Source organism: Nonomuraea sp. NPDC050451 (assembly GCF_044458585.1).
In genome coordinates this window covers 282,284-337,972 of the sequence record NZ_JBITHZ010000013.1, presented here as the reverse complement: position 1 = coordinate 337,972, position 55,689 = coordinate 282,284, and the positions used below count along the sequence as shown (strand labels likewise).

Below are 55,689 nucleotides of genomic sequence, written 5' to 3'. Positions count from 1 at the left end.
CAGAGGAGTACGAGGCTCTCTACTACGCTCAACACCAACCCAGCGAACCCGCCGGAATCAACCGTTGAGGTCTCCATCAAAGTCGGGGCGGTTCAGACACGCCCATTCACCAGTGCCAGGACCACCGCATCTCCGCCACGCGTGCTCCAAGCTGCCCTGTGTACAGACGGCCCCGAGCCATGAAGGAGAGTCACGCCGCCTGGCCACGCATCCTCGTCTTGGCGCCTCTTGCGGCCACGACAGCAGCCGGCGCAGTGCCCACCTCTACTTGATCGTGAGAATTGCGTCGTAGGACCGAGCGAACCCGAATGACCAGTGCGGAATTGGAGGTGCAGAGCGACGAGCTGGGGAAATGGTGACGGCCATCGCTTGATCCTTCGAGGGCCTAAGTCGAGACCGAAGGAGAGCAAAGCGATGGCCGCAGACATCAGTCTGCCTTCCGAGTGGTGGTTCGCGAAGAGGATCTGCAACCGGTGACTCCGACTTTGTGCAGCCCACAATCAATGCTCTGACCAGCACAGACAAAGCCCCCACATCCCCGATTTCACCTAATATCTTCGTCGTTCCACTGAGATTCACTAGTTGAAGCAGCTGGCATTCGCGCGGAGAGGAAACCTCCCTCAGCCCGCTACGTCCACCGACTCCTGGACGCCGGGCGTCCCTCCGGCGAGCCAGCGGAACGCAAGATGTGAGGGTTTGTGATTGAGGCCGCGAAGGCACCCGGCTAGGTGGCATGGAAGACGGAGAGCGGTTCAGAAACGACGGGCTCTGCAGCGCCCATACGCTCCTCGAAAAGCGCCGGACATGTCCTGCGGCGGGAGCGGGGAGTGCGAGGGCCCGCTTACAAATGCCGGTCATGTCCCCTTCTCCCCTCCCCGCGGCGGGACGCAACCGGGGCGCCGGAGCACGGGGCCCGCTTACGGGAGTAAGTTTGCCTGCCTTACGTCTCAGCGGCGGTGATCTATGGCTCCGCCCGAACGGACGTCGCCATCTCGTCCCAGCAGTCCTGGCTGGTCAGACAATTGTCCCCGCACGACCACCGCTCACCCGACGGGACGTAACCGGCCGCTATCCAAGCGTGATGAACCGTTGCCCGGTTCCAAAGCTCTGTCGCGCCGGACGCCATCCACGTACATCGCGGCTGGCTGTCGGCGCATGGCTCGGCGGCCTGGCGGGCCGTCCCAGCCCGAGGGCCCTGTACCGATCGGGCAGCAACTCCTCAGGCCGTGGCGGCCGTCGCATCGGCTCGGTCCGGTCGCCTTCAGAGGTGGGTTGTTCATGCCTCAGTGCCAACCGTGGTGCTGTGGCTAGAGGGGGAAGTCGTCGTCTGGGAACGGGGGGTCGTCTGATTTATCGAGCTCGGGGGTTGTTGGGGGTTCCAGGGCGGCGGAATCGGGGGCTTTGGGGTAGGAGGCAAGCTGTTTGCGGAGGCGCCAGCCATTCGTGGTTCGTTCTATGTAGCCTGCGGCCGCCAGGCCGCCCAAGGCGCTCAAGGTGGCGTCCAGGCTTAGCCCTGCGGTGACCGCTATGGACGCGGGACCTGCGCCGCCTCGATTGGGGATCGCGTCGAGGACCTTTCGGGTGGGTTCGTTGAGTCTGTCTCTGGGGACTGCAGGAGCTCGGGATTGAGGGGCCAGGTCGTCGCCTATTACGCCGACCAGGTCGATCATCTCCTCCGAAGAGGTTACGCATATGGCTTTGCGGTCGCGGAGGAGTTTGTGGCAGCCGGCCGACATGCCTGAGGTGACCGGGCCGGGGACTGCTGCCAGGTGCCTGTTGAGGGACAGGGCGTGGGCGGCTGTGTTGAGGGCGCCGCTGCGTAGGGCTGCCTCCACCACTACGGTCCCCCTTGACAGGGCGGCTATCAGGCGGTTTCTGATGAGGAAGCGGGCTCGGGTGGGATGGACGCCGGGCGGGCACTCACTGATCACGACGCCACGATCTCTAACGGCTGCGAACAGGACTTCGTGGCTCGCCGGGTAGCAGATGTCGACGCCGCAGGCCAGGACGACCACTGTTGGTGCGTCGGCGGCCAGGGCTCCTCGGTGAGCGGCGCTGTCCACGCCGTGGGCGCCGCCCGACACGACGGTCCAGCCCGACTCACCGAGACCGACGCCGAACTCGGCTGCGATGTGGGTGCCGTACGACGTGGCGGCTCGTGCCCCCACAACCGCCACTGATTTGAGGCAGGAGAAGCGCAGGTCGGCCGTCCCATGGAGCCACAGCCCGAGAGGGCGGCCGGGGCCTAGCTGGTCCAGTTGGGTGGGCCATTCCGGGCTGCCCGGAGTGATCAATCGGGCTCCGGACTTTTCTCCGTTTTCGAGGTCTGCTGCTGGGTTGGCCGCTGCCAGGCGGGCGTGCCAGGCGTTGAGACGGGCGGTGAGGTCGGGGGGACGACCTTGATGGGCTTCCTGAGCTCGCTTGGCTTCCTGGGCTACGAACTCTGGCGGCAGAGTACGGGCGCGGATCGCCTCCACTGCCGATGAGGCCCCGTACTGCATCACTAGACGGCCCATGATGGGGTCGCCGACGTCGGCCGCTCTCATGAGCGTGGCTCTGGCCTCGGTTTCGCTCCTGGCCGAGGTGGACGGGGCCGCCGAGGTCGACGGGGCTGCCGGGGTGGATGGGGCTGCTGCCGGGGTGGACGGGGCCGCCGGGGTGGACGGGGCCGCCGGGGCGGCCGAGGTAGCGGCCGTAGCCGAGTTTGTGGCCGTGGACGAGCGCGCAGGCGATGGCACGGGTGCGGGCGCAAGCGCAGGCGGTGGCGCGGACGCAGGCACAGGCGCGGGTGATGGCGCGGACGCAGGCGCAGGCGATGGCGCGGGCGCAGGTGCAGTCAGTGGCGCGGACGCGGGCGCAGTCAGTGGCGCGGACGCGGGCGCAGGCGATGGCGCGGGCGCAGGTGCGGGTGGGGGTGGGGGTGGGGGTGGGGACGCAGGTGAGGGCATGGGCGGGGTCGGGGGCGCAGGCGACGGTGGGGGCGGGGGCGGCTGCCGGGGCGGAGGTGGGAGTGAGGTTGTGACCATGGTCTGGGTATTGGCCCTGTTCTGGGGCTTGATCACGGGCTGATGCTTGGTTTCAGTTTCGGGCGTGGTTGTGGGCTCATGCTGCGTGTTGCTGGTTATTGGGGCGGAGTGGGTTGGCTTGGGCGTTTCCAGCAGCTGATCGGTGGGAGCTATGCCGGTGCTGACGGCGACGTTTTCGCTCATGCCGGTGGCGGTGTCTATGGCGGTGCCAGTGCTGGCGCGGCTCGTGCAGGCGACCGCGGCGGTGCCATTGCCTGCGGTGATACCCGTTTCGGCGGAGGTGGGGAGGCTTGTGTGGGCGACAGCGGCGGCGCCCAGGTTGCCGACCGTAGCGGGGCTTGTGCAGGTGCTAGGGGCAGTGGCGGTGCCCGTGTTGGTGGACGGGGCGGTTTCGGCGGCTGCGGGCGGTTCGTTGGTCAAGGTCGTTTCGGTAGGCGCGTGGGTCGTGTCGGGGTCCGTAGGGGGGCTTGGTGGGGCGTCTGCTCCTGGTAGGCCGGCGGTAGCGGCTGCGGCTGGTGGAGGTAGGCCGGGGGTAGCGGCTGGTGGAGGTGTGAGGGGTGTGTCGGCTTCTGGGATTGAGCTGGGCATGAGGGCTCCTGGAGGGATGTGGGGCTGGGGGTGGTGGCGTAGAGCCGCGTGGGTGAAGGCCCGATCGCGGTGCGGGCGTGGGGTGGTGGGGTTGCTTTTGGGGTGGGTGTTAGGACTTCACTCCCAGCCAGAAGCTGAGGGCGGCGTTTGTTTCGTCCTCCTCCGGGGTGTCCTTGTCGGCCAGGTCGGCGAGGGTCCATGCGACGCGTACGACGCGGTCCAGGCCGCGGGCGGTGAGGGTGCCGGAGTCGAGGCAGGACGTCATGGGTTTCATGGCCTCGTTGGACGGGCGGTAGTCGGAGTGGAGCAGCGAGGAGGGGATTTCGGCGTTCGTGCGCCAGGGCGTGCCGGTCAGGCGTTTGGCGGCGCGTTCGCGGGCCAGGAGGACGCGTTCGGCCACCGTCTTGCTCGTTTCTACGAACTGGCGGTCGGCGAGGAGTTCGCGTCTGGACGAGCGGACCACGGTGACCTTCATGTCTATGCGGTCGAGGAGTGGGCCGGAGAGCCTGCCCAGGTAACGGCGCTTGATCGTGGGGGTGCACTTGCAGGTCTCGCCCTGGTCTTCGGCCTGGGCGCACGGGCAGGGGTTGGCGGCGAGGACGAGCATGAACCGGGCCGGGAACGTGACCGAGCCCGCGGACCTCGACACCGTCACGCGGCCGGACTCCAGAGGCTGCCGGAGAGCGTCGAGCACGTGGCGGGGGAACTCGGGGGCCTCGTCCAGGAAGAGGACGCCTCTGTGGGCGAGGGAGACGGCTCCTGGACGTACGATCGCGCTGCCGCCGCCGATGATCGCGGCGGACGTCGCCGTGTGGTGTGGGCTGACGAACGGGGGTCTACTCATCATGGGAGCGTTCGGCGGCAGGGCGCCCGCGACGGAGTGGATGGCCGTGACCTCCAGGGCGTGGTCGAGCTCCAGGTCCGGCAGGAGGGTGGGGAGGCGTTCGGCCAGCATGGTCTTGCCCGTGCCCGGCGGGCCGAGCATCCAGAGGTTGTGGCCGCCTGCCGCGCACACCTCCAGAGCCCGTCGGGCGACCGGCTGACCGACGACGTCCGCGAGATCCACCGCCGGGCCGTCGGTGGATTTGGGCAATTCGGCGCACTCCTCGACCCGGGGCTCGGGCTCGTCGTCTCCCCTGCGCAGCCACTCAACGAGCTGGCGGAGGTGGGCCACCGGGACCACTTTGACGTTGGGCACGAGGGCGGCCTCGGCTGAGTTCGCGGCGGGGACGACGACTGTGACGTCACCGTGTTTGGCCGCGCCGATGATGGAGGGCAGCACGCCGCGTACGGGCCTGATGCGGCCGTCGAGGCCGAGCTCGCCCAGGAAGAACGGCTCCGCGATGCGCTCGGCCGGGATCACGCCCGCGGCGCTCAGAATGGCCACGGCTATGGCAAGGTCGAACTGGGAGCCGCGCTTGGGGAGACTGGCCGGGAAGAGGCTGACGATGATGCGGGCGTCTGGCCAGGGATAGGTGCTGTTGACCATCGCGGACCTGACCCGGTCTCGGGCCTCGCTGAGCGCCGTGTCGGGGAGGCCGATGAGGTGGATGCCGGCCAGGCCGTTGCCCACGTCGGCCTCGACCTCGACGGTGCGGCCCGTCACTCCGATCACGGCCACGCTGCGCGTACGGGCCACGGCCATCTAGATCGCCCCCCGTACGTGGCTCAGGGCGAAGTCACCGGCGAAGCGCTCAAGGGCGATCACGTCCACCCGTACGGTGCGGAACGTACGCGGCTGCGCGGCCAGCCACTTGGCCGCGAGCATCCTCAGCCTGGCCAGCTTGACCCGGCTCACGGACTCCAGGGCTGTGCCGTGGGATCTGCCCGATCGGGTTTTGACCTCGACGACGACCAGGGTGGGGCCTTCCTCGGCGAGGATGTCGATCTCGCCGTGGCGACAGCGCCAGTTGCGGGCGATTATCTTCATCCCCTCGGCCTCCAGGTAGGTCACCGCTACCTGTTCGCCTTGTTTGCCGAGGTCTTGGTCGTGTTTCGCGGCCATATGCCACCTCCGTCGTCAGCCCGGTGCTGGTCTGGGCACCGACTTTCGTGGATGAGGGGTGGTGGGGGCGGGGCCGAACGGGGTTCTGGGGATGGCCGGGGTGGGTCAGGGGGCGACCTGTGGATAGCGCCTCGGCGGTTGGCTCGTTGGCGGATGGAGCGGGGTTGCGTATGCGCGGTTGTGGATGACGCGGTTCTGGATTCAGGGCTGGGTGTGGGGCTGCGGCTCCGCTGTGCTGGTCAGCGGGTAGTTCGGTCGGACGGCCCCTATGCGGGTGGGGACGCAGGTCTGCGGACGCGGTTCGGTCAGGCGGGGGCCGGGGGTCGGAGGGGGACCCGGTTTGGTGAGGGTTTGTGGTGGCGAGGGCTGTGGTGTGTCGCGTTGTGGGCAAGATTCCTTGGGCCTTGCGGCGCGGTGGGGCGGCGCGGTGGGGCGGCGCGGTGGGGCGGCGCGGTGGGGCGGCGCGGTGGGGCGGCGCGGTGGGGCGGCGCGGTGGGGCGGCGCGGTGTCGAGGCGCGGCGCGGTGTCGAGGCGCAGCGCGGTGTCGAGGCGCAGCGCGGTGTCGAGGCGCAGCGCGGTGTCGAGGCGCAGCGCGGTGTCGAGGGCGGATGTGGGCAGGGCTTGTGGGCATGATGTGGGTTGCGTGACTGTGCGCTGCCGGGCGTGGTCTGGGATCGATGCGGGCGGCCGTTTGGGGCTGTACGCCACGCTGAGGCATCCAGGCGCCACAGCGCTGTTTCTGGCGCGTGATGGAGACTCATGAGCGCGGTGCGCGACGTTGGCCGCCCCGCACAGGGCACGGTGTCGGCTAGGTGTTGCCGGCCGTGATGGTTGTTGGCGGTGCCGCTGCTGAGCGTTGTGCATAGCGGGCCGGGCTTGAGCGTGCCCTGGATGGGGCTGCATCAGAGCGAGGCGTGGTGGCGAACGAGCGGAAGGAACAGCTGGTTCGCAATGTGCTCAAGGGCTTGATCAGACGGCGCAGCTCGCTCGGAGATCATGTTGTATCGGATGAGCGCGCCGGGCATCGAGAGCACCGCCTCGGGAATCGGGGAGCCGCCTATTTCGCCTCGCGCCCGCGCGCGGTCGATCACCTGCTCGAACACGCGAGGAACGGTGCCCTTCACGTCGTCGGGTATCTCGTCGAGCTCGCTGAGTAGCCCCGTGGCGACGTCCACGCCGATCCGCTCTATCCGGTCGGCGAGCTCGTGCAGCAGGACGAAGACGTCACCGGCGAGGCTGCCGGTGTCGGGCACGTGTTCGGTGACCGTGCCCGTGTGGGCACGCACTGCCGCGTGTACGAGGGCGGCGCGGCCGGGCCAGCGGCGGTAGATCACGGCGCGGCTTGTTCCTACGGCTTGTGCCACGGCGTCGATCGTGAATGCGGCGTATCCCTCGCGCTGCAACTGCTCCCAGGCGGCCTCGAGGAGGGCGTCGTCCAGCTCGCGTCCACGGCGTCGCCGTGCCGGGCGGGATTCTGTCCGAGCTTCCACACGCTCAGGATACACGTGTATCTTAGAGAAATAAGATACACGCGTCTCTTATCTAGAAGGGGCAAGGATGGTGGAGCGAACGAGACTGGAGCCCTTGGGCCGGCCGCTGATTCGGCTGGCGCTGGTCGTGATCGTCGGCGGGGTCGCACCGCTGGTTGACACGACCGTGGTGAATGTCGCCCTGCACGCGATCAGCGCGGACCTTCAGGTGGGCACCGACGCGATTCAGTGGGTGGCGACCGCGTACCTGCTCGCCCTGGCCGTAACCGTGCCCGTCACCGCGTGGGCCTCCGACCGATTCGGCGCCAAGCGACTGTGGATCGCCGGGCTCGCGCTTTTCCTGACCGGGTCCGGGCTGTGCGCCCTGGCGTGGAACTTCGGGTCACTGGTCGTCTTCCGCGCCGTGCAGGGGTTCGGCGCGGGCGTCATGCTGCCGGTCCTGCAAACGATCCTGGTACGGGCGGCCGGACCGACCAGGACCGGCCGCGTACTCACCATCGTCATGCTCGTGAGCACCATCGCCCCGATCGCCGGCCCTCTCGTCGGTGGGGCGATCGTCAACTCGGACAGCTGGCGATGGGTCTTCGTCATCAACCTCCCCATCTGCGTCGCCGCGATCCTGCTCGCCCTCAACTTTGTGCCCCGTGCGCCGGCCCAGCCCGACAAACGGCTTGATCTTCCCGGGGTGCTCCTGCTCGGGATCGGCACCGCTGCGTTGCTCTACGCGCTCAGCGACGCGGCGGCCGACAGCGGCGACGCCGTAATTCGTATCTGGACACCGCTCGTTGCCGGAGTCGCGCTGACGATCGGGTTCATCGCCTGGAGCCTCGCCCGCGGGACGCGCGCCGCGATCCCTGTCCGGATCTTCGCGCACAAGGCGTTCAGTTCGGCCACCGCCACGTTGTTCCTCACCGGCGTCGCCCTCTACGGCGCGCTGTTCCTGATCCCGCTCTACTTCCAGCAGCAGCGCGAGATGAGCGCTCTCGCTGCCGGGACGGTGCTGGCCCTGCAAGGTGTCGGGTCGTTGCTGACCAGGTGGGTCGGCGGCGTGGTCGACCGCCTCGGTGCCAGACTCATCACCGTCGTCGGCGTCATCCTGTGCGCCGCCGCGACCCTTCCCTTCACGATCGCCACAGCCCAGACCAGCTGGGTGTTGCTCGGGATCGCCCTGATCGTCCGCGGAGGAGCGCTCAGCGCCGTCAACATCGCCATCACCGCCGACGCGTTCACCGAGCTCTCGCGCGAGCAGGTCCCCGCCGGATCTGCCGTCGTCCGCCTGGTTCAGCAACTGGGTGGCGCCGCCGGAACCGCGCTCCTGGCGACAGTCGTCACCGGCGTCTCCGCCACTGCTGGAACCGTCACCGGATTCCACGCCGCGTTCCTGTGGAGCATCGGCCTCACCGTGGCCGCTCTCATCCCGTGCATCTTCATCCCGGCATCACGCCCCACTGAGCCGGCCGCGCATACGAGAACGCGCTAGCGATGGCGACTGCATCTCCGGCGTCGTGGGGCACAGCCTGTCCCAGAGCGCGCCGTCGGCGGCCGGTCAAGCTGAGAGCGTACGGGGCCCCGCCTCGTTACCCCGAGAACCCCTCCTTGGGCATCTCGAGGTCCGCCTTGGCCAGTTCTTCCACGTTCACATCTTTAAACGTGACCACCCGCACGTTCTTCACGAACCGCGCCGGCCGGTACATGTCCCACACCCAGGCGTCCTGCATCTTCACGTCGAAGAAGACGTCGCCGTTCTCCGCGGTACGGACGTCGAGGTCGACCGAGTTGGTCAGATAGAACCGACGCTCAGTCTCGACCACGTATGTGAACAAACCGACGACATCCCGGTATTCGCGGTAAAGCTGCAGCTCCATCTCGGTTTCGTACTTTTCGAGATCTTCTGCGCTCATCGCGGTCCTCCTGTCGTACCGGTCCCCCGGTTCGCCTGGTCAGGCAACCCCGGCCCCCATTTCATTTTCACCCATCCCCCTCGCCACCGTGACGAAGGAGTATCGGTGATCAGGACACGGCCCGTGCGTTTCCAGCGCCAGCCGGTGTCCTGGTGTGACATACCCCTTGTGCTCGGCGAAGCCGTACTGCGGGTAGCGCTCGTCGAGCGCGACCATGAGGCGGTCTCGAGTCACCTTGGCCACGATCGACGCCGCCGCCACGCATGCGGCCACCTGGTCCCCCTTCCACACGGCCAGCGACGGCGCCGGGAGGCCCGGCACCGGGAAGCCGTCCGTCAGGATGTACTCCGGGTCACAGGGCAACTGTGCGACAGCCCGCCGCATTCCTGAAACGTTGCATTTGTGAAGACCTTTAGCGTCGATCTCCCCCGGCGGGATGATCACCATGCCGATGTGGGAGACGCGGACGATCTGGTCGTACAGACGTTCGCGCACCGCCGGGGAGAGCAGCTTCGAGTCGCCGAGGCCGTCGATCTGCCTGCGCAGGATCACGGCCGCGACGACGAGGGGCCCCGCGCAGGCGCCGCGGCCGGCCTCGTCGACGCCCGCGATGGGGGTGAGGCCGCGGCGGGCGAGCGCCCGCTCATAGGCGTAGAGTCCGGAATCGCGCCGGACGACGCTTGGTCGAGGGCGGAACGCAACTGTCATGACAGAGGCAGCGTACGCCCCATACGCCGCGAACCGCGACCGAAAGCGACCGCTATTTGACCTTGTCGAAAGTGTCAGGACGGGAGAAGAGATACCCCCGGGACAGCGGCCAGTAGCGCACCACGGCCTTGCCGATCACGTCGTTCTCCGAGATGAACCCGCCTCCGGCCTCGTCCATGTGGGCCCGCGAGTCGGCCGAGGCGCTGCGGTGGTCGCCCATCAGCCAGAGCTTTCCGGGCGGCACGGTGACGTTGAACTTATCGCCGGAAGCGTAATCGCCGGGGTAGAGGTAGGAAGTCTCCTCCAGCGGCGTGCCGTTGACCGTGATGCGCTTCTTGGAGTCGCAGCACACCACCTTGTCGCCGCCGACGCCGATGACCCGCTTGATGGTGTCCTCGCCGTTGTTCCAGCCCTTGAAGACCACGATGTCGCCGCGCTCGGGCTTGCCCGCCAGCTTGTTGACGAACACCCGGTCGTTGACCAGCAGCGTGTTCTCCATCGAGACGGACGGGATGTAGAACGAGCCGACCACGAACGCCTGCAGCAGCAGGGCGATGCCGACGCCCAGCACCAGCAGCAGCACCGTCTCGCGGAAGCCGCCCTTCTTCTTCTCTTTCCCCACGCCCTCCGCCTTCTTGGTGACGGCCATCAGCGCTTCCTCCCCCTCCAGCGGCGACGGACCAGGACCAAGGGTAGGGCCAGCCCGAACCCGGCGACCAGCGGTACGGAGCCACCGAGCGCATGAAGCGCCGGTTGCCCGAACGTATCCGGAATGTCGATCGAGGTCGCCCGGTTGAACGGCCAGACGATCACGAAGGCCCGCCCGATGACCTGGCTCTCGGGGATGGAGCCGCCGCCCGCGTCACCGGTGTGGGACCGGGAGTCGAGCGAGACCGACCGGTGGTCGCCCATCACCCACAGCCGCCCCTCCGGCACCGTGATGTCGAAGAACTTGTCGGACGGCACGTTGCCCGGATAGAGGTAGCTCTCCTCGTCGATGGGCGTGCCGTTGACCGTGATGCGATTCTTGGGATCGCAGCACTTGACGTGGTCACCGCCGACGCCGATGACCCGCTTGATGTAGTCCTTCTCGCCGGGCACGAGGCCGAACGCCGTGCCGACCCAGCGGAAGAAGGCCGCGACCGGGTTGGACGGCTCCTCCATCTGGAACTCACCGTCCCAGGAGTCGACTCCCGAGAAGACCACCACGTCGCCGCGCTCGATGTCGCGCGTGTGGTAGACGAGCTTGTTGACCAGGACCCTGTCGTTTTTCAACAGGGTGTTCTCCATCGACTCCGACGGAATGTAGAAGGCCTGGACCACAAACGTCTTGATGATCAGGGCCAGCACCAGGGCCACGACGACAAGAACGGGAAGCTCTTTCCAGAACGACCCCTTCTTCTCCTTTTTCTCGCCTTTAGCTGGCTTCTGAGTCTCTTCGGCGACCACGTCCACCTCGTCCTCGACAGGGCGGCGCGCCGCGCCGTGCTCCTGGCTCTCGCTAGTCATCGCTGACGAGCCTAGATGATGCTTCGGCTCGACAAGCCTCGACCGACGTTACACCCATGCACGAGTCGCTCCACATAAAGGAAACGGCCCTGTAAAGCCGAATGGCCCGCGCGAGTGCGCGGGCCATGAAAAGACCGGGCTACTTGGCGGCCGTCGTCTCGCGCTTCTCGCGGATACGGGCGGCCTTGCCGCGCAGGTCGCGCATGTAGTAGAGCTTGGCCCGGCGCACGTCGCCGCGGGTCACGAGCACGATCTTCTCGATGACCGGGCTGTGCACGGGGAAGGTGCGCTCGACGCCGACGCCGTAGCTGACCTTGCGGACCGTGAAGGTCTCGCGGGCGCCGCTGCCCTGCCTGCGCAGCACGAAGCCCTTGAAGACCTGGATACGGGAACGGTTTCCTTCGACGACTCGTACGTGAACCTCGAGCGTGTCACCGGGACGGAAGCTCGGCACGTCGCTGCGCAGCGTCGCCTTCTCGAGCTCCTGGATCTTCGTGTGCATGAGAGCTGTCCTCAAGTTCTCGTGAGCACGCGGAGGTCCACCCGGCCGAAGCTCGTGGCGGACGCGCTTGCTGTCTCCTGGCCCGGGGTCGCTCCGCCCGGGCATGACGAACCAACCAAATGGTGGTTGGCATCGACTCAGTTTGCCATATCTTCGCGCTCGACGCGAAACGACAGCTCCTCGAGGAGCTTCCTGTCGTGCTTGTCGAGCGTGTCGGGGTCGAGCGCGGCCGCCAGCTCCGGCCGGTTGCGTACGGTACGGCGCAGCGCCTGGTCACGCCGCCATCTGGCGATTTTTCCGTGATGCCCGGACAGCAGCACCTCAGGCACTTCATGCCCCCGCCAGACGGGCGGCTTGGTGTAGACGGGGCCCTCGACCAGATTCTGCATGGATCCGGGCGCGAAGGAGTCGTCCACGGCCGACTGGGCATTGCCGAGCACGCCGGGCAGCAGCCGCCCGATGGCCTCCACCATGACCAGCACCGCCACCTCGCCCCCGGCCAGCACATAGTCGCCGATGCCGACCTCGTCGACCCGCAGCCGGGAGCCGTACTCCTCCATGACCCGCGAGTCGATGCCCTCGTAACGCCCGCACGCGAACAGCAGCCACGGCTCCCCCGCCAGCTCCTGCGCCAGCTCCTGGGTGAACGGCCGCCCGCTCGGGGTCGGAACGATCATCCGCGGCGCGCCGTCCCCGGCCACGGCGTCGATGGCCTCGCCCCACACCTCGGGCTTCATGACCATGCCCGGCCCCCCGCCGTAGGGGGTGTCGTCCACGGTCTTGTGCACGTCGTGGGTCCAGTCACGGAGCTGGTGTACGCGTACGTCGAGCGTGCCGCGCTCGCGGGCCTTGCCGATCAGCGAGACGTCGAGCGGCGCGAAGTATTCAGGGAAGATCGAGATGATGTCGAGCCGCATCACAGCAGGCCCTCTGGCGGATCGACGACCAGCCGCCCGCCTTCCAGGTCGATCTCGGGCACCAGCGCCTTGACGAACGGGATGAGCGCCTCGTCCGCCCCGGCCCTGCGTACCACCAGGAGGTCCTGGCCGTGGTGCAGGACGTCGGTGACCTCGCCCACGGTCTCTCCTGCGGCGGTCTCCACCGTCAGGCCGATGAGCTGATGATCGTGGAACTCGTCGGGGTCGTCGGACGGCACCACCTCGGCCGAGTCGATGACCAGCATGGTGCCCCGCAGCTCCTCCGCGACGTCGCGGTCGGCGACCCCTTCGAAGGTCAGCAGCAGGAAGCCCTTGTGCCAGCGGCGGCCCGCGATGACGAGCGGCCCCTTGCCGGCGGGATCCGTGGCGATGGACGTGCCCACGGCGAAACGCAGCTCGGGATCGTCGGTGCGTACCTCCACGGTCACTTCACCGCGCACCCCGTGCGGACGGCCGATCCGGCCGACGACCAGCTGCAACATGAACTCCTAACGCAAGCGCCCCCATCGGCCGGCAAAGCCGATGAGGGCGCGGAAACCTGACGCTAACGGACTGCTTCGTGCAGGTCGAGCAGGTCGACCCGTACGTACTTCCCGTCGGCCAGGGCGTTCACAACGGTGCGCAGCGCCTTGGCGGTGCGCCCGCCGCGTCCGATGACCTTGCCCAGGTCCTCGGGGTGCACCCGGACCTCCAGGACGCGCCCGCTGCGAATGCGGCGTGCGCGGACCCGGACATCGTCTGGATGTTCGACGATGCCCTTCACGAGGTGCTCGAGAGCCTCCTCGAGCACGTCAGGCCTCGCCCTCGGTCTGGGTCTCGGCGGGGGCCTCGGCCACTTCCTTCTTCTTGGCCTTCCTCGGCGTGGTGGCGGCCGTGCCGGTGTCGCCACCGGACAGCGCCTCCTTGGCCGCGGCCTCGTAGAGGGCGTGACGGTCGGGCGCGGGCTCGGCGACCTTCATCGGCGCAGGGGCGGGCTCGCCCTTGAACTTCTGCCAGTCGCCGGTGAGCTTGAGCAGCTTCAGGACGGGCTCGGTCGGCTGCGCGCCGACCCCCAGCCAGTAGGCCGCACGCTCGGCGTTGACCTCGATGCGCGAAGGGTTGTCCTTCGGGTGGTACAGGCCGATCTCCTCGATCGCCCGGCCGTCACGCTTGGTGCGGCTGTCGGCGACGACGATGCGGTATTGAGCGTTGCGGATCATGCCGAGCCGCTTGAGCTTGATCTTGACTGCCACGGGTGTGGTCTCTCCTGCATTCGAGCGTGGGTGAACGGCATCTCGCCGAGTGGGGCACGACAAGACGACGCTCCAGGGACAGGCGCGTCCGGCGGGAGGTGAGAGGGCACCCGCCTGGTCACGATGTTCCAACATGCCATTGTGCCAGATCGACGGCACTGCCATCGACGTTCCGTCACGACGCGCCGCCTCCGTCCGTGCCCGAACGGCTCCCGGAGGCTCAGCGGCGCTTGCGACCTGGCCGCATGTACGGCGAGCGACCCGCCCATGCTATCCCGCCGGCGCATGATCCCCGGCACACGCGAATGGGGCGCCCGATACCGCAGGGCAGACGGGCGGGGGCGGCGTGCGCGGGCGCTCACGGTGACGGGCCGGGCCGGGCCGGCGGGAAGGTGGGGCCCACAGCCGCAGGGCCGAGAGCGCGCCGCCGCGGGCTCCAGGGTGGGCGACTGCCAACACAGAAGCCCCAGGAGAAGGCGCCGAAAGCGGGGCACATGCCACTGGAAAAGCTACAGCGCGGACCGCGGGGGCCAAGGCCGCCGATAGCCCGGGGTGGACCGCCGCCGGGAGCCCTGGGCACGCCACCTCCGGAAACGGAGTGGCGCCGCCGGGTGAGGGTCCCGGCGGGGGTTACTTCTGGCCGGGCAGGCGGAACTTGGAGGGGTCGAAGCCGGGCGGCAGCTCCACCCCCGGAGGCAGCTTGCCCCCCAGGTTGCCCAGCAGGCCGCCGCTCTTGGGCTCGGCCGCCGGAGCCTCCTCGGCGGCGGAGGCCTTGCCGAGGGCCGCCTTGCGCGGGTCGCCGCTGACGCGCCGCCCCTTCTTGGCCTTCTTCTGCGCCTTGGCCGCCTTGCCCCGGCCGCCCGGCATGCCGGGAATGCCCATGCCGCCCGCCATCCGCTTCATCATCTTCTGCGCCTCGAAGAAGCGGGTGACGAGGTTGCTGACGGCGGTGACCGTGACGCCGGAGCCGGCCGCGATGCGGGCCCGGCGCGACCCGTTGATGATCTTGGGGTCCTGGCGCTCCCCGGGCGTCATCGAGCGGATGATGGCGGCGATGCGGTCGAGGTCGCGGTCGTCGATGGAGTTGAGCTGGTCGCGCATCTGCCCCATGCCGGGCATCATGCCCAGCAGGTTTTTGATGGGCCCCATCTTCTGGACCATCATCATCTGCTCGAGGAAGTCCTCGAGCGTGAAGTTTTCGCCCGACGTGAGCTTGCCCGCCATCTTGGCGGCCTGCTCCTCGTCGAACGTCTTCTGGGCCTGCTCGATCAGGGTGAGGATGTCACCCATGTCGAGGATGCGGGAGGCCATCCGGTCGGGGTGGAAGGCGTCGAAGTCCTCGAGCTTCTCGCCCGTGGAGGCGAACATGATCGGCCGGCCCGTGATGTGCCGCACCGACAGGGCGGCGCCACCGCGGGCGTCGCCGTCGAGCTTGGTCAGCACGACCCCGTCGAAGCCGACGCCCTCCATGAACGCCTGCGCCGTCGTGACGGCGTCCTGGCCGATCATGGCGTCGACCACGAACAGGACCTCGTCGGGCGAGACCGCGTCGCGGATGTCGGCGGCCTGCTTCATCATCTCCTGGTCGATGCCCAGGCGGCCGGCGGTGTCGATGATGACGATGTCGTGCAGCAGGCGCTTGGCCTCGTCGATCGACGTGCGGGCGACCTCGATCGGGTCGCCGGTGCCGTTGCCCGGCTCGGGGGCGTAGACCGCGACCTCGGCGCGCTCGCCCACGACCTGGAGCTGCTGGACGGCGTTGGGGCGCTGCAGGTCGGCGGCGACCAGCATGGGCGTGTGGCCCTGCTCGCGCAGCCACCTGGCCAGCTTGCCGGCCAGGGTGGTCTTACCGGCGCCCTGCAGACCCGCCAGCATGATCACGGTCGGCGGCGTCTTGGCGAGGCGGAGCCTGCGCGTCTCGCCGCCGAGGATCGCGATCAGCTCGTCATTGACGATCTTGACGACCTGCTGCGCCGGGTTGAGCGCCTGGGAGACCTCGGCCCCGCGGGCGCGCTCCTTGACCTGGGCGACGAACGCCTTGACCACCGGGAGCGCGACATCGGCCTCCAGCAGGGCGATGCGGATCTCGCGGGTGGTGGCGTCGATGTCGGCATCGGACAGCCGGCCTTTGGACCGGAGGGAGGAGAAGACCGATGTCAACCGGTCGGATAGCGTCTCGAACACGTGGTTGGCCAGTCCTCGAAGCGAATGAACGTCTAAGACTCCAGCCTATCCGCTCCGCTAGCCGCTCCAGCCTGGCACGGCCATGCGGACCGAGAGCGCGTGCTCGACCAGGTTGATCAGCGCGGTCTTGACCGAGTCCTTGGAGCGGGCGTCCAGGCGCACCATCGGGATGTGCGGCGCCAGGGTCAGGGCGTCACGCACTTCGGTGTCGCTGTGGGCGTACTGGCCGTCCCAGCCGTTCACCCCCACGATGAACGGCAGCTGGGCCTCCTCGAAGTAGTCGATCGCGGGGAAGCTGTCCGCCAGGCGGCGCGTGTCCACGAGCACCACCGCGCCGATGGCACCGCGGACGAGGTCGTCCCACATGAACCAGAACCGGTGCTGTCCGGGCGTGCCGAACAGGTACAGGATCAGGTCACGATCGAGCGAGACGCGGCCGAAGTCCATGGCGACGGTCGTGGTCGACTTCAGCGGCGTCATGCCCAGATCGTCGATGCCCTTGGAGGCGTCGGTCATGACGGCCTCCGTGGTCAACGGCATGATCTCCGACACCGCGCCGACGAAGGTCGTCTTGCCCACCCCGAACCCACCGGCGACCACGATCTTCGTCGAGGTCAAACCGGGGCTAGAGCCTGCGAAGTCCACTGAGCACCCTTTCCAGCAGGTTGACGTCCGGCCTACCCGCATCCAGCTGCGGCTGATGCACCCGAACCAGGCCCTCGGCCGCCATATCCGCGATCAGAACACGCACCACACCGAGCGGGATCCGCAGCAGCGCCGAGACCTCAGCCACCGACCTGACCTGCAGGCACAGCTGGCTGATCGCCTTGTACTCCGGGGTGATGTGCGAGAACTCCCGGTGCTCGGCGGTCGCCGAGGACACCAGGGCCTCCATGGCCAGCTTGACCTTGGGCGCGGTACGCCCGCCGGTCACGGCATAGGGCCGCACCGGCGAGGCGGGGTCGTTGCTGGGCGGCGGCGGAGGGGGAGGCTGCCAGCTCCCACTGTTCTGGGAATCCCACGCACCGCTGTTATGGGAGTCCCAGCCGCCGCTGTTCCATCTCGGGTCTGTCACCTACATCACCTGGTCTGGCTGGCGCGCAACTCAGCACGCACAGCCGGGGTAAGCACCTGCCCGGCGCGATCAACCATCAGCGTCATCTGATACGCCACCAGACCCATGTCACAGTCCGGGGCCGCCAGCACCGCCAGGCACGAGCCGTCGCTGATCGACATGATCAGCATCAGCCCGCGCTGCATCTCCACGATCGTCTGATTGACCGGACCGCCCTCGAACACCCTGGCCGCGCCCTGCGTCAGGCTCACCAGGCCCGACGCGATGGCAGCCAGCTGGTCAGCCCGGTCAGCCGGGAATCCCGCGGAGGCCGCCAGCGGCAGCCCGTCGGAAGAGACGACCACCGCGTGAGCGACGCCAGGAACGGTGCTGACGAAATCGGTGATTAACCAGTCCACCCCACGTGCCGACTGGCTCAAGTCATTCATGCGCGCTCATCCCTGCTTTCAACACTTCTCGGACCGGAGGGGTACGTCCTGCCCTCGCTGATGTCGTCACGTGCCGCCCTGAACCCCTGCTGGAAGCTCGAAAGACGGCTGCGCACCCGCTCCGGCGAGACCGCCGGCATGGGGGCGACGCCCTTGGGCGCCGAGACGGTGTCGGCCGAGCCGGGCACCAGGTTGGCCTTGGGCACCCGCTTGGGCAGCCCCGCCGCGGTCGCACCGTCACGTACCGGCTCGACGACCGCCTCCGCGGCGCTCCAGCCCGCGTCCGCCTTGGCGGAACCCCAGGTGGCGGCGCCCTCGTTGCCGTGCTCGAACCAGGCCGACTCGACCGAGGCGAAGATCGGCAGGTATTCGTCGCCCGAAGAGGCGGGCTTCACGGCCGGGATGGGACCGGTGGCCGCCGACTCCGTTTCGGGGAAGTCGTACTTCGGCTGCCCCATGTCCATCTGGTCGCCGCCGAAGGGCCGTCTCGGCAGGGAGGAGTTGCTGTTGTCCTGGCCCCATTCGCCCGGCCGGCTGTTGGAGTTGCGCGCCGGCACCCAGACGTCAGAGGTGTCGTAGCCGCCGCTGCTGCTGCGCGGGTCGGACGGCCAGCCCACGTCCATGCTCGGCTGGGCCGAGAAGGACGGCTGTGAGGGGAACGACGGGTGTCCCGGTCCTGGCTGGTAGCCTCCCGGACCCCACTGGGGGGCGGGCGGCGGCGGCACGGGAGGCATCGGGGGCTGCATGGGAGGCATGGAAGGCATGGATGGCATGGCCGTACGAGCGCCGAAGCTCTCGTCGAACGAGTCCAGGGTGCCCATGCCGTTGCTTCCGGGGGTCGCGTAGGCGGGAGACTGCGAGCCGAGCAGCGCTTCCGGCATCAGGACCATGGCGGTCAGACCGCCGGTGCCGTGGGGGCGCAGCTGCACCCGGATGCCGTGCCGGTGCGCCAGCCTCGCGACCACGAACAGGCCCATGCGGCGCGACACCGACACGTCCACGGTGGGGGCGTCCATGAGGCGGTCGTTGGCGATGGTGAGCTCGTCCGGAGTCATGCCGATGCCGGAGTCGCTGATCGACAGCATGACGCCGCCGCCGTCGATCCGGCTGCCGGAGACGGTCACCCTGGTCTCGCGGGGCGAGAACGACAGGGCGTTCTCGATCAGCTCGGCCAGCAGGTGGATGACGTCGTTGACGGCCTGGCCGGCCACGGCGACGCCGTCCGGAACCTGGAGGACGACCCGCTCGTAGTTCTCGACCTCGGACAGCGAGGCGCGGGCGACGTCGACCAGCTTGACGGGCTTGCTCCAGCGGCGGGGCGGGTCCTGGCCCGCGAGGACCAGCAGGTTCTCGCTGTTGCGCCGCATGCGGGTGGCCAGGTGGTCCAGCTTGAACAGGTTGCCGAGCCGCTGCTCGTCCTGCTCGCCCTGCTCCAGCCCGTCGATCAGGGTGATCTGCCGTTCCACCAGCGTCTGGCTGCGCCGCGACAGGTTCACGAACATCGCGTTGACGTTGCTTCGCAGGCGGGCTTCCTCGCCCGCCAGCCGGACCGCCTCGCGGTGGATCTCGTCGAAGGCCCGCGCGACTTCACCGATCTCGTCCTGAGAGGCGACACCGATGGGCTGGACGTCGACGTCCCCGACCGACTCCGACTCACGGAGCTGGCGGACGGTGTCGGGCAGCCGGCGGCCGGCGATGAACAGCGCCTCCCTGCGCAGCCTGCGCAGGGGGCCGCTCAGCGAACGCGCCATGAACACGGTGACCAGCAGCACGAGGATGAGCAGGATCAGGATGCCGACCGCCACGATGACGGCGCTCTGCTGCTCGGCCCCTTCCAGGGTGCGGCTGCGGAGCACGATCGAGTCGGCGACGCGCTGCTCGACCTTGCGCATCCCGTCGATGGTCTCGCTGATGGCGGCGAACCAGTCCTTGCCGTCACGGGTGAGGCCGAGCTTCGGGTCCGACACGTTCCGTGGTTGCCCCAGGCTCTGCAGGAACAGGGCTCGGGCGGCCAGGATCTCCGCGCGGTCGACGGCCTTGCCGCTGACGGTGTCGTCGTACGCCTGGCGCAGCTCAAGGGGGACCTGCGCGCGGAAGGTGGCCAGCTCACTGTTCTTCTGCGCGCGGGCGGCGATGAAGGAGTCGAGCTCGACGCGGCCGAATTCCCTGGTGGCCAGGGCCGCCACGAGCAGCGCGCGCTGCGTGGAGACGTACTGCTTGGCTCGGGTGAGCGCGGCGAAGCCGGAGACGCTCGCCGAGAGCTCCTTGTCGACCGCACCTTGGTCGATGGTGTCGTTCAGGGAGAGGAGGTCTGTGATGAACCGGTCGTAGAGCTCGATGACGGAGTTCACGTCGAGCTGGGAGTCCATCGCGTTCTTACGCGCGGTGTCGAGCTCGTTGAGACGGTTCTTGATGCGCAGGGCCTCGGGGGCCTGAGGGCTGTCGGAGGTCGCCAGGGCGTCGACGCTGCCCTTGACCTCGGCGACGAGCTTGTTGACCGGCTCGTACTGATCGGTCACTTCGGTCCTGCCGGCCTTGCGTCCGAGGGCGACGAAGCGCGCGGTGTAGTCGCGCTCCACCTCGACCTCGTGCGCGAGGGCGGTCAGCCGGCTCGCCAGTACGGCGACCTCGTTGACCTGTGCGTAGTCGCCGGCGCTCGCGATCGAGGTGGTGACGCGCAGGCCACCGAGCACGAGCGCGGCGAGGGTCGGGATGACGACCAGGACCAGGAGCTTGGAGCGCACACGCCAGTTACGCAGGGAGAAACGCGATCCCGTCCGAGCCTTCCCAGACTCGCCCGCAACGCCTGGGGCGGCCGGCTGCTGTGGTCCGCCAGACGCGTGTCGGGGGGCTTCCTCTATTAAGCCCGGATCCCCGCCCACAGAGGGGACAACACTCTTCACTTGCCTCCGCAACCTCTCCTCGGACGGTCTGGTGCACGAAGATCACGTTATGCAGGTTGTTTGCGGTGTGACGCCGACGCACCCTTGGGGCGAGAGCTTATTGGAGCACATCAACACGAGATCGGCCAATAGCGCAAAGATCACGGTCGACACACAGCTGCACATTTTACGCAAATCACAACACCTGCCACAGGCCCTCTAAGTCAAGCCGGGTCCGAGATAAAAATCGGACAAAAAGGATATATTGCCACATATGGTGATATATCTTGTTAATTTTAGGAGTTCCCGGTGCATCGGGAACTACGGGCTGCGCTAGGGTTCACCCGTCGCTGACACCCTCAGTTACCAACACCCCCACCCCCATGGGTTCATAAGGAGACGCGTAATGCGGTTCGGTGCATTAGGGCGTAGTGCCCTGATTGGGCTTGTGAGCACCCTCGTCATCACCGGGTGTTCAAGTTCCGGCGACAAACCAGAAAGCTCGAGTTCCGCGGCCGGCGGCATGAAAACCGACCTGTTGGTCGGACAGTATCCGGGTGCGGACTCTGCGCCACTGTTCATCGCCATGGAGCGCGGCTTCTTCAAGGAAGAAGGCCTCAACGTCAAGCAGGAGCCCATCCAGGCTCCCCAGGCGGTGCTCCCCAAGCTCTCCAACGGCCAGATGGACGTGGTGCTGGGCAGCTACGCGACCATCCTGACCATCCAGCAGTCGGGCTCCGAGAAGTTCAAGTACATCGCCGACTCCTACCAGGGCGCGCCCGGGGCCTTCGGCATCATGGTCAAGAAGGACTCCCCGATCAAGCAGGTCGCCGACCTGAAGGGCAAGAAGATCGGCGTCAACATCGTCGGTGGTCTGGGCACGCTCACGATGAGCCCCCACTTCAAGATCGCCGGTATTGACGCCACCAAGGACATCACCTACGTCGTGATCCCGACGACGGAATGGATCTCCTCGCTGGACAAGGGCAGCGTCGACGCCGTGTGGATGACGGACCCGTACGTCAGCCAGGCGAAGAAGGAGATCGGCGCCACCATGCTGCTGGACACCATGTCCGGCCCAACCGACGGTCTGCCCATCACCGGCTGGGCGGCCACGGAGAAGTGGACGCAGAACAACCCCAAGACCCTGGCCGCCTTCCAGCGGGCCATGGCCAAGGCGCAGCAGATCGCCGCCACCGACCGCAGCGCGGTCACCAAGGTCCTGCCGACCTTCACCAAGATCCCGGCTGAGACCGCCGCCACGATCAACCTCGGCGCCTACCCGACCTCGCTGAACGCGCAGCGTATCCAGCGGGTGGCCGACCTGATGTTCGACGCCGGAATGCTCAAGCAGAAGATCGACGTCAACTCGATGATCTACGCAGCACCTCAGGGATGATGACCACGATCAACCCGGCGCGGCGCGGGCAGACCCCGCTCGCCCGCGCCAAGCTGGCCAAATACACCCGCCACGCCATCGGCGTGGCGGGTTTTCTGCTTGCCTGGCAGCTTCTCGGCATGTCGGGCCTGTTCAAGTGGATGCCTCCGGCCGCGGACACCCTGGCCAGGACCTTCTCCCTGGCCGTGGACCCGGAATTCCTCGGGGACATCGCGGGCACCCTCACCGCGGCGGCCATCGGCCTGCCGCTGGCCGTCCTCATCGCCGTCCCCATCGGGCTGCTGCTGGGAACGGTCCCGGTGGTCGAGGAGATGACCCGGGTGTTCGTGGAGTTCCTGCGACCCATCCCCTCGGTGGCGCTGATCCCGCTGGCGCTGTTCTTCTTCCAGCCGGAGATCAACGCCAAGGTGGCGCTCATCGTGTTCGCCGCCTCCTGGCCGATCCTGATCAACACCCTGTACGGGGTGCGCGACGTGGACCCGCTGGGCAAGGAGACGCTGCGCTCGTTCGGGTTCGGCCCCGGCGCGGTGATCTGGCGGGTCGCCCTGCCGAGCGCGGCTCCCTTCATCGCGACGGGCGTCCGGCTGGCCGCCTCCATCACGCTCATCCTGGCCATCAGCGTGGAGTACATCGTGGGCGGCTCGGTCGGCGTCGGAGGCTTCCTCATCGAGGCGAGCACCGGCATCGGCATGGACGCGCTGATCGACGTCGTCGCGGTCCTGATCTGGGCCGGCGTGATCGGGCTCGTCGTCAACATCCTGCTCGCACGCGTCGAGCGGCGGCTGTTCAGGTGGCGAAACACATGATCCTCACCCTGGTCAAGCGCCTGTGGCTGGTCCCGGTCATGTTCTTCGGCTGGGAGCTGCTCGCGGGGGCGCTCGCCACTCCGTTCCTCCCCGCACCGACCCTGATCGCGTCCCGGATGTACGAGATGTGGTTCTCCGGGCCCTTCATCTTCACCGAAGAGGCGGTCCACCACTTCCTGCCCAGCCTGATCAGGGTGGTCGGCTCCTGGGCCATCGCCGTGGTCATCGGCGTGGCGCTCGGGGTGGCCATCGGCAGGACCCCCTGGCTGGCCGACATCGTCGAACCGCTGATCGAGTTCGGCCGGGCGGTGCCGCCTCCCGTGATGCTGCCGATCTTCCTCGTGCTCTTCCAGATCGGCCCGCAGGTGCAGGTCGCGACCATCGTGTTCGGCATCGTCTGGCCGATCCTGATCAACTCCATCGACGGCGCGCGCAACCTCGACGTGCTGAAGGTCGAGACCGCGGCCGTCTTCGGCGTGCCCGCCCGCCTGCGGTTCTTCCGCATCATCCTGCCCGCCGCGGCACCGAAGATCTTCGCGGGCCTGCGCCTGAGCGTCTCCCTGGCGCTGATCCTCATGGTCATCTCCGAGCTCAAGGCCAGCACCGAGGGATTCGGCTATCTCCTCAACATGGCCGTCAGCGCCGCCGACATGCCCGCCATCTGGGCCAACGTGGTGCTGCTCGGCGTGCTGGGCTTCGCATTCAACTCACTGTTCCTCACGGTGGAGCGGCGCGTGCTGTCCTGGCACCGCCACGCCCACCGCCTCGCTTAGGAAAGACCACTGCTGTGACCGACCTGTTGTTGAAGAACGTGAAGGTTGTCACCCACGAACACGACGACCCCGTGGAGGCGGACATCGCCATCGCGGACGGCCGCATCGTACGGGTGGAGCCCGGCCAGTCCGCCGCCGGCGAGGTGATCGACGGCGGCGGCAAGCTGGCCTTCCCCGGAGTCGTCGACGCCCACCAGCACTGGGGCATCTACAACCCGCTGCCCGAGGACACCGAGTCGGAGAGCCGGGCCAGCGCCCAGGGCGGCGTGACGACGGCGCTCACCTACATGCGGACCGGCCAGTACTACCTCAACAGGGGCGGTCCCTACGCCGAGTTCTTCCCGGAGGTGCTCAAGCAGGCCGAGGGCCGGGCCTACGTCGACTACGGCTTCCACCTGGCGCCCATGTCGAGCGGGCACATCGGCGAGCTGCCCGACCTGGTCGAGCGGTTCGGCGTGCCGTCGTTCAAGATCTTCATGTTCTACGGCGGGCACGGGCTGCACGGGCGCTCCGACGACCAGCGGGCCTTCCTCATGCTGCCGGAGGGCGAGCGCTACGACTACGCGCACTTCGAGTTCGTGATGCGCGGCGTGCAGGCGGCCAGGGAGCGGCTGCCCGAGCTGGCGGGCGAGATCTCGTTGTCGCTGCACTGCGAGACGGCCGAGATCATGACCGCGTACACGAAGCTCGTGGAGGAGGCCGGAGACCTGAGCGGCCTGGCCGCCTACAGCGCCTCCCGCCCGCCGCACTCCGAGGGGCTGGCCGTCTTCATCGCCTCCTACCTCGCCCACGAGACGGGCCTGGCCAACATCAACCTGCTGCACCTTTCCTCCGCCAAGGCTCTGGACGCCGCCGTGCGCATGGCGGCGACGTTCCCCCACATCGACTTCCGCCGCGAGGTCACGATCGGTCACCTGCTCGCCGACATCGACACGGCCAGCGGCATCGGGGCCAAGGTCAACCCGCCGATCAGGCCCCGCGAGGACGTCGAGGCGCTGTGGGGACACGTGCTCGAGGGCACCGTGGACTGGGTGGTCAGCGACCACGCCTGCTGCCGCGAGGAGCTCAAGTTCGGCGAACCGAGCGACGACGTCTTCGTGGCCAAGGCCGGGTTCGGCGGCGCCGAGTACCTGCTGCCCGGCCTGATCACCGAAGGCCGCCGCAGGGGCCTGCCGTACGGCAGGATCGCCGCGCTGACCTCGTGGAACCCCGCCAAGCGGTACGGACTACGCACCAAGGGCACCCTCGCCCCCGGCTTCGACGCCGACATCTGCCTGGTCGACCCCGGGCAGACCTGGACGGTACGCGCGCAGGACTCGGAGTCGACGCAGGAGTACACGCCGTTCGAGGGGTTCGAGCTGACCGCCAAGGTCACCGACACGTTCGTGCGCGGCAACCACGTGCTCGACGCCGGCAAGATCGTGGGCCGGCCGGTGGGCCGCTACGTGTCCCGGCCTGCCTGAAAGCGCATGCGCCTGCAAAGTCGATCATTCCTCGGGTACGCTCACGCAAAGTAACGTGTCTCGCTCTCCCAACTACAAGTAGGAGACCCCCCATGACACGCAAACTGCGCTGTCACGTACTCACGCTCGGCGCCGTCGCCGTCCTCGCGCTCACCGGCTGCAGCGGGGGCGGCGCGTCCCCGGCCTCGACGGGACCCAACGGCCTGGAGAAGACCACCGTCAAGGTCGGGGCGCTGCCCATTCCCGACCCGGTCGCCCTCTACATCGCCCAGGCCAAGGGCTTCTTCAAGGAAGAGGGCCTGACGGTGGAGCCGGTCACGATCACCGGCGGCGCCGCCGCGCTGCCGCAGATCGAGAGCGGCGCCCTGGACATCACGCAGACCAACTACGTGTCCTCGATCCTGGCCGCCAGCCAGGGCAAGAAGATCAAGCTGGTGGCGGACATGTACCGGGCGGCCCCCAACACCTTCGAGATCATGGTTCCCAAGGACTCGCCGATCCAGAAGGTCGCGGACCTGAAGGGCAAGACGGTCCTGGTCAACAACCTCAGGAACATCGCCACGCTGGCGGTCACGACCCAACTCAAGGCGGCCGGGCTCAGCGAGGCGGACGTCAAGTTCGCCGAGAAGCCGTTCCCCGAGATGGGCAACGCGATCACCGCGGGGCAGGGTGACGCGGGCTGGATCACCGAGCCGTTCATCACGGCCAGCAAGAACACGCTCGGTTTCCGCACGATCGCCGACACCATGACCGGCCAGACCGCGGACCTCCCCATCGCGGGCTGGATGGCCACCGACGAATGGGTCCAGCAGAACCCGAAGACGCTGGCCGCCTTCCAGCGGGCGATCTCCAAGGCGCAGCAGCTCGCCTCCGGTGACCGCAAGGAGATCGAGGCGGCGCTGCCGACGTACACGAAGATCGACGCCAAGACCGCCGCGGCGATCACCCTGGGCGCCTACCCGAGCACCCTGGAGGCGGCCCGGCTGCAGAAGGTGGCCGACCTCATGCTCGAGTACAAGTACATCAACGGCCCGATCGACGTGAAGTCGCTCATCGCGGCGAGCCCGGGCGGATGACGGGTGCCCGCGTGCTCCGCGGCGCCGTCGGCGCCGCGGGGTTCCTCCTGGCCGGAGAGCTGGTCATCCGCTTCGGCCTGGGCGAGAACCTCCTCTTTCCGCCGCCTTCGGCCGTCCTGTACGAAGCCGTGCGCCTCCCGGCCGACGTCAAATTCCTGGCCGGGGTGGGCGCCACCCTCACGAACTGGGCGCTCGGCCTGCTGACCGCCGTCGCGGTGGCCGTGCCCGCGGGCGTGCTGCTCGGCGCGCTGACGCCGGTGGAGCGGGCGATCAGGCCCGTGCTCGAGTTCATGCGGCCGATCCCCTCCGTGGCCATCATCCCGCTCGCGATCCTGCTGGTCCCGGTGGACGAGCTGATGAAGGTCTCCGTCATCGTGTACGCGTCCGTCTGGCCGATCCTGATCAACACCCTGTACGGCATGCGCGACGTGGACCCGCTGGCCAAGGAGTCCCTGCGCAGCTTCGGGTTCGGCCCGCTGGCCGTGCTCGCCAGGGTGAGCCTGCCCAGCGCGGCCCCGTTCGTCGCGACCGGCGTCAGGATCGCCGCCGGGATCGCGCTGGTCCTGGCCGTCAGCGCCGAGCTGGTGGCCGGCGGCGTGAACGGGATCGGCGTCTACGTGACCGTGGCCGGCAACGGCAACCGGACCGATCTCATGATGGCGGCGACGTTCTGGGCCGGTCTCTTCGGCGTGATCGCGAACATGGTGCTGCTCGCCGGCGAGCGCCGCCTGTTCCGTTGGCACCACGCGCGGACGGGGGCCGTTTCGTGAAGGCGCTCGCCCGGCTCTGGGTGGTCCCCGTGGTGCTGGTCCTCTGGGAGATCGCCGGGCGCGCGATCGGGGACACCGATTTCCCGCCGCCCACGACGATCGTGGCGCGCATGCGCGAGCTGTGGTTCTCCGGCCCGCCCGCTCGTGGCTTCCTGACGAACGACGCGATCGCGAACATCCTGCCCAGCCTCGGCCGCATGTTCGGCGGCTGGCTGCTGGCCGCGCTGATCGGGATCGTGGCGGGTGTGCTGCTCGGGCGTTCGCGCTCGGCGACCGACTACGTGGACCCGCTGATCGAGTTCGGCCGGGCCATCCCGCCTCCGCTGCTGCTGCCGCTGTTCCTCGTGTTGTTCCGGGCGGGCCTGACCACGCAGCTGGCCACTATCGTGTTCGGAGTGATCTGGCCGGTGCTGCTCAACTCGATCGACGGTGTCAGGTCCGTCGATCGCACCTACACCGACACGGCCACGGTCTTCAACCTGTCGCGGCCGCAGCGTCTGGGCCTGGTCGTCCTCCCCGCCGCCGCGCCCAAGATCTTCGCCGGGCTGCGGCTGAGCCTGTCGCTGGCGCTGATCCTCATGGTGATCTCCGAGCTCGTCGGCGGCACGGACGGCATCGGCTACCAGTTGCTGACAGCCATGCGCAGCTTCGACGGCGCCGGGGTGTGGGCGGCGATCGCCCTGCTGGGCGTCCTCGGCTACGTCGTCAACTCCCTGTTCGTGCTGGCCGAGCGCCGGGTGCTCGTCTGGCACAGGCAGGCCACCGGTAATTCGTGAACTCTCAGGACCGAGAAAGGCATTGGCGATGAAGCTGGCCAGGTTCGTAGTCGCGGGTATGGCGATCGCGCTGACGCTCAGCGCATGCGGAGGAGGAGGAGGAGGAGAAGGGAGCCAGACGGGCACGAGCAGCACCTCGTCCTCGGGCGGGCTGGAGAAGACCCAGCTGCTGGTCGGCGTGGTGCCGGTCCCGTCGTCGGCGCCGCTGTTCATCGCGGAGAAGCGCGGCTTCTTCAAGGAGGAGGGCCTGACCGTCAAGACGGAGATCATCCAGGCGCCGCAGGCGGTCATGCCGAAGATCCTGAACGGCAGCATGGACGCGTTCCTCACGAGCTACGTGTCGCTGATGGCCATCAACGACTCGGGCGCCGCCAAGCTCAAGCTCTTCCAGCACAGCCAGGAGGCCGCCCCCAACATCGCCGGCGTCGTCGTGGCCAAGGGCTCCCCCATCAAGGCGCCCGCCGATCTCAAGGGCAAGACCATCGCGGTCAACGTGCTCAAGGCGCTCGGCCAGACGCTGACCAACGCCCACCTGCAGGAGGCCGGGCTCAAGCCCGAGGACGTCAAGTACCTCCCGGTGCCGTTCACCGACCAGATCTCCGCGCTGGGCTCGGGCAAGGTGGACGCGGCCTGGCTGGTCGAGCCGTTCCTGACGGCGGCGAAGAAGAGCGGCGCCACGCAGATCATCGACACCACCGACGGCGTGACGGCCGGCGTGCCGATCGACGGGTGGGGCGTCACGGAGGACTGGCTGGCCAAGAACCCGAAGACGGCCGCCGCCTTCCACCGCGCCCTGGCCAAGGCCCAGCAGATCGCGGGCTCCGACAGAAAGGCGATCGACGAGGTGGTGCCGACGTACACGCAGATCCCGGCGGACGCGGCGGCGGCGATGACGCTCGGCAAGTTCTCGATGGAAGCCGACAAGGCCGGCGTCCAGAAGCTGGCCGACCTGCTGCACGGCTATGGCTACCTCAAGGCCAAGGTGGACGTGGCGCAGCTGTTCGCGCCTGTGGGCGGATGATCGAACACCGGATCGGGCGGGCGGTGCTCGGGGGGCTCGGGATCGCCGTGTTCATCGCCCTCGTCGAGGTGGCCGGGCGGCTCGGGCTGGCCCCGGCCGGATGGCCGTACGTGTCGTCCGTGCTCGCCACGGCGGCGGAGCTGCCGCTGGAGCCGCAGTTCAGGGCCGACGTGCTGGCCACGCTGGCCGCGTGCGCGAGCGGGCTGGTCATCGCGGTCGCGGTCGCCGTGCCCGCGGGGCTGCTGCTCGGCACGGTCCCGTTCGTGGAGCGCTCGGTGCGGCCGCTGGTGGAGTTCCTGCGGCCGATCCCGTCGGTGTCGCTGATCCCGATCGCGATGTTCCTGTGGACCGAGAGCCAGGACGCCAAGACCGCGCTGGTCGTCTACACCTGCACGTGGCCGGTGCTGATCAACACGCTGTACGGCCTGACCGACGTCGATCCGCTGGCCAAGGAGACGCTGCGGAGCTTCGGCTTCGGGCCGGTCGCCGTGGCGCTGCGGGTGAGCCTGCCGAGCGCGGCGCCCTTCATCGCCACGGGCGTGCGGATCGCGGTGTCGGTCACCCTGATCGTGGCCGTCAGCGCGGAGCTGCTGGCACCGGGCGGGGGCGGGATCGGCGCGTTCCTGTCGCTGGCGGGCAGCGCGAACCGGCTCGACCGCATGCTGGCGGCGCCGCTGTGGGCGGGGCTGATCGGGCTGGCCGCAAACCTGCTGTTCACGGCCGCCGAACGGCGCGTGTTCCGCTGGCACCGGGAACGGACGGGGAACGCCTCATGACCTCCCTTCTCTCCCGGAGGACCTCCTTCGGGCGAGGGCTCGTGTGGTACTGGCTGCTGCCCGTGGCCGTGCTCTGCTGGGAGCTGGCCACGCGGTCCGCGCAGGCCGCGTACTTCCCGCCGCCGTCGCGGATCGTGGCCAGGCTGCACGAACTGTGGTTCTCGGGGCCGTGGACGCGGGCGTTCCTGACCGACGAAGCCGTCGCCGACCTGCTGCCCAGCCTGGCCAGGCTGTTCGCGGGCTGGGCGATGGCCTGCGTGGCCGGGATGGCGATCGGGGTCGCGCTCGGCCGTTCGCGCTGGTTGTCGGCCCTGGTGGAGCCGCTGCTGCACTTCGGCCGCTCGGTGCCGCCCACCACGCTGGTGCCGGTCTTCCTGGCGCTGTTCAAGATCGGCACCCCGATGCAGCTGGCCGCGATCGTGTACGGCGTCGTCTGGCCCGTACTGATCAACTCCATGGACGGCGCCCGCCACGTGGACCGGCAGTACATCGAGACCGGGGTCGTCTACCGGCTCGGCCCCTGGCAGCGGCTCACCCGGATCATCCTGCCCGGCGCCTCACCCAAGATCTTCGCCGGGCTGCGGCTGAGCGTGTCGCTGGCCCTGATCATGATGATCATCTCGGAGCTGGTCGCCAGCACCGAGGGCATCGGGCACCGGATGCTGGAGGCGCAGAGCCAGTTCGACATCCCGGCCATGTGGGCGGGGATCGTGCTGCTCGGGCTGCTGGGCATCCTGCTCAACACCGCGTTCCTGGGGTTCGAGCGCGTGGTGCTGTCGTGGCACCGAGGGGCGAGAGGCTGAGTCAGCTCACGCGGCGCTCGTTGATCAGGGTGCGCTTCACGCACATGCCGTCCTTGATCCACTGCCAGACGCGGCTGCGGGACTTGCCGTCCTCGCTGAGCACGATCATCTCGTGGAGGCGCAGGTCCTCGCCCTCGGCCTTGTACTGCCAGCTGAGGTAGATGGTGCTGCCGTCCAGCTCCCAGAACTCGCCCTTGATCCGCTCGGTGTCGAACCCGCAGCGCCCGCCGCCGAGGTAGGTGCCCGGGAACTCGTGCACCTCGGTGCGCCCGTCGTCCCAGACGTAGCGGTTGGTCTGGTGGTAGACGGCGTCGTCCAGGATCGCGCAGGTCATCTGGACGCGGTGCCGGTCGATCGGGTTGCCCTCTCGGTCGAGGTGGAGGTACTCGCCCTCCCATTCGCCCTCGTGGCGGGCCAGCAGCGGCATGTCCGCGCGAAGTCCCATCCGGAACTACTCCTTCGTCGAGTGCCACCAGGGGTCGGCGGCGTCGGAACGGTTGACCAGGAAGGCCCTGCGGCGTACGAACCGGCGGATGGAGGCGGCGCCCATCCGCGAGCCGCCGAGCCCCGACAGGCGGAAGGAGTGCTTCTCGCCCTCGTGCACGAGCGCGGTCAGCGAGGCGTCGTTGACGCTGATCGCGCCGGCGCGCAGCCGGGCCGCCACGGCCATGGCCTGCTCCTCCGTGGCGGCGAAGACCGCGGCCGACAGGCCGTAGACCGAGTCGTTGGCCATCGCGACCGCCTCGTCGGGCCCGTCCACGGCCATGACCGGCAGCACCGGGCCGAACGTCTCCTCCGTCATCACCAGCATGCCGTGGTCGACGCCGGACAGCACGGTCGGGCGGCACCAGTGGCCGCCGCCGTGCCGCTCGATCCGGCCTCCCGTGTGCACGGTCGCGCCCTTGGCGACGGCGTCGGCCAGGTGGGCGGCGATCACGTCCTCCTGGCCCGGGCCGATGATCGGCCCGATCGGGCCTCCCTCGCAGGTCAGGCCCACCTTGCCGGCCCGGTCCACCAGCAGCGCCAGGAACTCGTCGTGGACCTCGCGGGCCACGTAGACGCGCTCGATCGACTGACACGACTGCCCGGCGTTGGCGGTGCCGCCCCAGAGGACGGCCGACGCGGCCCGCTCCAGGTCGGCCCCGGCCAGCACGATCGCCGGATCCTTGCCGCCCAGCTCCAGGAACGCGGGCACGAACGCGCGGGCCGCCGCCTCGGCGACCACCTGTCCCGTCTCCACGCTGCCGGTGAAGACCACGGCGTCCACCAGGTCCACCAGGGCCGCCCCCGTCTCGCCGTCCCCTTCGACGACCTCCAGCGGCAACTCGTCCGGGACCAGCCGCATCAGCGGCTCGATGAACCTGGGCGTCACCTCGCTCGGCTTGACCAGCACCGCGCATCCCGCGGCCAGCGCGGGCACGGCGTCGATGAGGCCCAGCAGGAGCGGGAAGTTCCACGGGCTGATCACCCCGACCAGCTCGTACGGCACCACGTCGCCACCCACGAAGACGCCGGGCAGCGAGGCGGGGGTCTCGGCCGGGGGGGCGAGGAGGGCGGGCGCCTGGCGTACCCATCGGTCGATGAGGCCGGCGACGATCTGCCGCTCCAGGACCGACTCCCCCACCCTGCCGGTGTCGGCCACCAGCGCCGCGAGCAATTCCTCGTCGGCGGCCAGCGCGGCGGCGAACCTGGAGAGGATCTCGCCGCGGTCGGCCTCCAGCCAGCTCCGCTGCCTTTCGCGCAGACCGGCCGCCAGGGCGGCGAGCCGGTCGGGCGGGACAGGGGCGAGCGGCCTGTCGGCCTGCCCGGTGATCGGGTTCCTCACGTTCATGTGGTGCGGCCACGGGACATGATGCTCCTGCGATGCTCGGCGGGAGCCATTGTGATCAGGAGAGTGCCGCGGCTGTCAACGCGCCCACGCGGGCGAAAGCGGCGCGAAAGCGGAGCTAACCACCCCAGCCCGGCACGGCCATGCGGACCGAGAGCGCGTGTTCGACCAGGTTGATCAGCGCGGCCTTCACCGAGTCCTTGGACCTGGCGTCGAGCCGCACCAACGGGATGTGCGGCGCCAGCGTCAGGGCGTCGCGTACCTCGGCGTCGCTGTGCGGATATTCACCGTCCCAGCCGTTGACGCCCACCACGAAAGGCAGCTGGGCCTCCTCGAAGTAGTCGATCGCCGGAAAACTGTCGGAAAGTCGGCGCGTGTCCACCAGCACGACCGCGCCGATGGCGCCGCGTACCAGGTCGTCCCACATGAACCAGAACCGGTGCTGCCCGGGCGTCCCGAACAGGTAGAGAATCAGATCACGGTCCAGGGAGACCCGGCCGAAGTCCATGGCGACGGTCGTGGTCGACTTCAGCGGCGTCATGCCCAGATCGTCGATCCCCACGGAGGCGTCGGTCATGACGGCCTCCGTGGTCAACGGCATGATCTCCGACACCGCGCCGACGAAAGTCGTCTTGCCCACCCCGAAACCTCCAGCCACCACGATCTTCGTCGAGGTGAGGCCGGGGCTAGAGCCTGCGAAGTCCACTGAGCACCCTTTCGAGCAGATTGACGTCCGGCCTGCCCTCGTCCAGCTGTGGCTGATGCACACGGACAAGACCTTCGGCAGCCATGTCAGCGATCAGCACGCGCACCACGCCGAGGGGGATCCGCAGCAGGGCGGACACCTCCGCCACGGACCGCACCTGCCGGCACAGTTGGCTGATCGCCTGGTACTCCGGCGTGATATGCGAGAACTCCCGGTGCTCGGCGGTCGCCGAGGACACCAGGGCCTCCATCGCCAGCTTGACCCGCGGCGCCGTCCGTCCACCTGTCACGGCATAAGGACGGACGGGCGATGCGGGGTCGGGATTCAGCTGCGACTGGGACTGGGGCACAGGCGGGGGCGCCCAACCGCCGCTGTTCCATCTCGGGTCTGACACGTACATCACCTGGTCTGGCTGGCGCGCAGCTCGGCACGCACAGCCGGGGTCAGCACCTGACCGGCGCGATCAACCATCAGCGTCATCTGATACGCCACCAGACCCATGTCACAGTCCGGAGCCGCCAGCACCGCCAGGCACGAGCCGTCGCTGATCGACATGATCAGCATCAGCCCGCGCTGCATCTCCACGATCGTCTGATTGACCGCACCACCCTCGAACACCCTGGCCGCACCCTGCGTCAGGCTCACCAGACCCGACGCGATCGCAGCCAGCTGATCGGCCCGGTCAGCCGGAAAGCCCGACGAGGCCGCCAATGGCAGCCCGTCGGACGAGACGACCACCGCGTGCGCGACGCCCGGAACCGTACTGACGAAGTCAGTGATCAGCCAGTCGACACCACGTGCCGCATGGCTCAGATCGCTCATGCGCCCTCCTCCGTCGGTCGCATGAGCGACAGTCGGCTGTGTTTGATGGGTCGCTCGCTTCGCTCGCTCATACTCCCTCCTCCCTGTCGTTGTTCCTGGGGCCAGAGGGGAACGCCCTGCCCTCGGTGATGTCGTCACGCGCCGCACGGAAGCCCTGCTGGAAGCTCGAGAGCCGGTTGCGGATGCGGTCCGGCGACACCGACGGCATCGGTGTCACGCCCTTCGGAGCCGAGGTGTCGGCCGAGCCGGGCACCAGGTTGGCCTTGGGCACCCGCTTGGGGAGTCCCGCCGCCGTCTGGCCGTCACGTACCGGTTCCACCACTGCCTCCGCGGCGCTCCATCCTTCGTCGGCCTTGCTCGAACCCCAGCTCGCCCCGTTGTTGCGGCCGAACCAGGCCGACTCCACCGCGGCGAAGATGGGTAAGTAGTCGTCTCCCGCCGAGGCGGGCGGCGCGGCCGGGATGGAGCCTGGGTTGGCGGACTCGGTCTCGGGGAAGTCGAACCCGGGCCGCTGCGGCGGCATGGTGTCACGGCCCCAGCCACCCGGCGGGGGCTCGGGCACGGGCCGTCTGGGCAGTGCGCGGTCGCCGTTCCAGGACGGGCTGCGGGGCGGGGTCCACACGTCGGAGCTGTCGTATCCGCTGCCGATGCGCGGCTCCGACGGCCACGCGTTGGCGTCCGGCTGCCACTGCTGCGTCGGCGGCCAGTTGCCGCTCATCTCCGGGTGCGACGGGAAGGACGGGTGGCCGGGCCCCATCTGGCCGGGCCCCATCTGGCCGGACCCCATCTGGTACGTGGGCTGCGGCCAGTCGGTGGCCGGAGGGGCGGGCTGCGGCCAGTCCGTGGCCGGAGGGGCAGGGTGCGGCCCCGAGTACGGCTGCTCGCCGGGACCACCGCTCCCCGCGCCCGCGAGGGCGGGAGGCTGGTTGCCCGAGAAGGACGGCATGCCGGACAAGTTGGGGGCCTGGGAGCCGAGCATGTTCTCCGGGATGAGCACCATCGCGGTCAGGCCGCCCGAGCTGTGCGGGCGCAGCTGGACCCGGATGCCGTGCCGGTGCGCCAGCCTCGCGACCACGAACAGGCCCATGCGGCGCGACACCGACACGTCCACGCTCGGCGCGTCCGTGAGGCGGTCGTTGGCCTGGACCAGTTCCTCCTGGGTCATGCCGATGCCGGCGTCGGTGATCGACAGCATCACGCCGCCGCCGTCGATCCGGCTGCCGGAGACGGTCACCCTGGTCTCGCGCGGCGAGAACGACAGGGCGTTCTCGACGAGCTCGGCCAGCAGGTGGATGACGTCGTTGACGGCCTGGCCGGCCACGGAGACGCCGTCCGGAACCTGGAGGACGACCCGCTCGTAGTTCTCCACCTCCGAGAGGGAGGCGCGGGCCACGTCCACCAGCTTGACCGGCTGGCTCCAGCGGCGCGGCGGGTCCTGGCCGGCCAGCACCAGCAGGTTCTCGCTGTTGCGCCGCATGCGGGTGGCCAGGTGGTCCAGCTTGAACAGGTTGCCGAGCCGCTGCTCGTCCTGCTCGCCCTGCTCCAGCCCGTCGATCAGGGTGATCTGCCGTTCCACCAGCGTCTGGCTGCGCCGCGACAGGTTCACGAACATCGCGTTGACGTTGCTTCGCAGGCGGGCCTCCTCGCCCGCCAGCCGGACCGCCTCGCGGTGCACCTCGTCGAACGCCCGCGCGACCTCGCCGATCTCGTCGTGGGTGTCCACGCCGATGGGGATGACGGGGCCGGCCGCGCCGTCGCCGCTGTCGCGCAGCTGCTGCACGGTCTCCGGCAGGCGGTGGCCGGCGATGTCGAGGGCCTCGCCGCGCAGCTTGCGCAGCGGCCTGATGAGCGAGCGGGCGATGAGCGAGATGATCGCGGTGACCACGATGAGCAGGAGCAGGATGAGGCCGCCGGAGATCAGCGCCGAGCGGTTGGCGGCTTCCTCCAGGGCGCGGGCGCGCAGGATTACGGAGGAGGACAGGTCCTTCTCCACGCTGCGCAGCGCGTCGATCTTGCCGGTGCTGACGTCGAACCAGGTGGCGACGTCCTTGTCCGGCCGTATGCCGATGCTCAGCTCCTTGCCTTCGGCGGACTGCGCCATGGCCCGCAGCCTGAACAGGTCGGTCTGGTCGACGTCCCTGCCCACGACCGTGTTGCGGTAGAGCTCGAGCTGGTCGAGGGTGGCCAGGGTCGCGAACAGCGTCTCCTCGCTCTCCTCACGCGACTTGGCGTCGGTGAGCGCGTCGAGCTCGCCGCTGTCGAAGCCCTTCTTGTCCAGGGCGCTGGCCAGGACGCCGCGCTGCTTGGAGGCCTGCTCCTTGCCCCGGGCGATGGCGGCCATCGCGCTGGCGCTGTGCGAGACCTCGTCGTCCACCGCCACCTGGCCGACCTGGTCGTGGAACTGGAGCAGGGCCGCGATGATCTGCGAGTACTTCTGGATCATCGGGAGGGGCTGGATCTTCCCCTTGACGGCCGTCTCACGCAGCGTCGGGATCTCGTCCAGTCGCCGGAGCACGGGTCGTACGGCCTCGGCATGGGTGTCCGAGAGCGCCTGTGCCCGCCGCTTGGCCTCGTCGATGAGGTTGTTCACACCGCTGTAGGTCGTACGGAGCTGGGCCTCGCGGTTGCCCGGGCGGCCCTGGGCGATGTAGAGGGCGGTCTGGTCGCGTTCGAAGGACAGCTCATGGGTGACGGCGCCGAGCTGCTGGCTGAGCTCGGCTACCTCTCTGAGGGTCTGATAGGTGTTGGCGTCCCTGAGCGAGGTGAACACGTTCAGTCCGCCCAGACCCACGGCCACGGCCGTGGGGACGACGATCAGCGCGATAAGGCGCGATCGCACGTGCCAGTTGCCCAGCCCGAACCTGCGTGAAGGAGGGTTGGGCAGCCGTCGCTTCTGATGCCCGTGCGGCTCGCGGTCGGCGGAAGCTTCAGCGCTCTGCGTTCTCACTTGCCTTCGCAACCTCTCGCCCCTGGAGGGGAATTCTCGGTGACCATGCAGGTAAATGCACGTGGGGCAATATGTACGTCAGATAGTGCAGTCATTTGAGCACAGCAGTTGGCGCGGGCCAACCACTACTAGTGCCCCATTGGGGCATTTATCCCCGATTGTCCAAAAATTTCGGCAGAATCGGTAAGGCTGCCCTCTAGCTGGTGAAACAGGCAACAGAAGAGTGTCCAGCGAGCCTCCTCCGGACTCGTGGAATATTCGACTGACCGGCCCCATCAGTAACAGTCGCCCCGCCAATCCCCTCCTTTCACAAACCGGACAAACACCGATCTCTTACCGCTCATCAAATTTTCACGATAGAACGAGAACCCGACATTGCAACCACAGGCATCGTTTTCGCGATAATGACTACAGATTTGGTGTTACGGTCTATCCCTGTTGTGCGTCAGGCACACAGCCCCCGGGAGCAGAAGCCACCCGGTCCCCCCGCCTGGCTCCATCTGAAGGGAGTCCCTGACATGAGGCTTGGCCGTCCCGCCAGGGCCGCCATCATCGGGTTAGCTTTGACACTCGGCGCCGTTGCGTGCAGCACGGGCGGCTCCACGACACCCAGCGCGGCACCGTCCGCATCCGCCGGCGGCCTGGAGAAGACGAAGATCAAGGTCGCCACCCTGCCCGCCATCGACAGTGCCGCCATCTACGTCGCCATCGACCAGAAGCTCTTCGAGAAGGAAGGGCTGGAGGTCACCCCGCAGGTGGTCCAGGCCGCGCCGGAGGCCATCCCCATGATGGTCAAGGGTGAGATCGACGCCATGTTCGGCAACTACGTGTCGATGTTCCAGGCGCACGACAAGCAGGCGTTGAAGCTGCGCATCCTGGCCGAGGGCTCTCGCGCGGCCCCCGACTCGCTCAGCATCATGGCCCTGCCGAACTCCCCCATCAAGACCGCCAAGGACCTCGAAGGCAAGACGATCAACGTGAACGTCCTGCACAACTTCCAGGAGCTGGCGCTGACGCAGGTGCTCAAGGCCAACAACGTCGACCCGTCCAAGATCAAGTACGTCCAGGTGACGTTCCAGAACATCATGCCCTCGTGGAAGGGCGGCCAGATCGACGCCGCGTACCTGGGCGAGCCCATGGTCACGGCGGCCACGTCCGCGATGGGCGCCCGTAAGATCCTCGACCCGGCGTCGGGTCCCGCCGCCGAGTTCCCGATCTCCGGGTATGTCGGCACGCAGGACTGGTACGACAAGAACCCGAAGACGGCGGCCGCGTTCCAGCGGGCCATCCACAACGCGGCCAAGCTCATGGAGAACAACCGCGAAGTGGTCGCCAAGGTGCTGCCGAACTTCACCCAGATCGACGCGGCCACCGCGGCCACCGTCACGTTCCCGTACTTCTCCAGCAACGACAACCCGGTCCGCCTCCAGCGGGTGGCCGACTGGATGCTGGAGGCCAAGTGGCTCACGAAGGCGATCGACGTCAAGTCGCTGATGTCGCCCACCACGTCCGGGTGAGCGCTCAGACCCTGGCCCCCGCCCGCCCGGCGTCCGCCGCGACACGCTGGTCACGCCGGGCGGGCGGAGCCCTCGCCTTCGCCGCCCTGATCGAACTCCTCAGCCGGACCGGGCTGGTGGACCCGGAGAACCTGCCGCCCGCGACGGCGATACTCGGGCGGGCGGTGACGCTGATGGCCGATCCCGCCTTCCGCGCGCACGCCCTGACGAGCCTGCTCGCCTGGGCGATCGGGCTCTGCCTCGCGGCGGTGATCGCGGTGCCGCTCGGGCTGCTGCTCGGCAGCGTGCCGGTCGTCGACGCCGCCACGCGCTCGGTCGTGGAGTTCCTGCGGCCGATCCCGTCGGTGGCGCTGATCCCCCTGGTGTCCCTCCTGATCGGCACAGGGCTGCAGGTACGCATCACGCTCGCGGTCTACGCCTCGTTGTGGCCGATCCTCTACAACACGATGTACGGCCTGCGCGGCGTCGACCCGATCGCCAAGGAGTCGTTGCGGTCGTACGGCTTCGGGCCCATGGCGGTGCTGCTGCGCGTGTCGTTGCCGTCGTCGGCGCCTTTCATCACCACCGGGTTCAGACTGGCCGCCGGAGTGGCGCTCATCCTGATCGTCAGCACCGAGATCGTGGCCGGGCGGGGCGAGGGCATCGGCGTGTTCATCTTCTTCGCCGGCATCGCCGTGCCCGCGCGGATGACCGACATCCTGGCCGCGGTGTTCTGGGTCGGGCTGTTCGGGGTACTGGTGAACGCGCTGCTGGTGGCCGTCGAACGGCGGGCGTTCCGCTGGCACCACGCGCGCCTGGGAGAGACGGCATGAGGACCAGGGGCATGCGAGGGGCGGCGTTCCGGTCGCTGGTGCTGGTCGGGCTGATCCTCGCCTGGGAGGCGGCCACGCGACTGGTGGGCAGCACGTTCTTCCCGCCGCCCAGCACGATCGTGGTCAGAATGCACGCGATGTGGTTCTCGGGGCCGCCGGGCACGCTGTTCCTGACCGAGGAGGCCATCGGGAACATCCTGCCGAGCCTCGGCCGGATGTACGCCGGGTTCGCGGGGGGCGCACTGGCCGGGGTCGCGCTCGGGCTCGCGCTGGGGCTGTCGGCGAGGGCGTACGACTATCTCGACGGGGTGCTGCAGTTCCTGCGGGCCATCCCGCCGCCCGCGCTGGTCACGGTCTTCGTGGTGGTGTTCGGGTTCGGGCTGCGGATGCAGCTGACGTTCATCGTCTTCAGCATCGTCTGGCCGGTGCTGCTCAACACCGCCGACGGCGCCCGCTCGGTCGAACCGCTGCACCTGCAGACCGCCCAGGTGTTCCGGCTGTCCAGGACCGAGCGGCTGTTCCGGGTCATCCTGCCGTCGGCGCTGCCCAAGATGTTCGCGGGGCTGCGGCTCGCGCTGTCGCTCTCCTTGATCGTCATGGTCTTCTCCGAACTGCTGCCGGGCACCGTGAACGGCATCGGGTTCCAGCTCACGTCCGCGTACCAGACCTTCGACCTGCCCGCCATGTGGGGCGGGATCGTGCTGCTCGGCGTGCTGGGCTACGCACTCAACGAGCTCTTCCTGGTCGTCGAACGACGGGTGCTGGCCTGGCACCACGCCGCCCAGCAACTCTCCAGCACGTAAGAGTAAGATCGCACGCGTTTACAAAGTATGCCGATTCCCGCTCGGATAGAGTATTTCCGGCTCCGTGTTGTCCATGGTCTCGCCCCCTGAGGAACTCCATTGCTCGAGATAGACAACCTCTCCCACGTCTACGGCGGCGGTACCCCCAACGCGCACCACGCCATCGAGGGCCTCAACCTGAGCGTCGCCGAGGGCGAGCTGCTGTGCATCGTCGGCCCCTCCGGAGCGGGCAAGTCGACCCTGCTGCGGTCGATCGCCGGGCTGCTCACGCCGACGGGCGGCCAGATCAAGGTCGAGGGCAACGTCGTACGCCAGACGCCCGACAACCTGGCCGTGGTCTTCCAGGACTACAGCCGTTCCCTGTTCCCGTGGATGTCGGTGGCCGACAACGTGGCGCTGCCGCTGCGCCGCAAGAACATGGACAAGCGCCAGCGCCGCGAGGCCGCCCAAGAGGCCCTGGAGTCGGTCGGCCTGTCGGGCGCGGAGCGCAAATACCCGTTCCAGCTGTCGGGGGGCATGCAGCAGCGGGTGGCGATCGCGCGGGCGCTGGCCTACCGTCCGTCGCTGATGCTCATGGACGAGCCCTTCGGCTCGGTGGACGCGCAGACCCGCGAGGACCTGGAGGACCTCGTCCTCAAGGTACGCGGCCACCACCAGATGACGATCGTGCTCATCACGCACGACATCGACGAGAGCGTCTACGTGGGCGACCGCGTGGTCGTCCTGTCCAAGGCCCCGGCCCACGTGGTCGGCGACCTCAAGGTGGAACTGCCCGGGCCGCGCGACCAGATCACGACCCGCGAACACCCGGACTTCGTCCACCTCCGCGCCGAGGTCGGCCGCCTGGTCCGCGGCAGCCACGCCACGGTGTAGGTGGGCCTGACTCCCCCACCCGTTGCCCATCTGGGTGGTGGGCCTGCCGACGCCCGCCCTGCCTGCTGGATCAACCAGCATCTCGCCCGTTTGGCCAATCCACAAATGGACAGCGCCAAAGGCCACGGGGGCCATGGCATTCGATTACCCAGCTCGAAGCGCGGCAACTGACTCGACGAGGCCGGCCGTCTCCAATGCGTCGAGCACGTCGTCAACGGTTTCTGGCGGACTCATGCGGGAGTCCGCAATCTGCTGCACACAGGCCCATACGACTCTTCCATCGAGGTCGATTTGGTCCAGCACGAAGTCGTCGGGGGATTTGGCCTCAATATCCCATGCAGCCAAGTGCTCCGCAGGAAAGTCCTTGAGGTTCGACGTCACGATGATCTGCGCCCCGGCCTTGATGGCTGCGGCGAGCACATGCCGATCGCCCGGGTCGGGAAGCTTCAGCCCTTCCATCAAGGGCTCATATCCTTCGACCAGGCAATCCCGTACGGCCGAGTTCATGAGGTGGCGGAGCTTACCCAGCTTCTCTTCCGGGATGTCGGGGCGGTTGGCAGCAAGGTTACGCTGCATCTCGTCGAGGATCCCATTGCTCCATTTGGCCTGTATACGCCCGGTCATAGCGAGACGAATGAGCAGGTCGCGAAGTGTATTGCCGTAGAGCACGTTCGCGTCGTAGAGAACTACGAAGGCCATGCTTCAGATACCCAGCTCTTGACCGAGCGCAGCAAGTTGATCGGCAGCCGTACGGCGCTTGACATCGTCGCGACGTTTGTACTCCTGAAGATCCTCATACGTGATGCGCCGATGCTTGCCGATCAACCGGAAGGGAATTTCTCCCGTCTCAAGAAGTTTGATTAGGTAAGGGCGTGAAACGTTGAGCATGTCTGCCGCTTGCTGCGTCGTCAGCTCCGCGTGAGACGGAATGACCGTTACTCCCCGTCCTTCAGCCGCCTGAGCGAGGATGAAGGCGAGCAGACTCACAGCCTCACGAGGCAAGATCAGCGGACCCTCATCGCCGTGCTCGCCTGCGACAAGAATGGTCGTCTGCTCGGGATACCGCATGAGGTAGTCCTTGATCCGCCGCACGGCGCGACCAGCCATCTCAGCGTCGATGATCCCGGGTTGAACACGTTTGGCTTGGACATCTGCCATCGCGACACCTCCTAATCGCAGTATCCGAAACAAACGAAGCAAACGCAAGCCTTAGAGCCAGCTGGGCGTCCTCAGCGGCGTACGTGACGGTCGTGGGTCGCATTGATCTCGGCACTCGCTCGATCCGACAGACCGTTCCCAGCTCACCAGCAATGACGATGGCCTTGAGCCGACGGGCAAGACGTTCGATCATCAGGCCGTCCAGCTCACCAACGCGGCGGCAAACACCTCAGCGGCGCGTGCCCCACCCGGCGCCGAGCCCAGGTCGCGCCAGTGCCGCCGGGCGGCGGGATGCCGCGAACGAGACCCTTGACGGCCAGTGGCGGTCGTGTTGTTTCTGAAGGCGGCAAGCGGCTTTGATTACTCATTGGCTAAACTTCATCACTTTGAGTAACGCGGCCGGGGTGACTTTCTTGGGGCGGCGATGGATCACACGGTGGTTGGCCCGACGGCATGGACGCGGGACACCCTGCGCGACGAGGACTGGCTGATCGACTTCGCCGATGAGCATCGGGCGAATCTGGACGTCCTGGCTGAACGCGTCGCGCTTGCTCTGGGCCGGGGGCCGGGGCTGGTGGTCGTGCGGGGATGGCCGGAGGACGGGGTCGATCTGCTGTGCGGCGGGCTCGGTCCGTTGCTGGGGGCTCCGCGAGCAGATGTCAATCTGGTACGTCCCATGGCCGGAGCCGCGGCACGCCGTGGCATGACCGATCAGGAGCTGGCCCTGCACACCGACAGGGCGGGCGCGCCCGGGCCGCCGCGGCTGCTGGCGCTGTTGTGCCTACGGGCGGCGGCGTACGGTGGGCACTCTCTTCTCGCCAGCGGACACACCGTGTACAACCGCCTACTGGCGCAGTGCCCCCAGGTCCTCGACGAGCTCCGGCGGGATTTCCACTTCGGGGCCGGGAGCACTTTCGACCGGGTATACCCGGTGTTCCAGTGGCACCGAGGCCGGCTACGGGTGCACTACAACCGGCTGTGGATCGAGCGGAGCCAGCAGGAGGCCGGAAAGCCGCTGACCGCCGGTGCGCTCGCCGCGCTGGAGGCTTTCAAGGCGGTCCTGTCCGACCCGGCAGTAGTGCTGCGCTTCCGGCTGCGCCCAGGCGACCTCCTGCTTCTGGACAACACCGTGATCCTGCACGGCCGGACCGCGTTCACCGACTCCGGCGCCCCCGACCAGAGCCGCTGCCTGGTCCGGCTGTGGCTCGACTGATGCGTCGCGGCGCCGCCCGGACAGCCACGTTCCGGATATCGGCCCACCAGGGCGAGTTCTTGCGCAACGTCCTTCCTTTTCCTCCCGCATGAGCCCTAATGCGTCGGGCCGAAGAAGAGTTGGATCATCGAGCGGGTCAGGGCTTGCGGATCGGCGTGGGCGGTTTCGGGGAGGGCGCCGCTCAGCCACAAGCCGGCGAAGCCGTGGGCCAGCGACCAGGCGGCGATGGTGGTCAAGCGATCTTGCTCCGGACTCGGCGACACCTTGCCGGCGTTGGTGACGAGTACATGAGCGGCGCGCTCCCGTACCGTTTTCAGGCTGGGGTCGTCCGCGCGATACAGCTCCGGCCGGAACATCACCTCGAAGTAGGGGCGGTGGTCGATGGCGAAGCGGACGTAGGCGACTCCGACTTCCAGCACGTCATCGTCCGCTCGCTCCAGGGCGTCGGCGAACGCCTCGAAGCCCTCGGCGGCCACGGCCGTCAGCAGTCCCGTCTTGTCGCCGAAGTGGTGGGCGGGGGCGGCGTGTGAGACGCCCGCGCGCCGGGCCAGCTCGCGCAGGCTCCAGCCGGCCGGGCCGGATTCGGCGATGGCCGCGAGGGCGGCGTCGATGATGGCGCGCCGCAGGTTGCCGTGGTGGTAGGTCGTCTGCTGCTTGATCTGCCTCACCTCCGCGCTCGTGATCATCGATGCGACCCTCACCCTATCTTGACGTTGACAAGATCGCGAGTCTCCTTCAATCTTTCCGGTGACAAGATAGGAGGAATGGATGGTTCCGTTCATCGCCCTCATCGGCGGTTTCGCCGTCCTGCGGCTGGTCGGCCTGGCCGGCGCCGCCGGGCTCCTGATCCCGGCCTTGGCGCCGTTCGCCGCGATCGGGCTCGCGCTGCTCATGGTCGCCATGTTCCCGGCCAACGTCTCGGCCGCCCGCCGCGGCCTCACCCTGGCCGGGAAGCCGGTCACCCCGCTGGTCGCCCGCACCGCCCTGCAGGTGCTCTTCATCGCCGCGGCCGTAGCGGCGGCCGTGTAGGTCCGAGGACGGCGCATGAATGTTCCCGGCGGCCTTCAGCGATCGGGCTGCACCGCTGGTTCTCCTGCAGGCGGAGGCGGGCCGTCAGGGCCACGATGTCCACATGTGGTGTGGATCGCCTAGCCTGGCTTCGTGGATGATGTCCTGGCGGGCCAGGGTTGCGCTTGGGTGTTCGAGGCGGATTCGCTGCGGATAAGGCCCGAAGGCGCCAAGGTCCCCAAACTCATTTCCGAGCTCGGCGAACGCGTCATTCCCCATGCGGCGATCGCCGAGGTGACGGTGGCGGCCGGCAAGAGGGGCACCGTGGTGCTGCGCGTGGTGCCCAGGCGGGGTGCCGATCCGGTCATGACCGCGGCGGCCGGGCAGCTCAAGGAGGCGGCCGATCCCTATCGGCTCGTGCTGCCCGCCAAGCGGGAGACGCTCGCCGACTATTACGCCGATGAGCTGCGGGCGGCCGTCGGCGAGTCCGGGCCCGTGACGCGGTTCATGGTCGAGGCGCCTTCGGTGCCCCGTTCCTTCAAGGGGTGGGACGGGGCGGCGACGTTCGACGGCGAGGCCATCACGTTCACGTGGTTCTGGTCGGGGGCGTCGACCGCCAAATACGCCGCGGGTGACCAGCGGTTCTCGGCGTCGGATCTGGAGAACGTCGAGTGGCACGCGCCGGAGGGGGCGAGCGGCTGTCTCCGGTTGAGGGTGCGCGGCGGCCGGCCGGATCCCGATCCGAACAAGGATCCGGCCTCTGTCGTCTTCGGGCTCGGATGGGGGGCGACGCACAAGTCCCTGCCCTTCGCGGCCTCCGTCCTCGCGTCGATCCCTGACCAGGCCGCCCCCGCGCTCGGCGCCGCCCCGGCGGCCCCGGAGCTGGTCCGGGCTCCGTCGGGTGCCGAGGTGGCCGAGCTGATCACCAAGCTGGGCGAGCTGCGGGACGCGGGGCTGCTCTCCGAGGAGGAGTTCCAGGCGAAGAAGGCCGAGCTGTTGTCCCGCATGTGAGCTCAGGTGGGGACCAGGTCAGAGGGTGGTCAGGCGGATGTTCGAGCCGCCGTGGCCGAGCCTCAGCGACACCTGTCCCGCGGGGGCGTCGGAGTCGATCTCCGGGTAGTCGTCGCTGGACACCGTGACACTGATGCTGTGCCCGGCTGCCACGCGGTAGTGCGTGGGCCAGGTGCGGATGTCCAGGTCGTACGTCCTGCCGGGGCGTACCGGGACCGCGCGCTCGTGGCCGAAGCGGTGGCTCGCCTTCAGCCAGCCCTGGGTGATGCGGGTGGCCGTGCCGTCGGGGGCGATGTCCTGCACCACGACCGCGATGTTGCCGTCGGCCGCCGTGAACGAGGCCCGCACCTTGGCCTGGACCTCCCCCGCGAGCACCAGGTCGCGCTGGAGCGGCCCCGTCGCGAACGACAGCCGCCGGCCCGGCCCGCCCGCGACCGGCTCGGTGTTGACCTCGAAGGCGCGGGTGGCGGACCTGCCGGGGTCGGCGGCCAGGGTTCCGTCGGCTCCGAGGCCGAGCTTCACCGGCCGCGCCCCCGCCGGTGGCCAGCTGTCGAACTGCTGCCAGCCCGTACCCGGCACCTCATACGACGTCACCCTGGCGGCGGGCAGCGGAGTGCCGGGGCGGCGGGCCAGCCAGCGGTCCCACCAGGCGAGGTAGGCGCCGTTGCCGATGTCGGCGGGCTGCCCGGCCGGCCAGCCGTGCACCCAGGGGCCGGACACCAGCCAGACGTTGCGCCCGCGCGCCTGGAGGTTCTCCACCATGCCCTGGCGGTAGCGGTCGTACCAGCCGGCGATCTCCAGGACGGGGACGTCGAGGTTCTTCCAGCGGGACTTGACGCTGCGTTCGCGCCAGAAGTCGTCGTAGAGGGGGTGCTGGGCGTACGTCACGAGGGTGTCGGGGGCGACGGCGCGCTGCCAGTCGCGGATCCTGGCCGAGTAGATGCCGCCCCGGTAGATGGTGTTCTCGTACCAGTCGCTGATGCCGTCCACGGGGATGATGGCGGCCAGGTGGGGTGGCTTGTTGACGGCGACGAGGAGGGACGAGTGCCCGCCGTAGCTGACGCCCGTCTGCCCGATGCGGCCCGTTGACCAGGGCTGGACAGCCAGCCACTCGATGAGGTCGTAGTTGTCGCGCTGCTCCTGGCCGCTGAAGGGGTCGAGGTAGCCCGGCGAGTCGCCTGAACCCCGGACGTTGCACACGGCCGCGACGTAGCCCCGGGTGACGAAGTACGCGGCGGCCTGGCCCTGGGGGCCGAGCTGGTTGTAGGCGTTGTAGTCGTAGACGATGCCCGGGAAGCGGCCGGGGGCGGGGGCGCCGTCGGGGGCGGCGGGACGGTGCAGGTCGCAGGCCAGGTGGCTGCCGTCGCGCAGAGGGACGGTGACGCGTTCCCGGTGCACGCCGTACTCGGCGGGGCGGTCATAGGCGAAGAACGGGTCGGGAGGGAGGGACATGGCGGTCGCGGGTTCGGCGGTTGCGGGGAGGGCGGGGCCGCAGGTCAGGCCCAGGGCGGCGGACAGGGCGGCCAGGATCTTGAGGGGTTTCATCTGCCGGGTCCTCTGAGGGGGTGGGTTAGAGGGAGTGGGAGGACGGAGGGGGGCCGAGAGGGGTTCCGCCGGGGCCCGTGGCGAAGGTGAGCCAGGGCTGGGGCGGGCGCAGGCGGCCCGTGACCGGGTCCGTCTGGCCGACTCCGGGGCGGGAGTAGTCGCACACGCCCGCCGGGAAGGCCGAGCGCAGCCGCGCCCACTGCTCCCCCGTGAACGCGACGCCGTCGTAGTCCCCCCGCCGCAGCGGCTTGAGGCGGCATTTCAGCAGGTCACTGGTCGGGCCCTCGCCGGCTGCGACCCGGGTGTCGGCCTTGTGCGGGTACGCCTGGTCGCAGGCGGCCTGGTCGGTGACCTTGGCGCCGGAGATCCAGCAGGCGTCCACGGCCTCGGCGGGCCGGTGGCGGACGACCTTGGCGGGCAGCGGGATCGGCCGGCGGTCGGCGTCGACGGCGGCGAGCCAGCGGTCCATGACGTCCAGGGGCGAGCCGTCGCTGCCGTTCGTCCAGAGCACCTGGTTGCGGTGGTGGCCGTTGGCCCGGTCGAGCCGGTTGCGGAGCACGAGGCTGCGCCACGGGTAGTGGTAGTCGTTGTTGTCGGTGCCGCGGACCACGAGGATCGGCACCTGAGCCAGCCCCCGGCCGAAGACGACGCGTCCGGTGCGGTGCGCGATCTCGACGGCTTCGACGTCGGCCTCGCTCCGCGACGGGGTCCACGTCATGTCGATGTCGAAGCCGCCGACCCGCCGGTTGAGGTCGACGAACTGTTCGGCGCTGATGCGGCCGTCGCGGAGCGCGGTCAGGCCGTACTGGACTCCGACGTTGTCCCACGGCCGCCGGGCGCACGGCACGCCGGCGCACCCCTGCGGACGGGCGCCGTAAACGGAGATCATGAAGTCCTGGAGCGTGCAGCGGACGCCGCCGGGGTTGCGTGCCGGGTCGTAGCTCGCCTCGCCCGCACAGGACGTGCCGTCGTCGGGCTTCATGTAGTCGGGGGCGCGGCCGGCGGAGGTGGCGCAGACGCCGGTGCCGCCGTGCCCGAAGACCGCGGTCCTGTCGCCGGGGTCGGTCCACAGCGGCGAGGCGTCCATGGCGCGGACCAGCGCGGCGCAGTCGCCGAACTCGCGGTAGGCCCCGACGATCTGGTCCGGCCAGTCCTGGGTCGGCAGGAGGCCGTCCAGCAGGCCCGGGTAGGCGTCGGCGACGAGGTACTGCTGGAGCGCCCCGCCCGAGCCGCCGCGGCCGATCGTGTAGCGGATCTCGCCGTACGTCTCGACGACGTGCTCCTTGACCATCATGACGGTCTCGGCGGAGGTGACGTCGTTGCTGTGCAGGTAGTTGTCGGTCATCGTGGACGACGCCACCGCGAACCCCTTGGCGGCCGCCTCCTGCGCCTCCGGCATGGTCAGCCCGCGGGAGACCCCCTGCCGGTACTGCTGGCCCGTGCCCGCCCCGAACACCCACACCAGCTTGTGGTTCCAGTTCGCCGGCACGAGCACGTCGTAGATCCCGCGGTTGACGGTGCCGCGTTCGAGGGTGGCCTTGACGCCGTTGCCGAGGGTGATCTCGCTGCGGACCGGCGCGGCGTCGCACCGGTCGTTCAGCGCGGGACCGAGGCCGTTCTCGGCCGTCTGGCACTGCCACGGCCGCACCTGCGGGCCCGAGAACACCGGGCCGCCCGGCGGGTGGTCGGTGATGGTCAGCCGCTCGGCCCGCCCTCGCGGCGGCCGGACGGTCAGGACGTTCTCGCCGGGCGAGAGGCCGTCGACCAGCCCGGTCAGCGTGCCGTCCGGCCCGGGTGCGAAGCGGGAGGTGACGTCGGCGCCGTTGAGCTCGACCTGTACCCGCGAAGAGCCGGTGACCCTGACCAGCGCGTCACCTCCCGAGACCAGGTCGGCCCGGTTCGAGAGCACTTCGACGTCGAGATCCGGCTGCGACGGGAACAGCGGCAGCGCCACAAGCGCCGGTATGAGGGCAAGCTCGCGCCAGCTCATGTCACTCTCCAGGGGTCAAAGGGAGAACGCGCCCGTGAGCAGCGCGACCACGGTCATCACGAGCGTGGTGGCGAAGGCCCACTTGAAGATGAAGCGCTGGTGCTCGCCCAGTTGCACGCCGCTCATCCCGACCAGGATGAACGTGGAGGCGGTGAGCGGGCTCAGCGGGAACCCGGTGGTCATCTGGCCGAGGATGGCCGCCCTGGCCACCTCGGCCGGGGCGCCGCCGAAGCCGCTGACGGTCTCGGCGAGCACGGGCAGGACGCCGAAGTAGTAGGCGTCGGGGGTGAAGACCAGGCTGAGCGGCATGCCGGTGAGGGCCACGAGGACGGGCAGGTGCCCGCCGAGGGAGTCGGGGATGACGCTCACGAACGCCGACGCCATGCTGCTGATCATCTTGGTGCCGGTGAGGACGCCGGTGAACACGCCGGCCGCGAAGATCATCGTGGTGACCAGGACGACGCTCTTGCCGTGCTTCTCCAGGAGCTCCTGCTGGCGTTCCCAGGTCGGGTGGTTGACCAGCAGCGCGATCGCGAATCCGACCACGAACAGCACCGGCAGCGGCATCACCTGCAGCACGAGCCCGACCAGCAGGGCGACCGTGAGTACCAGGTTGAAGACCGTCAGAGCGGGGTGGACGGGCGCCCGCTGGGTGCCGGGCCCCTCGCCGACCAGCCGCTCCTCGGGCATCTCAGGGGCGGCGATCGTGCCGAGGCGGCGGCGCTCCTTGAGTCCGATCAGGTACGACGCCACCAGCACCCACGCGATGCCCGCCGCCATCGCGGGCAGGACCGGCGTGAACACCTGGGAGCTGTCCAGCTTCAGCGCCGCCATCGCGCGGGCCGTGGGTCCGCCCCAGGGGATGAGGTTCATGACGCCCGCGCCCAGGCAGACGACGCCCGACAGGACGAGCGGGCTCATGCCGAGCCGCCGGTAGACCGGCAGCAGCGCCGAGACCGTGATGAGGAACGTCGAGGCCCCGTCGCCGTCGAGGGCCACGCACATGGTCAGTACGGCGGTGCCGACGGCGATGCGGAGCGGATCGCCCTTGGCCACGCGCAGGATGCCGCGGATGAGCGGATCGAAGAGACCTGCGTCGATCATCAGGCTGAAGTACAGGACCGCGAACGCGATCATGATGCCGGTCGGCGCGACCTTGGTCAGCCCGTCGAGGATCATCTTCCCCAGCTCGCCGCCGAAGCCCCCGGCCAGCGCCGCCAGGACCGGGATCAGCACCAGCGCGATCAGGACCGACACGCGCTTGGTCATGGTGAGCAGCAGGAACAGAACGATCGTGGTGAATCCCAGGGCTGCCAGCATCGGTGTTCGCCTTCTTCCTCGCCCGGCTCGCGGGGGGTGACGTGCCGGAGTATTACGGAAGAGTTTCCGAGCGACGAAATCTCAGGTCCAGCATCAAAGCAACATTTATCCATGCGTTCTGCGCAAAAGTTCGGGTCTATGCTCACGGCCATGGAGGCGAACCTGCGGCTGCTGGCCGCGTACGCCGCCGTGGCCAGAGCGGCGAGCTTCACGGCGGCGGCGGCCGAGATGCACGTGTCGCAGTCGTCGCTCAGCCGCGCGGTGGCCGAGCTGGAGCGGCTGCTCGGCGCGCAGTTGCTGGAGCGCGACACCCGCAACGTGCAACTGACGGCGGCCGGGGTGGAGACGCTGCGGGTCGCCGAGCAGATCGTGTCCGCCCACCGGTCGGGCATGAAGGAGCTGGAGCGCTACCTGCTCGGCGAGTCGGGCGTGGTGGCCGTGGCCACGCTGCCGTCGGTGGCCGCGGTGCTGCTGCCCCGGGTGATCTCCGAGTTCCGGCTGCGGCGGCCGATGGCCGGGTTGCGGATCATGGACGGCCTGGAGCAGGTGGTGCTCGGCCGGGTGCTCTCGGGGGATGCCGACTTCGCGATCTCCACCGTCGGCGCCGCCCCCGAGCAGCTCGAACACCGCCCGCTGATCAAGGACCGCTTCCACGCCGTGCTGCCCGAGGACCACCCGCTCACCGAGCTCCCGGAGATCACCTGGGAGGAGCTGGCCCGGGAGCCGTTCCTCGCGATCGGGCCGGAGTCGAGCGTGCGGCGGCTCACGGACGCGGCGTTCGCGCAGGCCGGCGCGGCCCCGACGCTCGCGGCCGAGGCGGGGAGCGTGGCGACGGTGGGCGGGCTGGTGACGGCCGGGCTGGGCGTCTCGGCGATGCCCGCCCTGGTGCTGCCGCTGATGGGGGCGGGCAGGCTGGTCTACCGGCCGCTCGCCGAACCCGTCGTGGACCGCCGGCTGGACGTCGTGGTCCGGGCCCGCCGCACGCTGCCGGTGGCGACGAGCGCGTTCCTCGATCTGCTGGACGGGTTCCGCCGCGAGCTGCGGGAGCTGCCGGCGGGCGTCTCCTGGAACCGCGACTGAGGCCACCCGCAATTCATGCGCAAAGCGCATTGAATGATGGGTTTCTTGTGCTGGACACGCATTTCACCGCCTCGGCAGGATGAAACGACCGAGTCGCGATCGGGAGGCGAAGGAGCGCGGGTGACAGGCACGGGTCAGGACACGGGCGGGAGCGGCCAGGGGCAGCTGCGCGGGCTGAAGGTGGTGGAGTTCGCGCACGTGGTGGCCGGGCCGATGGCCGGCTCCATGCTCGCCGACCAGGGTGCGGATGTGGTGCACGTGGAGGCTCCAGGCGCCGGCGACGCCGCCCGCGCGATGGGTCCGGTACGCGACGGCGTGCCCCTGTGGTTCAAGGTCGCCGGCCGCAACAAGCGTTCGGTCACCCTCGATCTGCACCACGCCGCCGGACGCGAGATCGCCCACCGGCTGGTCGCCTGGGCGGACGTCGTGATCGTCACCCTGCGGGCCGGGCGGCTGCGCGACTGGGAGCTGGACTGGGAGGCCGTGCACCGGATCAACCCGAAGGCGATCCTGCTGCAGATCTCCGGGTTCGGGGCGACGTCCTCGCGGGCGGACGAGCCGGGCTTCGGCAAGATGGGCGAGGCCAGGAGCGGGGTGGTGCACCTGACGGGGTTCCCCGACGGGCCGCCCGTGCACACGGGGTTCTCTCATGGGGACGCGGTCACGGGGCTGATGGGCGCCTACGCCGTGCTCGCCGCCCTCCACCGCCGCGCCGGCGACCCCGGCTTCGACGGCGAGTGGATCGATCTGGCCCTCTTCGAGCCTCTCTACCGGCTGATCGAGTGGCAGATCATCACGTACGACCAGCTCGGCACCGTACCCGAACGGGCGGGCAACCAGCTCGCCGTCGCGCCCGCCGCGGTGATCAACACCTACCGCGCCGGCGACGGCGAGTGGATCACCGTGACGTCCGCGACCCTCCGCTCGGTACGCAACGTGGCCCGCCTGCTCGGGCTGCCCGAGGAGGACTTCGCCACCTCGGCGCAGCAGCACGAGGGCCGGGAGACCCTGGACAAGGGCCTGCGGGAATGGGTGGCCGCGCGGACCACGGACGAGTGCCTGGCGGAGTTCGCCCGGGCGGAGGTGGTGGCCTCGCGGGTGTTCACCGCCGCCGACATCGCCACCGACCCCGTCTACGCCGAGCGCGGCGACATCATCACCGTCGACGACGCCGACCTCGGCCCCGTGCGCATGCAGGGCGTGATCCCCCACTTCCACCGGCGGCCCGGGAAGGTCTGGCGCACCGGCCCCGCGCTCGGGCAGGACAACCACCTCGTCTACCACGAGTGGCTGGGGCTGGCCGAGGAGGAGCTGGCGGAGCTGGAGCAGCACGGTGTCATCTGAGCGTCCCCTGCTCCGTTCCCTGCTCTTCGTGCCTGGCACCAGGACTGAGTGGCTGGCCAAGGCGGAGGCGGCGGGGGCCGACGCGGTCATCCTCGACCTCGAGGACGCGGTCCCCGACGACGGCAAGTCGCAGGCCCGCCGCGAAGTGGCCGCGGCGGTGGCCGGCTACGCGGGCCACCTGGCCCTGCTCGTCCGCGTGAACCCGCTGGACGGCTGGACGGGCGCCGAGGAGCTGCGGGCCGTCGCGCACGAGCGGCTCACCGGGGTCGTGCTTCCCAAGGTGAGCGGCCCGGAGGACGTGCGCCTCGCCGACCGGCTGCTCGCCTGGTGCGAACGCGAGCGCGGCCTGCCTCAGGGGCACATCGCCCTGGTGCCGCTGCTGGAGACGGCCTCCGCGCTGCGCGCGGCGTACGACGTCGCCATGGCGGCCCCGTCCCGGATCGCCTACCTCGGCGCCGTCACCGCGCCGGGCGGCGACGTCGCCCGCGCCGTCGGCTACCGCTGGACCCCGGAGAGCACGCTCGGCCTGCGCTCCCGCGTGCTCCTCGACGCGCGCGCCGCCGGGATCCCCAACCCGGTCGCGGGCCTGTGGACCGGCATCGGCGACCTGGACGGGCTGCGCTCCTTCGCCGAGCAGAACCGCTCGCTCGGCTACGAGGGCATGATGGCGATCCACCCCTCCCACGTCCCCGTCATCAGCGCGGCCTTCTCCCCCTCCCCCGACGAGCTGGCCCGCTACGCCCGGCTGATCGCGGCGGTGGAGGCGGCGCAGGCCGGCGGGTCGGGCGCGGTGACGTTCGAGGGCGAGATGGTGGACGAGGCCATGGCCGCCACGGCACGGGCCGTCCTCGACCGGTACGGCCGATAAACCGGTTGCGGACGCCACGAGACTGAACGGCATGGAACGAAAGCTGCTCAGCGCCATCGCCCACCGTGACCATCCGATCGCCGCGCCCATCACGCCCGGCAACCTCGACCGCCTGCTGCGCCGGGCGGCCCTGCCGGAGGGGGCCCGCATCCTCGACCTGGGATGCGGCGAAGGCGAATGGTCGCTCCGCGCGCTCGAACTCGTCCCCTCGGCGACGGCCGACGGCGTGGACGTCTCCGAGGAGGCCGTGGTCTCGGCGGGGCGGGCGGCGGCCGCGCGCGGCCTGTCCGACCGGCTGAGGCTGCACGAGATGTCCGCGACCGAGTTCTCCTCGGAGCAGCCGTACGACCTGGTGCTCTGCGTGGGCTCGACCCACGCGTTCCAGGGCTTGAAGGGCACGATGGACGCGGTCGCCAGGTTCGTCCGGCCCGGCGGGCTGGCCCTGATCGGGGAGGCCTTCTGGGAGAAGCCTCCGGCTCCCGAGGTCGTGGAGGCCATCGGCGCGTACCCCGACCTGGCGGGCACGGTGGCCGCCGCCGAGTCCGAGGGCTGGCTGGCCGTCTACGGCCACATCAGCACCCTCGCCGAGTGGGACGAGTACGAATGGTCGTGGACCGGCACCCTGGCCCGATGGGCCGCCGCCAACCCGGGCCCCGACGGCGACCAGGCCCTCGCCGTCTCGCGGGAGCACCGCGAGCTCTGGCTCAACGGCTACCGGGAGGCACTCGGCTTCGTCACCCTCCTGCTCCAGCGCGCATGAGAGCGGCCGGGCCTCTCATCGGGAGGCCCGGCCACCAGGGGACTATCCGTTGATCAGGGCCATCGCCAGGTCGGGATCGAACTGCCCGGCCGGCTTGCTGGAGATGCCGCACACGCCGTCCGAGTCGCCGGGCACCTTGACCCAGAAGACGTACTCGGCGCCGCTCAACTGCCTGGCCGGCGAGGCACCGAGCTTGCGCCCGGGCGGGTTGCACCAGTTGTCCTCGGGCGTGCTGTCCGTGTAGGGGCCGTTGCCGTTGCGGCTGGTGTCGATCACGTACTTCTTGGCGCCCACGGTGCCCGACAGCTGGCCGTTGACCCCGACGGCGTACGCCTCGGAGTCGGTGGTCCAGAAGTAGTTCGACACGTTCACGGAGAAGCCGCGGGTGTTGGCGATGCCCGACTTGACCAGCAGCGGCGCGATGACGTCGGGTGCGAGCCAGGTGGCGTTGGCCGCGTCCAGATAGACCCACGCGTTGGGGGCCTGGGCCTTCAGCACCTGCGTGGCGTCCAGCAGCATCCGGTACTGGTCCTCGGGGTCCTTGCCGATCTTGGTCACGCACCCGGCGGCGGCGACCGCGTCAGGCTCCAGCACGACGATCGCGTGCCTGGTGCCGATGGCCTTGGCGAACTCGGTGATCCACGTGTGATAGCCGGCCGCGTCGCCCGCGCCGCCGCCCGATTGGTTGGCGCACGCGTCCCGGTTGGGGATGTTGTACGCGACCAGCATCGGCAGCTTGTCCTGGGCCTGCGCCGCGCCGACGTAGGTGTCCACGGCCTGGGTGATGTCACTGAACCAGCCGCCGAACCACTCGAAGATCGGCTTGTTGGCGATGTTCGCGGAGATCGCCGGAGTCTGGCCGGCGTTCGGATTGGCCGTGACGAACTTGGCCGGGTTGGACTGGTTCCACACGAACAGCGAGGTCGGACGCGTCGTCTGCGTCTCCATCAGCGAGACGTTGTCGAACCGGACCACGGGCGTCCCGCCGGACCCGCCGAGCTGGAACGTCACCTCGGCCGCCGTGTCGGTGGCGGTCGCGGCCGTGAAGGGGATGCTGTAGCGCTTGCTCGACGTGGTGAGCTGCACGCCCGTGGCCAGCGACTGGTTGCTGCTGGGCGTGGCCTTGTACTGCACCGTCGCGGTGGCCTTGAAGGCGACGGTGGAGTAGGCGTCGAAGGAGAGGGTGTAGCTCTTGCCCGGGTTCAGGGCGGCGGTGGTGGGGGTGGCCACCATCGCGTCCCAGGGGTTGGCGACGACGGCCTTCACGTCCACCCGCAGCCGCTTGGCGTCGAGCGCGACGGTCGTCTGGCCGATCGCGGCCCAGGGGGCGGTGGAGCTGTCGAAGGTGCCGTTCCCGATGAGCTGGGCAGCCGCTGATGCGGGCTGGGGGACGACGAGGACTGCTGTCAGGACGGCGGCTAAAGCCGCGGTCTTGCCTGCGATGAATCGCACGTGTTCACCTTTCGGCGGGAGTCGCGGTTGATCATTACCGACCCCGTCTGACAAGGTCAAGAGGTTGAGTATGAACGTACGCACCGGCGCCGACGGTGACGGAGCGTGCATGGGCTCCGTTATGATCGGCCGCATGGTTCCGGGCACCTTGTTTCTCTGATCCGCGTCCGTAAGCGGACACCACAGCGCTTCCGGCGACCCGTCGACACGGGTCCGGCCGAGCGCTCTGTTCCGCGTGCTTCGACGCGTTGACCGCCGGCTTCCGGCATCCACCGAGAAACGAGTGCATTTCCATGACTTCCCGTCCCCTGTCAGGGCACACGACTGTCCTCAACACCCTCGACCCCGCCGACCCCGTCCTCGACGATCTCGAACCGCTGCGCGGCGTGATCGGCGACGCCCAGGTCGTGGCCGTCGGCGAGGGCGCCCATTTCGTCCGCGAGTTCAACCTCGCCCGCGCGCGGCTGCTGCGCTTCCTCCTCGAACGCTGCGGGTTCACCG

The 55,689-nt window shown here is 69.0% G+C and carries 55 protein-coding genes (1 of these 55 running past the window's edge); 24 read left to right on the top strand and 31 right to left on the bottom strand.

Annotated elements, in window-relative coordinates:
• Window positions 1–1,307 precede the first annotated feature (1,307 nt).
• Window positions 1,308–2,546 (bottom strand): DNA-processing protein DprA, encoded by a 1,239-nt coding sequence (dprA, locus tag ACIBI9_RS35145; RefSeq protein ID WP_397228472.1) that lies wholly within the window; start codon window positions 2,544–2,546, stop codon window positions 1,308–1,310.
• A 185-nt stretch (window positions 2,547–2,731) separates the two neighbouring features.
• Between dprA and ACIBI9_RS35140 the strand changes: the two genes are divergently transcribed.
• Window positions 2,732–3,022: a hypothetical protein gene (locus ACIBI9_RS35140; protein WP_397228471.1), complete on the top strand. Its 291-nt coding sequence runs from the start codon at window positions 2,732–2,734 to the stop codon at window positions 3,020–3,022.
• A 701-nt stretch (window positions 3,023–3,723) separates the two neighbouring features.
• Here ACIBI9_RS35140 and ACIBI9_RS35135 read toward each other — a convergent pair.
• The 3 genes from ACIBI9_RS35135 to ACIBI9_RS35125 all read right to left on the bottom strand — a co-directional run bounded on the left by ACIBI9_RS35135 (window position 3,724) and on the right by ACIBI9_RS35125 (window position 7,109).
• A complete protein-coding gene (locus ACIBI9_RS35135) occupies window positions 3,724–5,259 on the bottom strand; it encodes a YifB family Mg chelatase-like AAA ATPase (protein WP_397228470.1) in 1,536 nt (511 codons plus the stop codon).
• Window positions 5,260–5,619, bottom strand: coding sequence for a YraN family protein (locus ACIBI9_RS35130; RefSeq protein WP_397228469.1), 360 nt, complete (start codon window positions 5,617–5,619; stop codon window positions 5,260–5,262).
• A 902-nt stretch (window positions 5,620–6,521) separates the two neighbouring features.
• Window positions 6,522–7,109, bottom strand: a complete 588-nt coding sequence (locus tag ACIBI9_RS35125) for a TetR/AcrR family transcriptional regulator (protein WP_397228468.1) — start codon at window positions 7,107–7,109, stop codon at window positions 6,522–6,524.
• A gap of 67 nt (window positions 7,110–7,176) precedes the next feature.
• On the opposite strand from ACIBI9_RS35125, the gene ACIBI9_RS35120 reads away from it, so the two are divergent.
• Window positions 7,177–8,589, top strand: a complete 1,413-nt coding sequence (locus ACIBI9_RS35120; protein ID WP_397228466.1) for an MDR family MFS transporter — start codon at window positions 7,177–7,179, stop codon at window positions 8,587–8,589.
• 97 nt (window positions 8,590–8,686) lie between these two features.
• On the opposite strand, the gene ACIBI9_RS35115 is transcribed toward ACIBI9_RS35120, so the two are convergent.
• The 14 genes from ACIBI9_RS35115 to ACIBI9_RS35050 all read right to left on the bottom strand — a co-directional run bounded on the left by ACIBI9_RS35115 (window position 8,687) and on the right by ACIBI9_RS35050 (window position 20,330).
• Window positions 8,687–9,010 carry a DUF2469 domain-containing protein gene (locus ACIBI9_RS35115; RefSeq protein WP_026215037.1) on the bottom strand — a complete coding sequence of 108 codons (324 nt, stop codon included), beginning with the start codon at window positions 9,008–9,010 and terminating at the stop codon, window positions 8,687–8,689.
• Between the two features lie 39 nt (window positions 9,011–9,049).
• A complete protein-coding gene (locus tag ACIBI9_RS35110) occupies window positions 9,050–9,718 on the bottom strand; it encodes a ribonuclease HII (protein WP_394495871.1) in 669 nt (222 codons plus the stop codon).
• Between the two features lie 52 nt (window positions 9,719–9,770).
• Complete coding sequence (gene lepB, locus ACIBI9_RS35105) at window positions 9,771–10,367, bottom strand: signal peptidase I (protein ID WP_397228464.1); 597 nt, start codon at window positions 10,365–10,367, stop codon at window positions 9,771–9,773.
• Window positions 10,367–11,227, bottom strand: a complete 861-nt coding sequence (lepB, locus tag ACIBI9_RS35100; protein ID WP_397228462.1) for a signal peptidase I — start codon at window positions 11,225–11,227, stop codon at window positions 10,367–10,369. Before lepB (ACIBI9_RS35100) ends, lepB (ACIBI9_RS35105) begins: the two co-directional genes overlap by 1 nt.
• Window positions 11,228–11,366: 139 nt before the next feature.
• Window positions 11,367–11,729 carry a 50S ribosomal protein L19 gene (rplS, locus tag ACIBI9_RS35095; protein ID WP_185071559.1) on the bottom strand — a complete coding sequence of 121 codons (363 nt, stop codon included), beginning with the start codon at window positions 11,727–11,729 and terminating at the stop codon, window positions 11,367–11,369.
• A 137-nt stretch (window positions 11,730–11,866) separates the two neighbouring features.
• Entirely contained in the window at window positions 11,867–12,646 is a 780-nt protein-coding gene (gene trmD / locus ACIBI9_RS35090) for a tRNA (guanosine(37)-N1)-methyltransferase TrmD (protein ID WP_364839595.1), read from the bottom strand.
• Window positions 12,646–13,146 (bottom strand): ribosome maturation factor RimM, encoded by a 501-nt coding sequence (rimM, locus tag ACIBI9_RS35085; RefSeq protein ID WP_397228483.1) that lies wholly within the window; start codon window positions 13,144–13,146, stop codon window positions 12,646–12,648. Before rimM ends, trmD begins: the two co-directional genes overlap by 1 nt.
• 65 nt (window positions 13,147–13,211) lie before the next feature.
• Window positions 13,212–13,457: an RNA-binding protein gene (locus ACIBI9_RS35080; RefSeq protein ID WP_043634919.1), complete on the bottom strand. Its 246-nt coding sequence runs from the start codon at window positions 13,455–13,457 to the stop codon at window positions 13,212–13,214.
• A 1-nt stretch (window position 13,458) separates the two neighbouring features.
• A complete protein-coding gene (rpsP, locus tag ACIBI9_RS35075) occupies window positions 13,459–13,899 on the bottom strand; it encodes a 30S ribosomal protein S16 (RefSeq protein ID WP_397228460.1) in 441 nt (146 codons plus the stop codon).
• 630 nt (window positions 13,900–14,529) lie between these two features.
• On the bottom strand, window positions 14,530–16,083 hold the full coding sequence (ffh, locus tag ACIBI9_RS35070; protein WP_397228458.1) for a signal recognition particle protein: 1,554 nt from the start codon (window positions 16,081–16,083) through the stop codon (window positions 14,530–14,532).
• A gap of 57 nt (window positions 16,084–16,140) precedes the next feature.
• Window positions 16,141–16,701, bottom strand: a complete 561-nt coding sequence (locus ACIBI9_RS35065; RefSeq protein ID WP_350730330.1) for an ATP/GTP-binding protein — start codon at window positions 16,699–16,701, stop codon at window positions 16,141–16,143.
• Window positions 16,702–16,708: 7 nt separating this feature from the next.
• Window positions 16,709–17,032 carry a DUF742 domain-containing protein gene (locus tag ACIBI9_RS35060; RefSeq protein WP_138667107.1) on the bottom strand — a complete coding sequence of 108 codons (324 nt, stop codon included), beginning with the start codon at window positions 17,030–17,032 and terminating at the stop codon, window positions 16,709–16,711.
• A gap of 131 nt (window positions 17,033–17,163) precedes the next feature.
• The gene (locus tag ACIBI9_RS35055; protein WP_185071550.1) at window positions 17,164–17,586 is read right to left on the bottom strand and encodes a roadblock/LC7 domain-containing protein; all 423 of its coding nucleotides are present in this window, start codon (window positions 17,584–17,586) and stop codon (window positions 17,164–17,166) included.
• A complete protein-coding gene (locus ACIBI9_RS35050; protein ID WP_397228455.1) occupies window positions 17,583–20,330 on the bottom strand; it encodes a nitrate- and nitrite sensing domain-containing protein in 2,748 nt (915 codons plus the stop codon). Before ACIBI9_RS35050 ends, ACIBI9_RS35055 begins: the two co-directional genes overlap by 4 nt.
• 544 nt (window positions 20,331–20,874) lie before the next feature.
• Here ACIBI9_RS35050 and ACIBI9_RS35045 point away from each other — a divergent pair.
• The 10 genes from ACIBI9_RS35045 to ACIBI9_RS35000 all read left to right on the top strand — a co-directional run bounded on the left by ACIBI9_RS35045 (window position 20,875) and on the right by ACIBI9_RS35000 (window position 30,131).
• Window positions 20,875–21,867, top strand: coding sequence for an ABC transporter substrate-binding protein (locus ACIBI9_RS35045; RefSeq protein ID WP_397228453.1), 993 nt, complete (start codon window positions 20,875–20,877; stop codon window positions 21,865–21,867).
• Complete coding sequence (locus ACIBI9_RS35040; protein WP_397228451.1) at window positions 21,864–22,673, top strand: ABC transporter permease; 810 nt, start codon at window positions 21,864–21,866, stop codon at window positions 22,671–22,673. The genes ACIBI9_RS35045 and ACIBI9_RS35040 overlap by 4 nt, the downstream gene beginning before the upstream one ends.
• The gene (locus ACIBI9_RS35035; protein WP_397228449.1) at window positions 22,670–23,446 is read left to right on the top strand and encodes an ABC transporter permease; all 777 of its coding nucleotides are present in this window, start codon (window positions 22,670–22,672) and stop codon (window positions 23,444–23,446) included. Before ACIBI9_RS35040 ends, ACIBI9_RS35035 begins: the two co-directional genes overlap by 4 nt.
• A 14-nt stretch (window positions 23,447–23,460) precedes the next feature.
• Window positions 23,461–24,909 (top strand): dihydroorotase family protein, encoded by a 1,449-nt coding sequence (locus ACIBI9_RS35030; RefSeq protein WP_397228448.1) that lies wholly within the window; start codon window positions 23,461–23,463, stop codon window positions 24,907–24,909.
• A 92-nt stretch (window positions 24,910–25,001) separates the two neighbouring features.
• Window positions 25,002–25,985 carry an ABC transporter substrate-binding protein gene (locus ACIBI9_RS35025; RefSeq protein ID WP_397228446.1) on the top strand — a complete coding sequence of 328 codons (984 nt, stop codon included), beginning with the start codon at window positions 25,002–25,004 and terminating at the stop codon, window positions 25,983–25,985.
• Window positions 25,982–26,755, top strand: coding sequence for an ABC transporter permease (locus tag ACIBI9_RS35020; protein WP_397228444.1), 774 nt, complete (start codon window positions 25,982–25,984; stop codon window positions 26,753–26,755). Before ACIBI9_RS35025 ends, ACIBI9_RS35020 begins: the two co-directional genes overlap by 4 nt.
• Window positions 26,752–27,531 (top strand): ABC transporter permease, encoded by a 780-nt coding sequence (locus tag ACIBI9_RS35015; protein ID WP_397228442.1) that lies wholly within the window; start codon window positions 26,752–26,754, stop codon window positions 27,529–27,531. Before ACIBI9_RS35020 ends, ACIBI9_RS35015 begins: the two co-directional genes overlap by 4 nt.
• A 58-nt stretch (window positions 27,532–27,589) precedes the next feature.
• Window positions 27,590–28,552: an ABC transporter substrate-binding protein gene (locus tag ACIBI9_RS35010; RefSeq protein WP_397228440.1), complete on the top strand. Its 963-nt coding sequence runs from the start codon at window positions 27,590–27,592 to the stop codon at window positions 28,550–28,552.
• Window positions 28,549–29,328 carry an ABC transporter permease gene (locus tag ACIBI9_RS35005; protein WP_397228438.1) on the top strand — a complete coding sequence of 260 codons (780 nt, stop codon included), beginning with the start codon at window positions 28,549–28,551 and terminating at the stop codon, window positions 29,326–29,328. Before ACIBI9_RS35010 ends, ACIBI9_RS35005 begins: the two co-directional genes overlap by 4 nt.
• Entirely contained in the window at window positions 29,325–30,131 is an 807-nt protein-coding gene (locus tag ACIBI9_RS35000) for an ABC transporter permease (protein ID WP_397228436.1), read from the top strand. The genes ACIBI9_RS35005 and ACIBI9_RS35000 overlap by 4 nt, the downstream gene beginning before the upstream one ends.
• Before the next feature lies 1 nt (window position 30,132).
• On the opposite strand, the gene ACIBI9_RS34995 is transcribed toward ACIBI9_RS35000, so the two are convergent.
• The 6 genes from ACIBI9_RS34995 to ACIBI9_RS34970 all read right to left on the bottom strand — a co-directional run bounded on the left by ACIBI9_RS34995 (window position 30,133) and on the right by ACIBI9_RS34970 (window position 36,326).
• A complete protein-coding gene (locus ACIBI9_RS34995) occupies window positions 30,133–30,576 on the bottom strand; it encodes a hypothetical protein (RefSeq protein WP_397228434.1) in 444 nt (147 codons plus the stop codon).
• Window positions 30,577–30,582: 6 nt separating this feature from the next.
• On the bottom strand, window positions 30,583–31,956 hold the full coding sequence (locus ACIBI9_RS34990; protein WP_397228432.1) for an aldehyde dehydrogenase family protein: 1,374 nt from the start codon (window positions 31,954–31,956) through the stop codon (window positions 30,583–30,585).
• Window positions 31,957–32,077: 121 nt separating this feature from the next.
• Complete coding sequence (locus ACIBI9_RS34985; protein WP_364839647.1) at window positions 32,078–32,665, bottom strand: ATP/GTP-binding protein; 588 nt, start codon at window positions 32,663–32,665, stop codon at window positions 32,078–32,080.
• Window positions 32,646–33,065, bottom strand: a complete 420-nt coding sequence (locus ACIBI9_RS34980) for a DUF742 domain-containing protein (protein ID WP_397228481.1) — start codon at window positions 33,063–33,065, stop codon at window positions 32,646–32,648. The genes ACIBI9_RS34985 and ACIBI9_RS34980 overlap by 20 nt, the downstream gene beginning before the upstream one ends.
• A complete protein-coding gene (locus tag ACIBI9_RS34975; protein WP_387564126.1) occupies window positions 33,065–33,487 on the bottom strand; it encodes a roadblock/LC7 domain-containing protein in 423 nt (140 codons plus the stop codon). Before ACIBI9_RS34975 ends, ACIBI9_RS34980 begins: the two co-directional genes overlap by 1 nt.
• A 67-nt stretch (window positions 33,488–33,554) precedes the next feature.
• A complete protein-coding gene (locus ACIBI9_RS34970) occupies window positions 33,555–36,326 on the bottom strand; it encodes a nitrate- and nitrite sensing domain-containing protein (RefSeq protein WP_397228430.1) in 2,772 nt (923 codons plus the stop codon).
• 626 nt (window positions 36,327–36,952) lie between these two features.
• On the opposite strand from ACIBI9_RS34970, the gene ACIBI9_RS34965 reads away from it, so the two are divergent.
• The 4 genes from ACIBI9_RS34965 to ACIBI9_RS34950 all read left to right on the top strand — a co-directional run bounded on the left by ACIBI9_RS34965 (window position 36,953) and on the right by ACIBI9_RS34950 (window position 40,439).
• Window positions 36,953–37,951: an ABC transporter substrate-binding protein gene (locus ACIBI9_RS34965; protein ID WP_397228428.1), complete on the top strand. Its 999-nt coding sequence runs from the start codon at window positions 36,953–36,955 to the stop codon at window positions 37,949–37,951.
• A complete protein-coding gene (locus ACIBI9_RS34960) occupies window positions 37,948–38,763 on the top strand; it encodes an ABC transporter permease (RefSeq protein ID WP_397228426.1) in 816 nt (271 codons plus the stop codon). Before ACIBI9_RS34965 ends, ACIBI9_RS34960 begins: the two co-directional genes overlap by 4 nt.
• Window positions 38,760–39,566, top strand: a complete 807-nt coding sequence (locus ACIBI9_RS34955; RefSeq protein ID WP_397228424.1) for an ABC transporter permease — start codon at window positions 38,760–38,762, stop codon at window positions 39,564–39,566. Before ACIBI9_RS34960 ends, ACIBI9_RS34955 begins: the two co-directional genes overlap by 4 nt.
• Before the next feature lie 99 nt (window positions 39,567–39,665).
• A complete protein-coding gene (locus ACIBI9_RS34950; protein WP_394495829.1) occupies window positions 39,666–40,439 on the top strand; it encodes an ABC transporter ATP-binding protein in 774 nt (257 codons plus the stop codon).
• Window positions 40,440–40,583: 144 nt separating this feature from the next.
• On the opposite strand, the gene ACIBI9_RS34945 is transcribed toward ACIBI9_RS34950, so the two are convergent.
• Window positions 40,584–41,138, bottom strand: coding sequence for a PIN domain-containing protein (locus tag ACIBI9_RS34945; RefSeq protein WP_397228422.1), 555 nt, complete (start codon window positions 41,136–41,138; stop codon window positions 40,584–40,586).
• Window positions 41,139–41,141: 3 nt separating this feature from the next.
• Complete coding sequence (locus ACIBI9_RS34940) at window positions 41,142–41,597, bottom strand: excisionase family DNA-binding protein (RefSeq protein WP_397228420.1); 456 nt, start codon at window positions 41,595–41,597, stop codon at window positions 41,142–41,144.
• 436 nt (window positions 41,598–42,033) lie between these two features.
• Here ACIBI9_RS34940 and ACIBI9_RS34935 point away from each other — a divergent pair, with 436 nt between their 5' ends.
• The gene (locus ACIBI9_RS34935) at window positions 42,034–42,810 is read left to right on the top strand and encodes a TauD/TfdA family dioxygenase (protein WP_397228418.1); all 777 of its coding nucleotides are present in this window, start codon (window positions 42,034–42,036) and stop codon (window positions 42,808–42,810) included.
• Between the two features lie 95 nt (window positions 42,811–42,905).
• Here the strand turns inward: ACIBI9_RS34935 and ACIBI9_RS34930 are convergent, their stop codons facing one another.
• Window positions 42,906–43,496 carry a TetR/AcrR family transcriptional regulator gene (locus ACIBI9_RS34930; RefSeq protein WP_397228416.1) on the bottom strand — a complete coding sequence of 197 codons (591 nt, stop codon included), beginning with the start codon at window positions 43,494–43,496 and terminating at the stop codon, window positions 42,906–42,908.
• An 82-nt stretch (window positions 43,497–43,578) separates the two neighbouring features.
• Between ACIBI9_RS34930 and ACIBI9_RS34925 the strand changes: the two genes are divergently transcribed.
• Window positions 43,579–43,839 (top strand): hypothetical protein, encoded by a 261-nt coding sequence (locus tag ACIBI9_RS34925; RefSeq protein ID WP_397228414.1) that lies wholly within the window; start codon window positions 43,579–43,581, stop codon window positions 43,837–43,839.
• A 132-nt stretch (window positions 43,840–43,971) separates the two neighbouring features.
• Window positions 43,972–44,829, top strand: coding sequence for a DUF4429 domain-containing protein (locus ACIBI9_RS34920; RefSeq protein WP_397228412.1), 858 nt, complete (start codon window positions 43,972–43,974; stop codon window positions 44,827–44,829).
• 18 nt (window positions 44,830–44,847) lie between these two features.
• Here the strand turns inward: ACIBI9_RS34920 and ACIBI9_RS34915 are convergent, their stop codons facing one another.
• From ACIBI9_RS34915 to ACIBI9_RS34905, 3 genes are read right to left on the bottom strand one after another with little or no spacing between them, the layout of a single operon-like run.
• On the bottom strand, window positions 44,848–46,374 hold the full coding sequence (locus ACIBI9_RS34915) for a CocE/NonD family hydrolase (protein ID WP_397228410.1): 1,527 nt from the start codon (window positions 46,372–46,374) through the stop codon (window positions 44,848–44,850).
• Window positions 46,375–46,399: 25 nt separating this feature from the next.
• Complete coding sequence (locus ACIBI9_RS34910; protein WP_397228408.1) at window positions 46,400–48,364, bottom strand: DUF6351 family protein; 1,965 nt, start codon at window positions 48,362–48,364, stop codon at window positions 46,400–46,402.
• Between the two features lie 15 nt (window positions 48,365–48,379).
• Window positions 48,380–49,684 (bottom strand): CitMHS family transporter, encoded by a 1,305-nt coding sequence (locus tag ACIBI9_RS34905; RefSeq protein WP_397228406.1) that lies wholly within the window; start codon window positions 49,682–49,684, stop codon window positions 48,380–48,382.
• Window positions 49,685–49,795: 111 nt separating this feature from the next.
• Between ACIBI9_RS34905 and ACIBI9_RS34900 the strand changes: the two genes are divergently transcribed.
• The 4 genes from ACIBI9_RS34900 to ACIBI9_RS34885 all read left to right on the top strand — a co-directional run bounded on the left by ACIBI9_RS34900 (window position 49,796) and on the right by ACIBI9_RS34885 (window position 53,736).
• Window positions 49,796–50,764, top strand: a complete 969-nt coding sequence (locus tag ACIBI9_RS34900) for a LysR family transcriptional regulator (protein WP_397228404.1) — start codon at window positions 49,796–49,798, stop codon at window positions 50,762–50,764.
• A gap of 120 nt (window positions 50,765–50,884) precedes the next feature.
• Window positions 50,885–52,108, top strand: a complete 1,224-nt coding sequence (locus tag ACIBI9_RS34895) for a CaiB/BaiF CoA transferase family protein (protein ID WP_397228402.1) — start codon at window positions 50,885–50,887, stop codon at window positions 52,106–52,108.
• Window positions 52,098–52,976, top strand: a complete 879-nt coding sequence (locus ACIBI9_RS34890) for an HpcH/HpaI aldolase/citrate lyase family protein (protein ID WP_397228400.1) — start codon at window positions 52,098–52,100, stop codon at window positions 52,974–52,976. The genes ACIBI9_RS34895 and ACIBI9_RS34890 overlap by 11 nt, the downstream gene beginning before the upstream one ends.
• Window positions 52,977–53,007: 31 nt before the next feature.
• Complete coding sequence (locus ACIBI9_RS34885; RefSeq protein WP_397228398.1) at window positions 53,008–53,736, top strand: SAM-dependent methyltransferase; 729 nt, start codon at window positions 53,008–53,010, stop codon at window positions 53,734–53,736.
• Window positions 53,737–53,778: 42 nt separating this feature from the next.
• On the opposite strand, the gene ACIBI9_RS34880 is transcribed toward ACIBI9_RS34885, so the two are convergent.
• A complete protein-coding gene (locus tag ACIBI9_RS34880; RefSeq protein ID WP_397228396.1) occupies window positions 53,779–55,188 on the bottom strand; it encodes a glycoside hydrolase family 6 protein in 1,410 nt (469 codons plus the stop codon).
• A 293-nt stretch (window positions 55,189–55,481) separates the two neighbouring features.
• On the opposite strand from ACIBI9_RS34880, the gene ACIBI9_RS34875 reads away from it, so the two are divergent.
• On the top strand, window positions 55,482–55,689 hold the 5' end (the start) of the coding sequence (locus tag ACIBI9_RS34875) for an erythromycin esterase family protein (protein WP_397228394.1). 1,052 nt of this gene lie beyond the right edge of the window; the window shows 208 of its 1,260 coding nt (coding positions 1–208); its start codon is at window positions 55,482–55,484; its stop codon lies off the right edge, out of view.

Coding starts and splice junctions, on each gene's coding strand:
- lepB (WP_397228462.1), bottom strand. CDS start 11,227: ATGACTAGCGAGAGCCAGGAGCACGGCGCGGCGCGCCGCCCTGTCGAG.
- ACIBI9_RS35115 (WP_026215037.1), bottom strand. CDS start 9,010: ATGAGCGCAGAAGATCTCGAAAAGTACGAAACCGAGATGGAGCTGCAG.
- ACIBI9_RS34915 (WP_397228410.1), bottom strand. CDS start 46,374: ATGAAACCCCTCAAGATCCTGGCCGCCCTGTCCGCCGCCCTGGGCCTG.
- ACIBI9_RS34925 (WP_397228414.1), top strand. CDS start 43,579: ATGGTTCCGTTCATCGCCCTCATCGGCGGTTTCGCCGTCCTGCGGCTG.
- ACIBI9_RS35040 (WP_397228451.1), top strand. CDS start 21,864: ATGATGACCACGATCAACCCGGCGCGGCGCGGGCAGACCCCGCTCGCC.
- ACIBI9_RS35010 (WP_397228440.1), top strand. CDS start 27,590: ATGGCGATCGCGCTGACGCTCAGCGCATGCGGAGGAGGAGGAGGAGGA.
- ACIBI9_RS34940 (WP_397228420.1), bottom strand. CDS start 41,597: ATGGCAGATGTCCAAGCCAAACGTGTTCAACCCGGGATCATCGACGCT.
- ACIBI9_RS34995 (WP_397228434.1), bottom strand. CDS start 30,576: ATGGGACTTCGCGCGGACATGCCGCTGCTGGCCCGCCACGAGGGCGAA.
- ACIBI9_RS34930 (WP_397228416.1), bottom strand. CDS start 43,496: ATGATCACGAGCGCGGAGGTGAGGCAGATCAAGCAGCAGACGACCTAC.
- ACIBI9_RS34980 (WP_397228481.1), bottom strand. CDS start 33,065: ATGTACGTGTCAGACCCGAGATGGAACAGCGGCGGTTGGGCGCCCCCG.
- ACIBI9_RS34910 (WP_397228408.1), bottom strand. CDS start 48,364: ATGAGCTGGCGCGAGCTTGCCCTCATACCGGCGCTTGTGGCGCTGCCG.
- ACIBI9_RS35045 (WP_397228453.1), top strand. CDS start 20,875: ATGCGGTTCGGTGCATTAGGGCGTAGTGCCCTGATTGGGCTTGTGAGC.
- ACIBI9_RS34955 (WP_397228424.1), top strand. CDS start 38,760: ATGAGGACCAGGGGCATGCGAGGGGCGGCGTTCCGGTCGCTGGTGCTG.
- ACIBI9_RS34900 (WP_397228404.1), top strand. CDS start 49,796: ATGCGTTCTGCGCAAAAGTTCGGGTCTATGCTCACGGCCATGGAGGCG.
- ACIBI9_RS35025 (WP_397228446.1), top strand. CDS start 25,002: ATGACACGCAAACTGCGCTGTCACGTACTCACGCTCGGCGCCGTCGCC.
- ACIBI9_RS35000 (WP_397228436.1), top strand. CDS start 29,325: ATGACCTCCCTTCTCTCCCGGAGGACCTCCTTCGGGCGAGGGCTCGTG.
- rplS (WP_185071559.1), bottom strand. CDS start 11,729: ATGCACACGAAGATCCAGGAGCTCGAGAAGGCGACGCTGCGCAGCGAC.
- ACIBI9_RS35110 (WP_394495871.1), bottom strand. CDS start 9,718: ATGACAGTTGCGTTCCGCCCTCGACCAAGCGTCGTCCGGCGCGATTCC.
- ACIBI9_RS35020 (WP_397228444.1), top strand. CDS start 25,982: ATGACGGGTGCCCGCGTGCTCCGCGGCGCCGTCGGCGCCGCGGGGTTC.
- ACIBI9_RS35005 (WP_397228438.1), top strand. CDS start 28,549: ATGATCGAACACCGGATCGGGCGGGCGGTGCTCGGGGGGCTCGGGATC.
- ACIBI9_RS35140 (WP_397228471.1), top strand. CDS start 2,732: ATGGCACGGGTGCGGGCGCAAGCGCAGGCGGTGGCGCGGACGCAGGCA.
- dprA (WP_397228472.1), bottom strand. CDS start 2,546: ATGAGAGCGGCCGACGTCGGCGACCCCATCATGGGCCGTCTAGTGATG.
- ACIBI9_RS34965 (WP_397228428.1), top strand. CDS start 36,953: ATGAGGCTTGGCCGTCCCGCCAGGGCCGCCATCATCGGGTTAGCTTTG.
- ACIBI9_RS34905 (WP_397228406.1), bottom strand. CDS start 49,684: ATGCTGGCAGCCCTGGGATTCACCACGATCGTTCTGTTCCTGCTGCTC.
- lepB (WP_397228464.1), bottom strand. CDS start 10,367: ATGGCCGTCACCAAGAAGGCGGAGGGCGTGGGGAAAGAGAAGAAGAAG.
- ACIBI9_RS34975 (WP_387564126.1), bottom strand. CDS start 33,487: ATGAGCGATCTGAGCCATGCGGCACGTGGTGTCGACTGGCTGATCACT.
- ACIBI9_RS35130 (WP_397228469.1), bottom strand. CDS start 5,619: ATGGCCGCGAAACACGACCAAGACCTCGGCAAACAAGGCGAACAGGTA.
- ACIBI9_RS35135 (WP_397228470.1), bottom strand. CDS start 5,259: ATGGCCGTGGCCCGTACGCGCAGCGTGGCCGTGATCGGAGTGACGGGC.
- ACIBI9_RS35055 (WP_185071550.1), bottom strand. CDS start 17,586: ATGAATGACTTGAGCCAGTCGGCACGTGGGGTGGACTGGTTAATCACC.
- trmD (WP_364839595.1), bottom strand. CDS start 12,646: ATGCGGCTCGACATCATCTCGATCTTCCCTGAATACTTCGCGCCGCTC.
- ACIBI9_RS35120 (WP_397228466.1), top strand. CDS start 7,177: ATGGTGGAGCGAACGAGACTGGAGCCCTTGGGCCGGCCGCTGATTCGG.
- ACIBI9_RS35035 (WP_397228449.1), top strand. CDS start 22,670: ATGATCCTCACCCTGGTCAAGCGCCTGTGGCTGGTCCCGGTCATGTTC.
- ACIBI9_RS34885 (WP_397228398.1), top strand. CDS start 53,008: ATGGAACGAAAGCTGCTCAGCGCCATCGCCCACCGTGACCATCCGATC.
- ACIBI9_RS34945 (WP_397228422.1), bottom strand. CDS start 41,138: ATGGCCTTCGTAGTTCTCTACGACGCGAACGTGCTCTACGGCAATACA.